General features: G+C 69.7%; 54 protein-coding genes and 1 pseudogene (2 of these 55 cut by a window edge). 33 read left to right on the top strand and 22 right to left on the bottom strand.

Going from position 1 to position 55781, the window contains the following annotated elements; translation table 11 throughout:
- On the bottom strand, positions 1-552 hold the 5' portion of the coding sequence (locus tag C7416_RS23540) for a CaiB/BaiF CoA transferase family protein (RefSeq protein WP_111521167.1). The gene continues 672 nt to the left of window position 1, outside the view; only the first 552 of its 1224 coding nucleotides appear in the window; it begins with the start codon at positions 550-552; its stop codon lies off the left edge, out of view.
- Positions 553-749: 197 nt separating this feature from the next.
- On the opposite strand from C7416_RS23540, the gene C7416_RS23535 reads away from it, so the two are divergent.
- The 5 genes from C7416_RS23535 to C7416_RS23510 all read left to right on the top strand — a co-directional run bounded on the left by C7416_RS23535 (position 750) and on the right by C7416_RS23510 (position 8000).
- Entirely contained in the window at positions 750-1682 is a 933-nt protein-coding gene (locus tag C7416_RS23535) for a LysR family transcriptional regulator (RefSeq protein WP_111521166.1), read from the top strand.
- Positions 1683-1911: 229 nt separating this feature from the next.
- Positions 1912-3165, top strand: a complete 1254-nt coding sequence (locus C7416_RS23530; protein ID WP_111521165.1) for an alkyl sulfatase dimerization domain-containing protein — start codon at positions 1912-1914, stop codon at positions 3163-3165.
- Positions 3166-3190: 25 nt separating this feature from the next.
- The gene (locus C7416_RS23525; protein ID WP_111521164.1) at positions 3191-4225 is read left to right on the top strand and encodes a Bug family tripartite tricarboxylate transporter substrate binding protein; all 1035 of its coding nucleotides are present in this window, start codon (positions 3191-3193) and stop codon (positions 4223-4225) included.
- A 405-nt stretch (positions 4226-4630) separates the two neighbouring features.
- Positions 4631-5788: an MFS transporter gene (locus C7416_RS23515; protein WP_111521163.1), complete on the top strand. Its 1158-nt coding sequence runs from the start codon at positions 4631-4633 to the stop codon at positions 5786-5788.
- A gap of 193 nt (positions 5789-5981) precedes the next feature.
- A complete protein-coding gene (locus C7416_RS23510; protein WP_111521162.1) occupies positions 5982-8000 on the top strand; it encodes an alkaline phosphatase D family protein in 2019 nt (672 codons plus the stop codon).
- 66 nt (positions 8001-8066) lie between these two features.
- On the opposite strand, the gene C7416_RS23505 is transcribed toward C7416_RS23510, so the two are convergent.
- Positions 8067-8996: a 2-hydroxyacid dehydrogenase gene (locus tag C7416_RS23505; protein WP_111521161.1), complete on the bottom strand. Its 930-nt coding sequence runs from the start codon at positions 8994-8996 to the stop codon at positions 8067-8069.
- A gap of 2 nt (positions 8997-8998) precedes the next feature.
- Complete coding sequence (locus C7416_RS23500) at positions 8999-9781, bottom strand: class II aldolase/adducin family protein (protein ID WP_111521160.1); 783 nt, start codon at positions 9779-9781, stop codon at positions 8999-9001.
- 149 nt (positions 9782-9930) lie between these two features.
- Between C7416_RS23500 and C7416_RS23495 the strand changes: the two genes are divergently transcribed.
- The gene (locus tag C7416_RS23495) at positions 9931-10611 is read left to right on the top strand and encodes a Crp/Fnr family transcriptional regulator (protein WP_240988259.1); all 681 of its coding nucleotides are present in this window, start codon (positions 9931-9933) and stop codon (positions 10609-10611) included.
- Between the two features lie 153 nt (positions 10612-10764).
- Entirely contained in the window at positions 10765-11166 is a 402-nt protein-coding gene (locus C7416_RS23490; RefSeq protein ID WP_111521158.1) for a hypothetical protein, read from the top strand.
- An 88-nt stretch (positions 11167-11254) separates the two neighbouring features.
- Here the strand turns inward: C7416_RS23490 and C7416_RS23485 are convergent, their stop codons facing one another.
- Entirely contained in the window at positions 11255-12151 is an 897-nt protein-coding gene (locus C7416_RS23485) for a LysR substrate-binding domain-containing protein (protein ID WP_111521157.1), read from the bottom strand.
- Positions 12152-12263: 112 nt separating this feature from the next.
- Here C7416_RS23485 and phnA point away from each other — a divergent pair, with 112 nt between their 5' ends.
- Positions 12264-13484 (top strand): phosphonoacetate hydrolase, encoded by a 1221-nt coding sequence (phnA, locus tag C7416_RS23480; protein ID WP_111521156.1) that lies wholly within the window; start codon positions 12264-12266, stop codon positions 13482-13484.
- An 84-nt stretch (positions 13485-13568) separates the two neighbouring features.
- Positions 13569-15260 (top strand): Na/Pi cotransporter family protein, encoded by a 1692-nt coding sequence (locus C7416_RS23475; RefSeq protein WP_111521155.1) that lies wholly within the window; start codon positions 13569-13571, stop codon positions 15258-15260.
- A gap of 52 nt (positions 15261-15312) precedes the next feature.
- Here C7416_RS23475 and C7416_RS23470 read toward each other — a convergent pair.
- The 4 genes and pseudogenes from C7416_RS23470 to psrA all read right to left on the bottom strand — a co-directional run.
- Positions 15313-15804 (bottom strand): annotated as a pseudogene (locus C7416_RS23470) (AMP-binding enzyme); the annotation flags it as partial.
- Positions 15805-15947: 143 nt separating this feature from the next.
- Complete coding sequence (phnY, locus tag C7416_RS23465; protein WP_111521154.1) at positions 15948-17393, bottom strand: phosphonoacetaldehyde dehydrogenase; 1446 nt, start codon at positions 17391-17393, stop codon at positions 15948-15950.
- A gap of 93 nt (positions 17394-17486) precedes the next feature.
- Positions 17487-18815, bottom strand: coding sequence for an MFS transporter (locus C7416_RS23460; protein ID WP_111521153.1), 1329 nt, complete (start codon positions 18813-18815; stop codon positions 17487-17489).
- Positions 18816-18889: 74 nt separating this feature from the next.
- Positions 18890-19981: an iron-containing alcohol dehydrogenase PsrA gene (psrA, locus tag C7416_RS23455; protein ID WP_111521152.1), complete on the bottom strand. Its 1092-nt coding sequence runs from the start codon at positions 19979-19981 to the stop codon at positions 18890-18892.
- A gap of 245 nt (positions 19982-20226) precedes the next feature.
- Between psrA and C7416_RS23450 the strand changes: the two genes are divergently transcribed.
- A complete protein-coding gene (locus C7416_RS23450; RefSeq protein ID WP_111521151.1) occupies positions 20227-21099 on the top strand; it encodes a LysR substrate-binding domain-containing protein in 873 nt (290 codons plus the stop codon).
- On the opposite strand, the gene C7416_RS23445 is transcribed toward C7416_RS23450, so the two are convergent.
- The 3 genes from C7416_RS23445 to pedF form a co-directional block, all read right to left on the bottom strand.
- Entirely contained in the window at positions 21018-22055 is a 1038-nt protein-coding gene (locus C7416_RS23445; RefSeq protein ID WP_111521150.1) for a YihY/virulence factor BrkB family protein, read from the bottom strand. The two genes, C7416_RS23450 and C7416_RS23445, sit on opposite strands and share 82 nt — an antisense overlap.
- Before the next feature lie 205 nt (positions 22056-22260).
- Entirely contained in the window at positions 22261-23169 is a 909-nt protein-coding gene (locus C7416_RS23440; RefSeq protein ID WP_111521149.1) for a substrate-binding periplasmic protein, read from the bottom strand.
- A gap of 57 nt (positions 23170-23226) precedes the next feature.
- The gene (gene pedF, locus C7416_RS23435; RefSeq protein WP_025581905.1) at positions 23227-23706 is read right to left on the bottom strand and encodes a cytochrome c-550 PedF; all 480 of its coding nucleotides are present in this window, start codon (positions 23704-23706) and stop codon (positions 23227-23229) included.
- Positions 23707-23968: 262 nt separating this feature from the next.
- Here pedF and C7416_RS23430 point away from each other — a divergent pair, with 262 nt between their 5' ends.
- Positions 23969-25945: a sigma-54-dependent Fis family transcriptional regulator gene (locus tag C7416_RS23430; RefSeq protein ID WP_111521148.1), complete on the top strand. Its 1977-nt coding sequence runs from the start codon at positions 23969-23971 to the stop codon at positions 25943-25945.
- A gap of 24 nt (positions 25946-25969) precedes the next feature.
- On the opposite strand, the gene C7416_RS23425 is transcribed toward C7416_RS23430, so the two are convergent.
- On the bottom strand, positions 25970-26929 hold the full coding sequence (locus C7416_RS23425; protein WP_181461307.1) for an MBL fold metallo-hydrolase: 960 nt from the start codon (positions 26927-26929) through the stop codon (positions 25970-25972).
- Positions 26929-27864 carry an alpha/beta fold hydrolase gene (locus C7416_RS23420; RefSeq protein ID WP_111521147.1) on the bottom strand — a complete coding sequence of 312 codons (936 nt, stop codon included), beginning with the start codon at positions 27862-27864 and terminating at the stop codon, positions 26929-26931. Before C7416_RS23420 ends, C7416_RS23425 begins: the two co-directional genes overlap by 1 nt.
- Before the next feature lie 95 nt (positions 27865-27959).
- Between C7416_RS23420 and pqqA the strand changes: the two genes are divergently transcribed.
- The 5 genes from pqqA (at position 27960) to pqqE (ending at position 31137) form a co-directional block, all read left to right on the top strand.
- The gene (gene pqqA, locus C7416_RS23415; protein ID WP_012355514.1) at positions 27960-28034 is read left to right on the top strand and encodes a pyrroloquinoline quinone precursor peptide PqqA; all 75 of its coding nucleotides are present in this window, start codon (positions 27960-27962) and stop codon (positions 28032-28034) included.
- 92 nt (positions 28035-28126) lie between these two features.
- Positions 28127-29044 carry a pyrroloquinoline quinone biosynthesis protein PqqB gene (gene pqqB, locus C7416_RS23410; protein WP_111521145.1) on the top strand — a complete coding sequence of 306 codons (918 nt, stop codon included), beginning with the start codon at positions 28127-28129 and terminating at the stop codon, positions 29042-29044.
- Positions 29041-29733: a pyrroloquinoline-quinone synthase PqqC gene (gene pqqC / locus C7416_RS23405; RefSeq protein WP_111521144.1), complete on the top strand. Its 693-nt coding sequence runs from the start codon at positions 29041-29043 to the stop codon at positions 29731-29733. The genes pqqB and pqqC overlap by 4 nt, the downstream gene beginning before the upstream one ends.
- A complete protein-coding gene (pqqD, locus tag C7416_RS23400; protein ID WP_012355511.1) occupies positions 29730-30002 on the top strand; it encodes a pyrroloquinoline quinone biosynthesis peptide chaperone PqqD in 273 nt (90 codons plus the stop codon). The genes pqqC and pqqD overlap by 4 nt, the downstream gene beginning before the upstream one ends.
- Positions 29974-31137 (top strand): pyrroloquinoline quinone biosynthesis protein PqqE, encoded by a 1164-nt coding sequence (gene pqqE / locus C7416_RS23395; RefSeq protein ID WP_111521143.1) that lies wholly within the window; start codon positions 29974-29976, stop codon positions 31135-31137. Before pqqD ends, pqqE begins: the two co-directional genes overlap by 29 nt.
- 592 nt (positions 31138-31729) lie before the next feature.
- On the opposite strand, the gene C7416_RS23390 is transcribed toward pqqE, so the two are convergent.
- The 9 genes from C7416_RS23390 to C7416_RS23350 form a co-directional block, all read right to left on the bottom strand.
- Positions 31730-32053: a c-type cytochrome gene (locus C7416_RS23390; RefSeq protein ID WP_111521142.1), complete on the bottom strand. Its 324-nt coding sequence runs from the start codon at positions 32051-32053 to the stop codon at positions 31730-31732.
- Positions 32054-32123: 70 nt separating this feature from the next.
- Positions 32124-33875, bottom strand: a complete 1752-nt coding sequence (locus C7416_RS23385; protein ID WP_111521141.1) for a PQQ-dependent methanol/ethanol family dehydrogenase — start codon at positions 33873-33875, stop codon at positions 32124-32126.
- Positions 33876-34070: 195 nt separating this feature from the next.
- Entirely contained in the window at positions 34071-35015 is a 945-nt protein-coding gene (locus tag C7416_RS23380) for a quinoprotein relay system zinc metallohydrolase 1 (protein ID WP_111521140.1), read from the bottom strand.
- Positions 35012-35812 (bottom strand): quinoprotein dehydrogenase-associated SoxYZ-like carrier, encoded by an 801-nt coding sequence (locus C7416_RS23375; protein ID WP_111521139.1) that lies wholly within the window; start codon positions 35810-35812, stop codon positions 35012-35014. The genes C7416_RS23380 and C7416_RS23375 overlap by 4 nt, the downstream gene beginning before the upstream one ends.
- Positions 35809-36639, bottom strand: coding sequence for an ABC transporter permease (locus C7416_RS23370; RefSeq protein WP_181461305.1), 831 nt, complete (start codon positions 36637-36639; stop codon positions 35809-35811). The genes C7416_RS23375 and C7416_RS23370 overlap by 4 nt, the downstream gene beginning before the upstream one ends.
- Before the next feature lie 4 nt (positions 36640-36643).
- Complete coding sequence (locus C7416_RS23365) at positions 36644-37822, bottom strand: type 1 periplasmic-binding domain-containing protein (RefSeq protein WP_111521138.1); 1179 nt, start codon at positions 37820-37822, stop codon at positions 36644-36646.
- Complete coding sequence (locus tag C7416_RS23360) at positions 37815-38834, bottom strand: PQQ-dependent catabolism-associated beta-propeller protein (RefSeq protein ID WP_111521137.1); 1020 nt, start codon at positions 38832-38834, stop codon at positions 37815-37817. Before C7416_RS23360 ends, C7416_RS23365 begins: the two co-directional genes overlap by 8 nt.
- Positions 38831-39610 (bottom strand): ABC transporter ATP-binding protein, encoded by a 780-nt coding sequence (locus C7416_RS23355; RefSeq protein ID WP_181461304.1) that lies wholly within the window; start codon positions 39608-39610, stop codon positions 38831-38833. Before C7416_RS23355 ends, C7416_RS23360 begins: the two co-directional genes overlap by 4 nt.
- Positions 39607-40590 carry a tripartite tricarboxylate transporter substrate binding protein gene (locus C7416_RS23350; RefSeq protein ID WP_111521136.1) on the bottom strand — a complete coding sequence of 328 codons (984 nt, stop codon included), beginning with the start codon at positions 40588-40590 and terminating at the stop codon, positions 39607-39609. Before C7416_RS23350 ends, C7416_RS23355 begins: the two co-directional genes overlap by 4 nt.
- 336 nt (positions 40591-40926) lie before the next feature.
- Here C7416_RS23350 and C7416_RS23345 point away from each other — a divergent pair, with 336 nt between their 5' ends.
- The 17 genes from C7416_RS23345 to C7416_RS23265 all read left to right on the top strand — a co-directional run.
- Positions 40927-43368, top strand: coding sequence for a TonB-dependent receptor (locus C7416_RS23345; RefSeq protein WP_111521202.1), 2442 nt, complete (start codon positions 40927-40929; stop codon positions 43366-43368).
- A gap of 92 nt (positions 43369-43460) precedes the next feature.
- Positions 43461-43655: a hypothetical protein gene (locus C7416_RS23340; RefSeq protein WP_062802722.1), complete on the top strand. Its 195-nt coding sequence runs from the start codon at positions 43461-43463 to the stop codon at positions 43653-43655.
- A 109-nt stretch (positions 43656-43764) separates the two neighbouring features.
- A complete protein-coding gene (locus C7416_RS23335) occupies positions 43765-44292 on the top strand; it encodes a hypothetical protein (protein WP_111521135.1) in 528 nt (175 codons plus the stop codon).
- Between the two features lie 123 nt (positions 44293-44415).
- Positions 44416-45642 (top strand): phosphoglycerate dehydrogenase, encoded by a 1227-nt coding sequence (gene serA, locus C7416_RS23330; protein ID WP_111521134.1) that lies wholly within the window; start codon positions 44416-44418, stop codon positions 45640-45642.
- A gap of 181 nt (positions 45643-45823) precedes the next feature.
- Positions 45824-46168 carry a hypothetical protein gene (locus C7416_RS23325; RefSeq protein ID WP_111521133.1) on the top strand — a complete coding sequence of 115 codons (345 nt, stop codon included), beginning with the start codon at positions 45824-45826 and terminating at the stop codon, positions 46166-46168.
- Between the two features lie 203 nt (positions 46169-46371).
- The gene (gene napE / locus C7416_RS23320; RefSeq protein ID WP_111521132.1) at positions 46372-46536 is read left to right on the top strand and encodes a periplasmic nitrate reductase, NapE protein; all 165 of its coding nucleotides are present in this window, start codon (positions 46372-46374) and stop codon (positions 46534-46536) included.
- A gap of 105 nt (positions 46537-46641) precedes the next feature.
- Positions 46642-46980, top strand: coding sequence for a chaperone NapD (locus C7416_RS23315; protein WP_111521131.1), 339 nt, complete (start codon positions 46642-46644; stop codon positions 46978-46980).
- On the top strand, positions 46977-49472 hold the full coding sequence (gene napA / locus C7416_RS23310) for a periplasmic nitrate reductase subunit alpha (RefSeq protein ID WP_111521130.1): 2496 nt from the start codon (positions 46977-46979) through the stop codon (positions 49470-49472). The genes C7416_RS23315 and napA overlap by 4 nt, the downstream gene beginning before the upstream one ends.
- A gap of 25 nt (positions 49473-49497) precedes the next feature.
- Positions 49498-50022: a nitrate reductase cytochrome c-type subunit gene (locus C7416_RS23305; protein WP_111521129.1), complete on the top strand. Its 525-nt coding sequence runs from the start codon at positions 49498-49500 to the stop codon at positions 50020-50022.
- Positions 50023-50080: 58 nt separating this feature from the next.
- Entirely contained in the window at positions 50081-50668 is a 588-nt protein-coding gene (locus C7416_RS23300; protein WP_111521201.1) for a cytochrome c3 family protein, read from the top strand.
- Between the two features lie 3 nt (positions 50669-50671).
- Positions 50672-51319, top strand: a complete 648-nt coding sequence (ccmA, locus tag C7416_RS23295; RefSeq protein WP_373425082.1) for a cytochrome c biogenesis heme-transporting ATPase CcmA — start codon at positions 50672-50674, stop codon at positions 51317-51319.
- On the top strand, positions 51316-51993 hold the full coding sequence (gene ccmB / locus C7416_RS23290; RefSeq protein ID WP_111521128.1) for a heme exporter protein CcmB: 678 nt from the start codon (positions 51316-51318) through the stop codon (positions 51991-51993). The genes ccmA and ccmB overlap by 4 nt, the downstream gene beginning before the upstream one ends.
- Positions 51990-52760 (top strand): heme ABC transporter permease, encoded by a 771-nt coding sequence (locus tag C7416_RS23285; protein ID WP_111521127.1) that lies wholly within the window; start codon positions 51990-51992, stop codon positions 52758-52760. The genes ccmB and C7416_RS23285 overlap by 4 nt, the downstream gene beginning before the upstream one ends.
- Positions 52757-52906, top strand: coding sequence for a heme exporter protein CcmD (gene ccmD, locus C7416_RS23280; RefSeq protein ID WP_115712754.1), 150 nt, complete (start codon positions 52757-52759; stop codon positions 52904-52906). Before C7416_RS23285 ends, ccmD begins: the two co-directional genes overlap by 4 nt.
- The gene (ccmE, locus tag C7416_RS23275) at positions 52903-53373 is read left to right on the top strand and encodes a cytochrome c maturation protein CcmE (protein WP_111521126.1); all 471 of its coding nucleotides are present in this window, start codon (positions 52903-52905) and stop codon (positions 53371-53373) included. The genes ccmD and ccmE overlap by 4 nt, the downstream gene beginning before the upstream one ends.
- Complete coding sequence (locus C7416_RS23270) at positions 53370-55406, top strand: heme lyase CcmF/NrfE family subunit (RefSeq protein WP_111521125.1); 2037 nt, start codon at positions 53370-53372, stop codon at positions 55404-55406. The genes ccmE and C7416_RS23270 overlap by 4 nt, the downstream gene beginning before the upstream one ends.
- Positions 55403-55781: the 5' portion of a DsbE family thiol:disulfide interchange protein gene (locus tag C7416_RS23265; RefSeq protein WP_111521124.1), read on the top strand. The gene runs 164 nt beyond the window's last position; only the first 379 of its 543 coding nucleotides appear in the window; its start codon is at positions 55403-55405; the stop codon falls past the right edge of the window. Before C7416_RS23270 ends, C7416_RS23265 begins: the two co-directional genes overlap by 4 nt.

Here is a 55781-nt window from a genome sequence, read left to right as displayed (position 1 = left end):
TGCCGCCAGGATGGCATTGCCGGCCGCCAGCGCGGTGGCCGCGTCGATCAGCGCGAAGCCGGCCTTGAGCGGCTGCCCGCCGGCCTCGCCGGTGACCGACATCATGCCGCTCTCGGCCTGCGCGGCGATATCCAGCCCGGGGCGCGTGCGCGACGGCCCGCGCGTGCCGAAGCCGCTGATCGAGGCGTGGATCAGGCCGGGACGCGCGGCGCGCAGCGTGGCGGCGTCCAGCCCCAGCGCTTCCATCACGCCGGCGCGGGTGTTGTGCAGCACCACGTCGCTGGCCAGTGCCAGCCGCCGCGCCGCATCCAGCCCGCCGGGCGTGCGCAGGTCCAGCGCGATGCCGCGCTTGCCGCGGTTGTAGGCCAGGAACATCGGGCTTTGCGGGCTGGTGCCGTCGAAGCGCCGCGCACTGTCGCCGCGCAACGCCTCCACCTTGACCACGTCCGCGCCCAGGTCGGCCAGCATCATGGCCGCGCCCGGCGCCGCGATGAACTGCCCGAACTCCGCTACGCGTATGCCTGCCAGCGGCAGGTCTTGCCGGATTGCCATGCGGTTTCACTCCCCGAAGAAGCCGGCGCGGCCGGCGGTTGGCGTCGATGTGGAGCGATCATGCGGTAGCACCGCGCATCACGGCAGATGCCAAAACGGCTGCGGTGCAAACCGTGGGTTAGCACCCCGGGTTATCCCGAAGCCCGCGGATTGCGGCTATGCTGGGCGCCCTGGCCATCGCCTGAACGGGACTCTCCATGCGCCTGAACCAACTGCAGGACTTCATCGCCGTGGCCGAGCACGGCAGCATCCGCGCCGGCGCGCGCGCCCGCGACGTGTCGGCGCCGGCACTCACCAAGAGCATCCGCCAGCTCGAGGAAGAGCTGCACGTGCCGCTGCTGACCCGCACCACCCGCGGCGTGGTGCTGTCGCGCTATGGCGAGGCCTTCGTGCGACGCGCACGCCTGATCGCCACCGAGGCGCGCAAGGCCAGCGATGAGATGCGGCAAATGCTGGGCGCGCGCAACGGCGTGGTGCGCGTGGGCGCCACCGGCGGCCCGGCGCACCTGCTGCTGCCGGCGGTGCTGACGCGCTTCCGCGCCCAGCATCCGGACGTGCTGGTCTGCATCGACAGCGGCGTCTACCCGATGCACCTGGACGACCTGCGCGCGGGCGTGATGGACATGGCGGTGAGCCCGGTGCCGGACGAGGGCATCGAGCGCGAGTTCACCTGCGAGCCGCTCTACAACAACGATTCGGTGGTGGTTGCGCACCGCGAGCACCCGCTGCGGCATGCGCGCCGCCTGCACGAGCTGGTGGGCTCGGACTGGGTGCTGACTGGCCAGCGCATGCAGGGCCCCGGGGCTGCCATCCTCGATGCCTTTCGCGAACACAACCTGCCGCTGCCGCGCGTGGCGGTACGCTGCGACACCATCGGCATGATCCAGTCGCTGCTGCAGGACCGCCACCTGCTGTGCATGCTGCCGCGCCAGCTGGTGCCGGGCCAGCTCGCCGCCGCCGGGCTGGTGCCCTTGCCGATCGAAGACCGGCTGCCCAGCCACCGCGTCAGCCTGATCTACCGCGCCGATTCGCCGATGACGCCGGTCGCCGCGCAATTTGCCACGCAGCTGCGGCGCGAAGTCCACTACCTGACCCACCTGCCCGACAGCCCGCTGCGCCGCCCCGCCTAGCTCGCGCCTGGCGCGCGTTAGCGCAGCGCGCGGCGCGCGGGAACTGCCAGCAGCGGCTCGGTGCTAACCAGCGGTTTACACCCGAAATTCCCGAACCGCCGCCGCGCCGCGCCGGCGCTGGCTTTGCGGCCGGTGCGCCGCGGCGCGGCGGGATTTTCCCCAATCCCTGCGCGGCGCCTTCTTGCCCGACAGTGGCGCTGGACAACAACCGGACCGCAGGGAGGCAAGCATGCAGGACATCGAAGACCGGCCGTCGGCGCTGGTCACGGGCACGGGGATCGACAGCGCCGGCGACGGGGTATGGCTGCTGCACGGGCAGGGCCAGAGCTTCGTTGCCGAGATCGGCGACGGCCTGCTGGTGGTCGACAGCGGCCCCGGCGGTCGCGTCACGCGGGGCATGATCGAGGCACTGCGCACGCAGACCAGCCTGCCGGTGCTGGCAATCTGCTACAGCCACGGCCACCTGGGCTACAACGCCGGCCTGCAGCAATGGCTGGACCACGCCGCCGCGCGCGGCGAGCCCGCGCCGCGCGTGCTGGCCCACGTCAACGTGCTGGCGCGCCAGGCGCGCTACCGCGAGACCCAACGCATGCAGCAGCGCATGGCCGAGATCCAGTTCCGCCAGCCGGCCGGCGCGCTGGCGGGCAAGCTGGCCCAGGTGGCACCCACGGAAACCTTTGCCGACGGCGTGACGCTGGGCCACGGCGAGCGCCGCGCCGAAATCCTGTGGGCGCCGTCCGAGACCGACGACGCGGTGGCGGTCTGGCTGCCCGGCCGCCGCGTGCTCTACGGCGGCCCGGCGGTGATCGACTCGATCCCGAATATCGGCACGCCGTTCCGCACCATGCGCGACACCGTGCGCTGGGCCGATACGCTCGAACGCCTGGCGGCGCTGCAACCGCTGTCCGTCGTGCGCGAATTCGGCGCCACCGTGCAGGGCGAGGCCGAATGCCAGCGCGTGCTGGGCGAAACCGCGCGCGCCCTGCGCTGGCTGCGCGCCGAGGTGGTGCGGCTGATGAACGCGGGCTGCAACGAGCGCCAGATGCTGGCCGCGCTGCGGCCGCCCGCGGCGCTGTTCGACCAGCCCTGGATGCGGCCCACGTATGGCGACCCCAGCTATATCGCGCGCGATATCTACCGCTCGGAGAACGGCTGGTGGGACCGCAACGCGACCACGCTGCACCCGGCGCCGCCGCAGCAGGCGGCAGCGGAGATCGCCGCCGCCGTGGCCGACCACGGCGCGCTGCTGCGCCACGCCCAGGCGCTGGCCGAGCGCGGCGACACGCAACTGGCCTTGCACGTGATCGACGTGCTGGCGCTGGCACCGGATCAAACCCCGAGCGTGCGCGAGGCGCGCCGGCTCAAGGCGGCGTGGCTGCGCCAGCGCGCCACGCAGGTGCGCAGCTATGTCTCGCGCAGCCTGTACGGGGCGGCCGCCGACGCGCTGGTGAGCGAGGCCGCGGACAACTTCGGCCTGCACTAGCAAGCCTTCTGCACCGGGAGACACCATGGAACATGCCGTGCCATTCAGCACCCTTGCAGCTGCGGCCGCACCACTGACGGACCCACGCCGGCGCACGCTGCTGCGCGGCCTCATCGCACTTGGCATGGGCGCCGCGGCCAGCCCGCTGTACGCCGGCAACGGCTGGCCGGCGCGGCCGGTCCGGCTGGTGGTGCCGGCGCCGCCGGGCGGCGGCACCGACCTGTTCGCGCGCACGCTGGCGGCATCGCTGGGCCAGGCGCTGGGCCAGACCATCGTGGTCGACAACAAGCCGGGCGCGAACGGCATCATCGGCAACGATGCCGTGGCCAAGGCCAGCCCCGACGGCTACACGCTGCTGTTCACCTACGCCGCCGCGGTGGTGATCAACCAGACCTTGCAGTCCAGGCTGCCGTATGACGGCCTGCGCGACCTGCAGCCGGTGGCGCAGATCGGCGCCGGCGGCAATTTCCTGGTGGTGACGCCGGACTTCCCGGCGCGCACGCTGAAGGAATTCGTCGAGCAGGTGCGCAAGCGCCCGGATGCGTACGACTACGGCTCGTGGGGCATCGGCTCGGGCGGGCACCTGACCATGGCGGCGCTCGCCATGCAGACCGGCATCCGGCTGCGCCACGTGCCGTACAAGGGCGTGGCGCCAATCCTGGCCGACCTGCAGGGCGGCGTGATCAAGGCGGCGTTCGTCGATACCTCGTCGTCGCTGCCGCTGATCCGCGCGGGCAAGCTGCGCGCGCTGGCGGTCAGCGGCACGCGCCGCGCCCCGGCCACACCCGAGGTGCCGACCATGACCGAGCAGGGCTTTCCGTTCGACACCGACAGCTGGTATGGCCTGTTCGCGCCCGCCGGCACCAGCGCCGCGATCGTGCAGCGGCTCAATGCCGAGGTGAACCGGCTGCTGGCGGACGCGGCCATGCGCGAGCGCTTCCTGCAGCTGAACATGGGCATGGCGCCGCCAAAGACCCCGGAACAGTTCGCGCAGACGGTGCGCGCGGATGTGGGGGTGTGGGGCAAGGTGATACGGGCGAACAACATCAGCGTCGACTGAAGTCGGGGGCAAGCGCAAAGGCCGGCGCGCTGTGGAAGCGCCTGCCCTCTCCCCCGGCCCCTCTCCCGCAAGCGGGAGAGGGGAGCAAACCCACAGCAACGTTAATCGCCTCGATCGATTCAAACGACCGCTTGTGTACTCCCTCTCCCGCTTGCGGGAGAGGGTTGGGGAGAGGGCCGGAGTCTCGACAAAGTCCATGCCTGCGGTATGCCACCGCCTGCCCTCCCACCCGGCGCCTCTCCGGCAAGCGGCAGCGTGGAGCAAGGCCTCTTGCCCGTTCGCCGCGACTGTCGTATGGTGGCGGCTCCTGGGATAACCGAAGCCCCGCCTCGAAACCCGCCGACCCACGGCCGCTACGCATTGCCGCTCTGCAATGCCGCGGCGTCCAACCGACGGGAGTCCATCGTGGACAGGCGCATCTATCTGCTGACGGCAACGGTATTCCTCGCCGGCATCGCCGAGAACATCTGCATCGGCATCCTGCCTTCGCTCAGCACCGGCCTGGGCGTCTCGCTGGCGACCGCCGGACAGCTCACCACCGTTTTCTCCGCCGTCTTTGCCCTCACCGCCCTGCTGGCCGCCGCGCTGCTCACGCGCGGCGACCGCAAGACGCTGCTGCTGGCAGCGCTCGGCCTATTCGCGCTCAGCAACGGCGTGGCCGCGGCCAGCCCCGGCTACGCCGTGCTGTTCGGCGCGCGCGTGCTGATGGCCGCCAGCTGCGCGCTGGTGATCCAGCTGGCGGTGATGCTGGCCACCGCGCTGGCGACACCGGCCACGCGCGGGCGCGCGCTCGGCCTGGTCTTTGTCGGCATCAGCGGCTCGCTGGTGCTGGGCGTGCCGGCCGGCATGGTGCTGGACCAGTGGGCGGGCTGGCGTGCGGTGTTCGGTACGCTCGCGCTGCTGGCGTTGCTGCCGGCGGTGCTGCTGTGGCGCGGCCTGCCGCGCTCGCCGTTGCAGCGCACGGCCTCGCTGCGCGCGTACTGGCAGGCGTTGGCTGATGCACGCGGGCTGTGCGCGCAGCTAGTGTCGGTGGCGATGATCGGCGGCCATTTCACGCTGTTTGCCTATCTCAGCCCCTATTTGCAGGCCCATGTTGGCGCCGATGCGCGCGCCCTGACCGCGTGCTACGCCGCCTTCGGCGTGGCCGGCGTGACCGGGGCCTGGCTGGGCGGCTGGTGTTCGGACCGCATCGGCACGGGCCGCGCGCTGCTGGCCTGCCCGGCGGCGTTCTGCGTATCGATGGCAGTGCTGCCGTTGGCCGCGATCTCGCCGTGGCTGCTGCTGCCGGCGCTGATGGTTTGGGGGGCGATCAGCTGGTCGGTCTCGCCGATCGTGCAGAACTTCCTGGTGCGGCAGGCACCCGCTGACGCCGATGCGCGCATCGGCATCAACGTCGCCGCAATGCACGTGGGCGTGGCGGTGGGCGCGGGCCTGGGCGGCGTGATGGTGGACCGCGGCGCGCTGCTGCAAACACCGTGGCTGGGCAGCGCCATGGTGGCGCTGGCCTTCGGCCTGGCGCTCGCCGCGGTGCGCGGCCCCCGCTGGCACGCGGCGCTGCCGTGAGGCGGCGCCGCCGCCAGCCAGTCGACTTCTTCCTATACCGATGTCGGAGCTTCACCGACAGCGCGCGCCCTACCCAGCCACTAGTATCGATTCAGAAAAACAGCACGCCCCACGAAGACCCGGTGCCGCAAGCGGCATCCGGGCACGGCTGCGCGCTGCATGGAACGACCGCAACAACAGAAGGAGGAGCGCCATGGACCGCCGCCAGTTTCTCAAGTGGGGGAGTTTCCTGACCGTTACCGTTGCCACCGGCGGGCTCAGCGCCTGCGGCGGCGGCGACGACGATCCGGCGCCGGAACCGGATGCCGGCAATCCCGAGAACTTCAACTTCGTGCACGGCGTGGCCTCGGGCGACCCGCGCCCCGACAGCGTGATCGTGTGGACGCGCGTGGAAGGCAGCAACGGCAGGCGCCCGGTGGTGGTGCGGCTGCAGGTGTCGACCCAGCAGGACTTCGCGCCGCCTACGCTGCTGGTCAACCAGCCGCTGATGGCGCTGCCGGACTGGGACTACACCATCCGCAACAAGGTCACCGGCCTGAGTCCGGGCACGCGCTACTTCTACCGCTTCCTGCTGGGCAACCGCCCCAGCACCACCGGCCGCACGCGCACCGCGGCCGCGGCGGGCACCCCGCTGGAACAGCTGCGCTTCGCCTTTGTCAGCTGCCAGGACTGGAATGCCAACCACTGGGCCGGCATGGAAGAACTGGTGCAGCAGGACCTGGACTTTATCGTCCATGTCGGCGACTACATCTACGAGGCCGTGCCGGGCGGCTCGCGCACTGGCAACGTCGAGGACCGCCACACCGTGCTGCAGCTGCCCAACGGCACCGTGCTGCCGGATGGCAGCGTCTACGCCACCACGCTCGACGACTACCGCTACCTGTACCGCAGCTACCGCAGCGACGCGCGCCTGCAGGCGCTGCATGCTGCGTTCCCGATGATTGCGATCTGGGACGACCACGAGTTCTCGGACAACTGCTGGCAGGACCGCCAGACCTACAACATCACCGACGACCAGACCCCGCGCACCGCGCGCCGGCGCGCCGCCAGCCAGGCCTGGTTCGAGTTCATGCCGGCCGACGTGACACTGGACCAGAACAACCCGTCATTCCAGAACATACAGATCTACCGCGCCTTCACCTTCGGCAACCTCGCCACGCTGCTGATGACCGACGAGCGCCTGTACCGCGCCGACCATATCATTCCCGAGGCCTCGGTCGGCCGCTCGATCGGCAGCCTGTATTTCGTGCCGACGGCAACGCTGGCCGCGGCCGAGGCGCAGAAGATCGCGGCCGCCGGCAACGCGCTGACGCCGGTGTCGATGCTGGGCGACAACCAGCGCGCCTGGTGGCAGGACCGCATCGGCGCCGACGCCACCACCTGGAAGCTGTGGGGCAACCAGCTGTCGCTGCTGCGCATGCAGATCGACGTGCCGCTGGCGGTGGCGCGGCTGATCGCGCGGGCCCTGGTGGCGGCCAACAACGCACTGGCTGCGCTCGAGACCGCGATCGCCAACGCGCTCGCCGACGACCTGCGCGCGGCGCGCACTGCCGGCACCTATGTCAACCTGGCCTATACCGCGCTGCGCAACGTGCTGGTGCAGGCGGGCATCGACAGCACCGCCTTCGACACAAGCATCAAGCCGGTGATCGAAGCGCGGCTGCCGGCGGTGACGCTGCTCGAACGCTTTATCCTCAATGCCGACCAGTGGGACGGCTTCAACGCCGAACGCAAGAACCTGATGGCGTTCCTGAAGACCAACGGCATCCGCAACGTGGTGGCGCTGAGCGGCGATATCCACGCATTCTTCGGCGGACAGGTGATGGACGACTACGATGCCGCCGCCCCGGCACCGGTGATGGTGGACCTGGTCACGGCCGGGTTGTCGAGCAACACGCTGCTCAGTTCCTTCCGCACCGTGGTCGATACCGACGCGGCCTTTGCCGCGCTGCGCGAGCTGATCTACAGCAACGTCGGCGGCACCATCGTCAATACCTTCGATGCCACGCTGCGCGCCTTCAACCCGTGGCTGCGCCATGCCGACACCAATGCCGAGGGCTATGCGCTGGTCACGCTGACGCCGCAGAAGCTGAGCTGCACCTTCCACACCATGAAGCCGCTCGCCGGCGGCAGCGCGCCGGCACAGCCGGCCACCGCCGGCACGCGCTTGCTGGAAGTGGCGGCAGGCACCGCCGACGTGACCGTGACCTAGTGACCGTGACCTAGTGACCGTGACCTAGTGACCGCGACCTAGTGACCGTGACCTAGTGACCGCGACCTAGTAGCCGGCCTGCCGGTCCACCAGGTTCAGCAGCGCGCGCCCCTCGCGCGCCCGCCGCAGGTTGTCGAGGCATTGCCGCGCCACCAGCGGGTACGACGGATCGGCCGCGATATGCGGCGTGGCCTCGATGCGCGGATGGTTCCAGACCGGGTCGTCCGCTGCCGGGGGTTCCTTGGCGAACACGTCCAGCGCCGCGCCTGCGAGGTGGCCTTCGTCGATCAGCGCGACCAGGTCGGGTTCGACCACATGCTCGCCCCGGCCGACGTTGATCAGGTAGGCGCCCCGCGGCAGCCGCGACAAGGTGCGCCGGTCAAGCAGCCCCTCGGTGCGCGGCGTCAGCGGCAGCGTGCAGACCAGGATATCGCTCTGCGCCAGCATGGCGTCCAGGCCATCGTCGCCGGTGAAGTCCGTGACGCCGGGCAGGTGCTTGGCGGCGCGGCTCCAGCCGCTGACCGGGTAGCCGATGGCGACGAACATGCGCGCCACCTCGCTGCCGATCTCGCCCAGCCCCAGCACGCCCACGCGGCACTGCTCGGCATCGCGCCCCGCGTGGCGCTTCCATTCGCCGCGGCGCTGCTGCTCGGCGTAGCGGCCGAGCGCGCGGGTATGGCGCAGCGCCATCGCCAGCACGAAGCGGGCGATGCCGGCCTGCTGGCCGGGATCGACGATGCGCGTCACCGGGATGTGCGCGGGCAGGTCGGGCGCGGCCAGCAGCTTGTCGACGCCGGCGGTGGCGGCGCATACCAGCCGCAGGTTGGGATAGGCGGGCACCACGCCGGGCTTCAGGCCCCACGCGATGATGGCCTCGACCTCATCCGCGACGGCGGCCTCGCGGCCGTTCCACACGGTGATGTCGGGCGCCGCCTCGCGCAGCAGCGCGGTGATGGGAACCGCCATGAACGACGGCAGGTGGACGAGAATGGCCATGGTCAGTTGCGATAGTCGGGGTTGATGCGGTCGAGTCGGCGCAGCAGGCCGGGCCAGGCCAGGTTGGAGCCCTTGCCCTTGGTGGCCTGGCGCGCCTGCTGGCCCATGTTGGCGCTGGCGGCCTCCGGCACCCGCGTCAGCGCGGTGCCGCCGCTTTGCGCCAGGATCTGGATGCGGCACGCCGACTCCAGCGTGTACATGGTCAGGAACGCATCCGCCACCGTGCGCCCGCAGGTGAGCAGGCCGTGGTTGCGCAGGATCATCTGCTTGCAGCGGCCCAGGTCGGCCACCAGCCGCGCCTTCTCGTCCTCGCGCAGCGCCACGCCCTCGTAGTCGTGATAGGCCAGCCCGGTCAGCGCGAACATCGCCTGCTGCGAGATCGGCAGCAGCCCGTCCTGCTGCGCGGACACGGCGACGCCGTGCGCGGTATGCGTGTGCATCACGCAGCCGACTTCGGGGCGCGCCTCGTGCACGGCGCTGTGGATGATAAAGCCGGCCGGGTTGACGTCATACGGCGTGTCCAGCACGGGCTCGCCGTGGTGGTCCACCTTGACCAGGCTCGAGGCCGTGATCTCGTCGAACATCATGCCGTACGGATTGATCAGGAACTGGTCCGGCGCATCCGGCACGCGCGCCGAGATATGCGTGAAGATCAGGTCGTCCCAGCCGAAGTGGGCCACCAGCCGGTACGCGGCCGCCAGGTCGACGCGCATCTGCCATTCGGCGTCGGAGACGCGCTCTTTTACGGATTCGTTTGCGGCTTCGACGAGCTGGACTTGCGCCATGTGCGGCCTCCCGGGGGCATGTGAGTGAGTCATTGGACCGCTGCATTGTCCGGGCGCCCCGCGCCAAAGTCTGTTAAGTGTTAGACAATCTCGGCTCCGGCAAGGAGGGCGATGTGGGGCGTCAGGTGAAGGCCAAGGTGAAGCATGCGTTGAAAACGGACGAACCGGTGCGCGCGCTGCCGCGCAGCGTGCTGGCCAGCGGCTGGCTGCGCAACGCGCCGCCGCGCGTGCTGGATGCCGTGGCGCTTGCCGCACGCCGCCAGCGCTTTGGCGACGGTGCGATGATCTTCGCGCGCGGCGATCCGCCCACGTATTTCTGCATGGTGGTGTCCGGGCGGGTGCGCATGAGCCGGGTCAGCAGCGGCGGGCGCGAGTCGGTGTACTCGGTGATCGGGCGCGGGCGCTGGTTCGGCGAGATCTCGCTGCTCGACGGCAAGCCGCGCACGCATGACGCCTTTGCCGTCGGCAACACCGAGCTGCTGGTTCTCGGCCAGCGCGATTTCCACCGCATCCTGGCGACGCATCCGGAAGGCATGCAGCTGATCGTGCAGCAGATCTGCGCACGCCTGCGGGTAGCCTTCGACCATGCGCAAAGCGCGGCGCAGGCCCCGGTCGACGCGCGCATGGCGGCGCGCCTGCTGGAACTGGCCGACCGCACCGACCACGTGGTGCGCATCAGCGCGGAAGAACTGGGCGACATGGTCAGCCGCTCGCGCCAGACCGTCGCCAAGACGCTGCAGGCGTGGCAGGACGCCGGGCTGATCCGCCGCGCCTACCGCCAGATCGAACTGCTGGACCCGGCCGCGCTGAAGCGCCTTGCCAGAAGATGACGCCACGCACTGCCACCCGCGTGCGCAAATAACCTGCCTTGGCCGCGATGGCAAGACTGGTTAACGACCGTTGCAAAAACAAACAGAATGTCAGGTGCCCCGGCGCTACAGTGGCCATTCCCTTGCCTGTAGGCGTTTCTAGGAGGTACACGAATGAAGCAACATCTGGCGAAATCCCTGGTCATGGCTGGCGCGATGATCGCGTCCTATCCGCTGTTCGCGCAGCAGGCCCAGCCGCTGCAGCCGAGCCAGCCGATGCCGATGGCGCAGCCGATGCAGCCGATGCCGTCCACCCCGCCGGCGCAATCCGCGCAGGCGATGCCTGCGGCCCCGTCAGCCCAGATGGCTCCAGTGGGCCAGGCGGCCCCGGCCGCCGCGGGCAGCTATGCGCAAGCCCCCGTGCCGCCAGCCCAGCCCGGCATGGCGCCGGTGCCCGCCGATCCGTCGCTGACCGGCGGCACGGTGTCGGCAGTGGACCCTGCCAGCATGAGCCTGGCTCCCGATGCGCTGGGCACGCGCCTGGGCCAGCGCAGCATGTTCCTCGACGGCGCCTGAGCGCCGGCCGGCGTGGGCCCGCAGCGCGCGGGCCACGCGCCACGCATCCCCTCATCGCGACACACGTAACCCGCGGGCGCGCCCCGTTTCACTCTTCCCCCGCAGCCGCGCCCTGCTGCTGCAGCCATTCCAGGAAGGCGCGCAGGTGCAGCGGCTTGTCGGCATCACGCGGCACCAGCGCATGGTAGGTGTTGCCCGGCGCGCGGATCGCGCCGAACGGCGTGGCGATGCGCCCGCCGGCGCGGTCCGCCTCCAACGTGGGAAAAGTGCCGATGGCAAAGCCCAGGCTGTCCGCCACCGCCTGCAGCGTGACAAAGAAATGGTCGAAGCGCAGCGTGCGCACCGGCAGCAGCGACGCATGTCCGGCCTGCTGCAGCCATGACTCCCAGCTGCCCGGCCGCGTTTCCGTATAGAGAAACACGGCCTCCACGAGGTCTTCCACCCCTTGCAGCGGCACTTGCCGCAGCAACGCCGGGCTGGCGATCACGGTCTGGTATTCGGCAAAGACCGGCATCGACTCATATTGCTCGCCGCGCTCCAGCGTGCGCCGTATCGCCACGTCGAAGGTGCCGTTGAAGCCCGCCTCGTTGCTGAACGCGGTCGAGACCCGCACGTCGACCTCCGGCTGCAGGCGCCGGAAATCATCCAGCCGTGGAATCAGCCAGCGCATGGCAAAGGTGGCCGGTGCGTTCACGCGTACCACCTTGCGCGTGGCGATGCGGCCATAGCGCTCGGACGCGGCGCCGATCTGGTCGAACGCCGTGCTGATCTCGCGCGCGAACGCCTGCGCGTGCACGGTCGGCACCATGCGCTGGCCATGGCGGATAAACAGCGGCTGCCCCAGCCATTGCTCCAGGATCTCGATCTGCCGGCTGACCGCGCCGTGGGTCAGGTGCAGCTCGCGCGCCGCGGCCGAATAGCTGCCGGCGCGGGCGGCCACCTCGAAGATGCGCAGGGCGTTGAGCGGGGGCAGCTTGTGCGGCATTGTGAGATTTCCTGACAGGATCTGGAAAATAAACTCGATTGTGAGAGTTTATCGCCTAACTTAGCATCGGTCTCAGGCAAATCCTTTCCCCAATTCCGCCCAAAGAGACCCCATGAGCACCCAGATCCAGGCCAACGGCCACACCTACCAGTTTCCCGCCCGTCCCACCGTCATCGTCTGCATCGACGGCTGCGAACAGGAATACATCAACCTCGCGGTGCAGGCCGGCGCCGCGCCGTTCTTCGCCAGCCTGGCCCGGCGCGGCACCGTGCTGACGGGCGACTGCGTGGTGCCGTCGTTCACCAACCCCAACAACCTGTCGATCGTGACCGGCGTGCCGCCTTCGGTGCATGGCATCTGCGGCAACTTCTTCTACGACACCGAAGCCGGCGCCGAGGTGCTGATGAACGATGCCCGCTACCTGCGCGCGCCCACCGTGCTGGCCGCCGCGGCACAAGCGGGGGCAAAGGTCGCGGTGGTCACCGCCAAGGACAAGCTGCGCGCACTGCTGGGCCACGGCCTGCAGGGCATCTGCTTTTCCGCGGAGAAAGCCGACCAGGCCACCATCGAAGAAAACGGCATCGACGACGTGCTGCGCAAGGTCGGCATGCCACTGCCCTCGGTCTACAGCGCGGACCTGTCCGAGTTCGTGTTTGCCGCCGGCGTGGCGCTGCTCGAAACCGAGCGGCCGGACCTGATGTATCTGTCCACCACCGACTACATCCAGCACAAGCACGCCCCCGGCACGGCCGGCGCCAATGCCTTCTACGCGATGATGAACCGCTACTTGCAGCGCCTCGACGCGCTGGGCGCGGTCATCGGCATCACCGCCGACCACGGCATGAACGCCAAGACCGACGCGCTGGGCACGCCGAACATCCTGTTCCTGCAGCAGGTGCTGGACCAGCGCTTCGGCACCGATGCCACCCGCGTGCTGCTGCCGATCACCGATCCCTATGTCGCCCACCACGGCGCACTGGGTTCCTACGCGACCGTGTACCTGCCCGCCGGCACCGACCAGCGAGCCGTGCATGACGCCATCGCCGCACTGCCCGGCATCGAACTGGTGCTGGACAAGCGCGCCGCCAGCGAGCGCTTCGAACTGCCGCCCGACCGCATCGGCGACCTGGTGGTGGTCAGCGAGCGCCTGACCGTGCTGGGCACCACGCCGGCGCGCCACGACCTGAGCGGCCTCGATGCACCGCTGCGCTCGCACGGCGGCCTGTCCGAGCAGAAGGTGCCGCTGCTGTTAAACCGCAAGGTCAGCGTGCCGGCCGGCCAGCGCCTGCGCAACTTCGACATCCTGCGGCTGGCGCTGAACCACGCCGACTGAAGCGGGTGCGTGCCGGCAAGGCCGGCACGCTTCATCAGCAAAGGGTGATCGCCGCCAGGACGGTCACCACCAGGGGGCGGCGCCATGCAAATCCTGCTTTCCCTGATGTCCGGGGTTGCACTGCTGATCTGGGGCGCGCATGTGACGCGCCACGGCATGCTGGAGGTCTTGGGGCCGCGCTTGCGGCTAGTGCTGGCCGCGGGCACGGCCAGCCCGGCGCGCGGCTTCCTGGCCGGGCTGGGCGTGACCGCGCTGATCCAGAGCAGCAGCGCCACGGCCTTGATGACAAGCGCCTTTGTGGCGGGAGGCCTGGTGTCGTTGCCGGCGGCACTGCCGATCGTGCTGGGTGCCGACGTCGGCACCAGCCTGATGGCGCGCTTGCTGTCGGTCGACATCTCCTGGCTCTCGCCGCTGCTGCTGGTCATCGGCATTGCCCTGCGTCTGTCCGGCAAGGACAGCCTGCGCGGACAGGCTGGCGAAGTCATGGTGGGGCTGGGACTGATCACGCTGGCCTTGCAACTGATCCGCCTCTACGCCGCACCGCTGCTGCAGGCTCAGATCGTGCACGCGATCTTCATTTCCCTTGGCAACGACGCCCTGCTGGCACTGGTGATCGGCGCCCTGCTGGCCCTGCTCGCATACTCCAGCCTGGCCGCGGTACTGCTGACCGCAACGCTGGCCATGGGCGGCGTCATCGGCCCGGCAACCGCCTTGCCGCTGGTGCTTGGCGCCAACCTGGGCAGCGGCCTGATTGCCTGCCTCGCCAATTCGGGCGCTGCACCGGCCGCACGGCGGGTATCGCTCGCCAACCTGATGTTCCGGGTGGTGGGGATACTGGGATTCCTGCCGTTGCTGGACGCCATGCCTTGGCTGCTGGCCCGCCTGGGCAGCAGCGCCGCGACCATGGCCATCGACTTTCACATGGCCTTCAACCTGGCCCTGGCGGCAACGCTGATCTGGTTCGTCAAGCCGGTGGCGTCGCTATGCAACCGATGGCTGCCTGATGCGCACGAGCACGCAACGCCCGGCGGCGCACGCTACCTGAGCCAGGGCGACCTGCGGCACCCGTCCGTCGCGCTGGGCAATGCCACGCGCGAAGTCGTGCGCATCGGCGACGTGATCGAGGAAATGCTCGTTGGCATGAAGCTCTCGGTGGCGGGCAACGACCGCGCCATGAACGCCCGCTGCCGCGCGCTGGACGACCGTATCGACGACCTCTATTCGTCCGTCAAGATGTACCTGACCGGCGTCGACACCGACAGCCTCGACGACGACGATACCGCGCGCTGGGACGAAATCATGCTGGTCAATATCAACCTGGAATATGCCGGCGATATCGTCGAGCGCATCCTGGCCGACCTGGACCAGCGCAAGCTGAGCCGCAACTACCGGTTCTCGGACGAGGGCAGCGCGGAACTGCTTGCGTTGTGCGACATGCTGGTGGCCAACCTGCGTACCCGGCTGTCGCTGTTCGTCGCTGGCGACCGTACCGCTCCGGCCTTGCTGCACGAATGTGCCGCCGGATTCCAGGCCCGTGCCGAGCGCTTCACCGCGCGCCACATTGCGCGTGTGGCACAGCGGCGCACGGCAAGCGTGGAGACCAGTGGCTTGCACCTGGATATCCTGCGCGAGCTTTCCCAGATGAACTCGCTACTGTGCGCGGCGCCCGCAGGCATGCCCGGCGCCCAGCGCAGTGCCCTCGCCGAGGACCCTCCGTTCCTGCCTGCCGAACAACCCGGCGCGCTGCACGCACCGGAACGCCTGCTTAATCCGTGACGCCGCGAGCAGCGAGAAGGCTGACAGTGCGCGCGGGCTGCGCGCCGCCTCTTCAGCGTGCCTGGCCAAGCTGCGCCAGGATGGCCGGGTTCTCCAGCGTCGAGGTGTCCTGCGTAATCTCCTCGCCCCTGGCCAGCGACCGCAGCAGGCGGCGCATGATCTTGCCCGAGCGCGTCTTGGGCAGGTTGTCGCCAAAGCGGATGTCCTTGGGCTTGGCGATCGGACCGATCTCCTTGCCGACCCAGTTGCGCAGTTCGGTCGCGATCTTCACGGCCTCGTCGCCGCTCGGGCGCGAACGCTTGAGCACGACGAAGGCGCAGATCGCTTCGCCGGTCATGTCGTCCGGGCGGCCCACCACCGCGGCTTCGGCCACCAGCGGGTTGGCCACCAGCGCCGACTCGATCTCCATCGTGCCCATGCGGTGGCCCGACACGTTCAGCACGTCGTCGATGCGGCCCATGATGGTGAAGTAGCCGGTGTCCTTGTCGCGTATCGAGCCATCGCCGGCAAGGTAGAGCTTGCCGCCGAGCTCTTCGGGGAAATAGAAAAAAAGCCGCCATGGGGCGGCCAGAATCCGGGGACGACAGTGCTGGAGTACGCCGCGGCCCCGACTACCCGGAGACACAGTAGAGGCGCGTGCCACGTACCGGCGGCGCAGGGACGAACTGCCCCGCCGGCGCGCGCTGCTTACCAGGGCAGCGAGTAGGTCTTGGTGTTGCAGAAGCTCTTCATCGCCTCGAGCACGCCCTCCTTGTAGCCCAGGCCAGAGTCCTTGATACCGCCAAATGGCGTCAGCTCGAGCCGATACCCCGGCACCTCCCGCACATTAACACTACCAACCTTAAGCTCCCGCACGAACCGCGTGATGTAGTCCAGCCGGTTGGTGCAGACCGATGACGACAAGCCATAGGCAGTGCCGTTGGAAATGCGGATGGCATCGTCGATGTCCTTGAAACGGATCACCGGCGACACCGGACCAAAGGTTTCGTGCTTCACCACCGTCATCTCCGGATTGACATGATCGAGCACCGTCGGGGAATACAACGCGCCGCGCCGGATATTGCCGTAGCGCAGCGTCGCGCCCGCGGCAATCGCTTCATTGACCACCTTCTCGAACTGGATCGCCGCGGCCTCGTCGATCACCGTGCCCATGTCGACCTTCGGGTCCAGCGGGTCGCCGTAGCAGACGGCCTCGGTCTTCGCCACCAGCAGCTCGACAAAGCGGTCAGCCACCGCCTCATGCACCAGCATGCGCTTGATCGCCGTGCAGCGCTGCCCCGAGTTCTTGTACGAGCCGCTGGCAGCCAACGTGGCGGCCTCCCCCAGGTCGGCGTCTTCCATCACGATGATGGGATCGTTGCCGCCCAGCTCCAGCACCTGGCGCTTGTAGGTGGCCTTGGCGGCGATGTACTTGCCGATCGGCACGCCCCCGGTAAAGGTAACCAGGTCGACGTCGGGGTGCGTCAGCATCTCGTCGGCGATTTCGCGCGGATCGCCGGTGATGACCGACAGCATCTGCGGCGGCAGCCCTGCCTCATACAGGATATCGGCCAGCATGAAAGCCGCCAGCGGTGTCTTCTCGCTCGGCTTGAGCACCATGCGGTTGTTGGTGGCCACCGCCGGCGCGACCTTGTGGATCACCTGGTTGAGCGGGTGGTTGAACGGCGTGATCGCGGTGATCACGCCCTGCAGCGGCTCGCGCAGGGTATAGACCTTGCGGCTCTTGCCGTGGTGGGTCAGGTCGCACGAGAACACCTGGCCGTCGTCGACCAGCGCCTGGTTGGCGGCGAACAGCAGCACGTCCGAGGCGCGGCCGACTTCGTACAGCGAATCCTTGCGGCATAGGCCGGATTCCAGCGTGATGGTGCGCGAGATGTCGTCCAGCCGCGAGGCGATGATCTCGCCCGCGCGCATCAGGATCTTGTAGCGCTCGTAGCGCGTCAGCGTGGGCTGGTAGTCGCGCGCGATGCGGTAGGCGCGCCGCACGTCGTCGAGCGTGGCCTTGGGCACCGTGGCGATGACTTCGCCGGTGTAGGGGTAGGTCACCTCGATCACGTCTTCGCGGTAGATCTTCTCGCCGGCGATGCGCAGGGCCTCGTGGCGGATATCGGAAATGGCATGCAATGCGGTCATGGTTTTACCCTCGCGGGTTTTTGAGCAGTGTGTTGAAAGACAATACGGGCGTCGCAGGCGGGTCGGCGCGGTGCCGGCCCCGCCCGGCTAGCGTTAGCGGCGGATGAACGCCGCGATCACGGCGCTGATCATGCAGCTGGCTGCCACGATCGGGAACACCAGCGAGGTATTGCCGGACTGGTCCAGGATGCGGCCGATCAGCGGCTCGCCCAGTCCGGCGAGCAGGTAGGAGAAGAAGTTGAGGATGCCGGTGGCCGTGCCCGCGCGCTTTGCGCCGACCAGGTCCGGACACAGCGCCCAGAACGACGAAGCCGGGCCATAGACGAAGAAGCCAGCCAGGAACAGCGCAACGATGGCGCCCATGCCTGTCGGCAGCTGGTACATCACCATCGAGGCGATCGCGCCCAGCACCATGTAGAGCATGATGGCCTTGCTGCGGCTCGAGCCGAACAACCGGTCCGAGATCCAGCCGTTGGACAGCGCCCCGAACGCCATCCCCACCGGCAGCGCCACCGAAATCCAGGCCGGGTCGATCAGCGTTTCGGCGGTCTTCCAGTTCTTGCCCAGGAAGTGCACCGGCACCCAGACGATCAGGCCGTAGCGCGCCGCGTTCTGGAAGCCGATCGACAGGCCCGCGATGATCAGGCGCGGATTGCGCAGCACCGCCTTGTAGCGCGACCACGAGCTTTCCTCGGCATCGATTTCAGGCGCTGTGTGGGCCGTTGTGCGTGCCGTTGTGCGCGGGTCGTCATCCTCGCCCTTGGCCACGCCGGTATCGGGCGACTTGTAGCCGAGGTCTTCCGGCCGCTCGCGCACGATCAGGTAGAACGTGATGCCGCCCACCAGCATCAGCAGCACCGGCAGGCGGAAGATCCAGCGCCATTCCAGGTGCAGGATGTTCACCACCACGATCGAGGTCACGAACGACAGCACCGACGCGCAGCCGGCCGCGAACACATAGAAGCCGTAGACCTTGCCGCGCTCGCCGGCGCCCCACCAGTTCGACAGCAGCCGGCTGCCAGGGGCCCAGCCCAATGCCTGGAAGTAGCCGTTGATGCCCCATGGGATCGCCAGGCTCTTGAAGCCCACAGCGAAACTCACCACCCAGTTGGCCGCGCACGACAGGATCGCGCCGGCGGTCATCACCCGGCGTCCGCCGAACTTGTCGCCGAGATTGCCGTTGATGGCCTGGCCGATGGCGTAACACCACAGCAGGCAGGTCGAGGCCCAGCCGAGCGCCGCCTTGGACAGGCCAAACTCTTCCTGGATGCCCGGAATGGCAAAGCCGAAGGTCTGCCGCCCGGTGTAGAAGAAGAAATAGCAGAACATGGCGGCCAGCAGCATGCGCCACTGTGCGCGCCGGAACGATTGCTCGGCGGGGGCGACGAACGCCCCTGCCTGAATGCGATCGGCAGTTTCCATGGTTGTCTCCTTTGGTATTGTCGGCCCGTTTACCGGGCTCATGTGGGCGGGTAAACGCTGCCCGTCGCGAAGCGCTACGCCGGTACGGCGCCGATGAAGTTCCTGCCGCGGGCGCCGTCCAGCGCACGCGCGATCATGGCGCCGGCCTCGGCGTCGCTGACGCCGTAGTCGGCAAACTCGGTCTTCACGCCCAGCCCTTGCAGCAAGGCGCGCAGGCGCTGCTGCCCGCCGTCCAGCGACGGGCCGAACAGCCGCTGCAGCGTGCGGTCGCGATCGGGGCGGCGTGCCCACGCCTTTTCCAGCACCAGCGGCAGCGTGAACGAGCAGGCGATGCCGTGCGGCAGGCCGTGGCGTAGCGTCATTTCGTAGGAGATCGAATGCGCCAGCGCGGTCTTGGTGTTGGAGAACGCCAGGCCGGCCTTGAGTGCGGCCAGCGCCATGCGCTCGCGCAGGGCCAGGTCATCCAGGTGGTCGGCCAACTGCGGCAGCGTGTCGAAGATGTCCTCGACCGCCGATACCGCGAAGGTGTCGGAGACCGGGTTGGCGTTGACGTTCCAGATCGATTCGAGCGCGTGCGACAGCGCATCGAGGCCGGTGGCAATGGTGGTGCCGCGCGGCACCGACAGCATCAGTTGCGCATCGACGATGGCCGCTTCGGGCCAGGTCTGCGGCAGGTGCAGCGAGTATTTCTTCTGGTTCGCCGCATCCCAGATGGTGGCCCACGGCGTGACTTCGCTGCCGGTGCCGGCGGTGGTCGGCACGGCGATCAGCGGCTTGGCCTGCGCCGGCGTGAACGACTTGCCGCTCGCCAGCAGGCTGATCAGCGAGTCGAAGCGGCCCGAGCGGGTGCCGGCCATCAGCGCCTTGGCCGTATCGATGGCGCTGCCGCCGCCGACCGCGACGATGGCGTCGCAGCGGTCGGCGTGTTCCCAGAAGCGGTTGTACAGGCCGGACAGCTGCGCGACATCGGGGTTGGGCTGCACGTCTTCGATCAGCCCGGCCAGGTCCGCGCCCAGCAATGCTTCCAGCCGCGCCACCAGTCCCAGCGCGCGCGCTTCCGGGAAGGTCACCACCACGGCGCGCCGGCCGTGCAGCAACGCCGGCAACCGGTCGAGCGCGCCGACACCGCAATGGATCGACACGGGGTTGTGGTAGACAGGGGTCATGGGGTCTCCTCGGTTCTGGCTCTGGGTTGCGTTGGCCGCGGTCGGCACCGCGTGCCTGGTTGCCAGAAGTGTGGGAGACGCCAAAGCCCCGGTCCAATCGCATCTTTGACGCCGGGGTGCGCCAAAACCGATGGATCGCCGCGGCGCCGCGCCGGCCTCGGGGAAACCCTGTACGCATCGGCGCGCGGCTGTGGGAGACTCGCCGGACACGCCGCCGCAGCGGCGGCCAGCCCCCCATCCATCCCATGTTCCACCAGTACTACAAGTCGATCCGCTGCTTCCACGCGGTGGCGCGCACCGGCGGCTTCACCGCCGCGGCGCACTACCTGCATATCGGGCAACCCACCGTGACCGACCAGGTCAAGGCGCTGGAGACGCGCTTCGGCGTGGAACTGTTCCTGCGCAGCGGGCGCAGCGTGCGCCTGACCGATACCGGCGAGCGGCTCTATGCGATCACGCAGGGGCTGTTCGGGCAGGAAGAGGAGGCCATGCAGTTCCTGCACAGCGCGCACAAGCTCAAGACCGGGCTGGTGCGGGTCGGTGCGGTATCACCGCCGATCGCGCTGGGGCTGGCGCGCAGTTTCCGCAGCGCGCATGCGGCGCTGGAACTGACCGTCACCATCGGCTCGGAGGCCTCGGTGCTGCGCGGCCTGCAGGACTTCGACATCGACGCCGGCATCCTTGCCGAGCCCGACCCGATGGCAGGATTGCATGTCGTGCCCTATCGCCGGGAACGCATCGTCGCGGTAATGCCGGCGGGCCATGCGCTGGCCGGGCGCACGGCGGTCACGCTGCGGGACCTCGCCGGCGAACCCGTGATCCAGCGCGAGCCGGGCTCGAAGACCCGCGACCGTGTCGAGCGCGCGTGCGCGCAGCATGGCGTGGCACTGCACTGCGCGATGGAGATCAACAGCCGCGAGGCCATCCTGCATGCGGTGGCGAGCGGCATGGGGCTGAGCTTCGTCACCGAGATCGAATGCATCCCGTTGCCCGGGCTGCAGGTGGTGCCGGTGGACGAGCCGCTGCTGTCGATCGACTATTCCCTGTGCTGCCTCGCGGTGCGCAAGGAGCGCCCATTGATCTCGGCGCTGTTCGCGGTAGCGCTGGGCGGCGGCTGAGACTGGGACCCGCCGCGCTCGCGCTCGCGTTCGCGTTCGCGTTCGATTTCGAGTTCACGCTCGCGCTCGGCCGCGGCCTCGTGCCGGCGCGAGCCGTAGCGGCGCGCGTACTGCCAGGTGAACTCCGCGCCTAGCAGGAAGATCTGCGCGGAGTAATACACCCACAGCAGCAGCACCACCAGCGAGCCGGCCGCGCCGTAGCCGTTGGCGACGCCGCTCTTGCCGATATACAGGCCGATCAGGAACTTGCCCAGCGTGAACAGCAGCGCCGTCACCGCCGCGCCCAGCCACACGTCGGGCCAGCGCACCTTGGCGCGCGGCATGATCTTGTAAATCATGGCGAACACCACCGTGATCAGCACCAGGCTGACCACGGTGTCGAGCACATGGGCGATCAGTTCCTCGGACCCGAACAGCGGCCCCCACAGGCGGTTGAGCGCGGAGATGGCCGCGCTCAGCAGCAGCGACACCACCATCAGGAAGCCGACGCCCAGGATCATGCCGAACGACAGCAGCCGCGCGCGCAGCAGCGAGAACAGGCCGGAACTCTTGCGCCGCTCCGGCACCTCCCAGATCCGGTCCAGCGCCGACTGCAGCTCGGCGAACACCGTGGTCGCACCGACCAGCAGCACCACCACGCCAACCACCGCGGTCAGCGCGCTGGCCGCTGGCTTGCTGACCGCCAGCAGCATCGCTTCGATGGTCTTGGCGCCCTCCGGGCCGAGCAGCCCCTGCAGCTGCGCCACCACTTCGCCGCGCGCGGCCTCGTGGCCGAACACCACCCCCGCCACCGAGATCACGATCAGCAGCAGCGGCGCGATCGAGAACACCGTGTAGTAGGCCAGCGCCGCGCCCATGCTGGGGGCGTAGTCTTCCACCCAGGCGTTGACGGTATCCCGCAGCAGCCCGTAGAGCGCGCGGGGCGAGGACAGCAGAACCGACGAAATGGAAGACATCGCCCGATCCCCAGTCACGATACTGCCCTGCCCCCGCAATTCCCGTTCCTGCCCGCGGCCATGTGCTGTGCCGATGGCAGGCACGGCGCCACGGCGCCGCCAGGGCGCTACCGGCGCGGCATCGGGCGGCCGTGGGTGCGTCAGGCCGGCGTTAGCCTGGCGGCCCCGCGATGCCGGATCGCATGCATTCTTTACAACCTCCGCTTCACGGCGCCTGCATCGACACCCCGTAGCCGCCGAAGATGCGCGCCAGCTCGCCGTTGCCGCGCAGCGTGTCCAGCGCCGACTGCAGCGCCTCGGCCAGCTCGCGCTCGCCGGCCTTGACCGCCATGCCGACGGCCCAGCCGCGCGGCGGCAGCAGCGGCGCGCTGATGTCGCTGGCGGCATAGCGGCTGGCGGCGTGGCCGCCGGCCTTGAGCGCGCTTTCATACTGGGCGCGCGTCACCAGCGCCGCGGCGATCTCGCCGGAGAACAGCGCGTGCAGCGCCAGGGCGGGCTCGGGGTAGATCCTGACCCGGTCGCGCAGCGCGCCGCCGCCGGCGGACAACAGCGCGTTGGCCCCGGCCGAGCCCGCGGCCGCGCCGGTGGGCTGGCCGGCCAGGTCTTCCAGGCCGCGCACGTCCGGCACGCGTTCGCGGTCCCGCACCAGCACGAAGCTCTCGCGGTAGTAGGGGGCGACGATCAGCGCCTTGTCGTTGGCGCGCATGAAGGCGCGGTCGACCGGCACGTGCAGCATCACGTCGGCCGGTCCGTAGCCCAGGTAATGGCCGCGCCAGACCATCGCGCGCAGGTCGTCGGCCATGTTCTCGTCGGCATCGAACGGCAGCAGCGCCACCGACAGGCCGAGCGCCTTGCCCAGCGCCTGCGCCAGCGCCACGTCGATGCCGGCATACTGGCTGCCGGCCAGCGACGAGAACGGCGGCAGGCCCTTGTACACCGCCACCTTCAGCGTGCCGGCCTGGCGGATCCGGGCCAGGTCGGCATGCGCCGGCGACACGGCGAGCAAGGCGGCGGCAGCCAGCAGGATGCAGCCGAGCCAGCGCAGCATTCGCGCCGACGGCGCGGTCAGGACGGAAACGGTAAGCCGTGGGCCGCGGACAGGGCTGTCAGGCATGGCATTGCTCCATTTGGACGAAGGGGACCGGCGGCATCGATAGCGTCGGCGCGGCGCTTATTCGTGGCGCGATTCCAGGTAGGTCTTGATGGCCCAGACCGCTTCCTGGCTCAGCACGCCGTCGAACGGCGGCATGTAGACGCGGCCGTCGCGGGTGCGGCCCTTGCGCACGGTGGTGGCGTAGAACTGCGAGATTTCGCTCTGGCAGGCCTGCTTCTTTTTGGCGTCGGCCAGGGCAACGCAGTCGCCGTCCAGCTTGCGCAGGTCGGGGGCAATGCCGCCCGACACGGCCTCGAGCCCGTGGCAGCGCGCGCAGTTCTGGTTGTACGCCGACGAGCCGATGCGCAGCGCCTCTTTGTGCGCATCGCCGCTGCGGTAGGGATTGTCCGGACGCCATTCGTCGCCCAGCTGTGGTAACGCTTTGGTGTCGACGGCCTGGGGCGTGACGTCGCCATGGGCCAGCACCGGGCCGGCGGAAAATGCGGTCAGGGACGCGCAAAGCGAGAGCAAGGCAAGCAGGCGGCGCTGCGTTTTCATGGATGTCTCCTACAGTGATGGGGCGGCTTTTGTTTGCCCCGTTTCCGCAAGAGCCATACCAACGTGGCGGCGCGGCGAAAATACCGGCGAAGCGCCGCGTGGGGCGGGCAAAATCCGCCTGAGCAACGCAGCGGTGTCCCGGAATGCCACACCCTGGCAAGTGTTTTGCTTCACCACGCAACACTGTCGAGCCCGCGCCTGGCGCGGCCGACGGCGACCCGCGCATAGATCGCGGGCGGATTTTCCACAAGGAGACCGAGACATGACCATCCAGCCGGATCCGCATCCGCGCGCGGACGCCCCCGCTGATGCCGGGCAGCACGAGCGTGCCGAGCTGATTGCCCAGGCCCACCAGCGCTCGGAGTCTTATGGCCTGCGCCCCTATGAATCGCCCGATTTCTGCCCGGTGCTGCAGAGCGAGCTGAAGACCCGCATCGAACGCAGCCAGTCGCTGTTCACCTATGCCCTGCCGGTGATGGAGACGCTGCACGACCAGATCGTCGACACCCAGAGCATGATCGTGCTGACCGACGCCGACGGCCTGATCCTGCACGCCATGGGCGACGACGACTTTCTCGCCCGCGCCGACAAGATCTCGCTGCGCCCGGGCTCGGAGTGGTCGGAGGCGCGCCGCGGCACCAATGCCATCGGCACGGCGCTGGCCGAGAACCGCGCCACGCTGGTCCACGGCGCCGATCATTACCTGGAGGCCAACCAGTTCCTGACCTGCTCGTGCATGCCGATCCTGGACCCTTACGGCAAGACCGTGGGCGCGCTGGACGTGACCGGCGACCAGCGCGGCTTCCACAAGCACACCATGGCGCTGGTGCGGATGTCGGCGCAGATGATCGAGAACCAGCTGTTCGGCAACGCCTTCCGCGACATGGTGTGCATCCGCTTCCATTCGCGCGCCGAGTTCCTCGGCACGCTGGTGGAGGGCATCGTCTCGTTCACGCCCGGCGGGCGCTTCCTGTCGGCCAACCGCAGCGGGCAGTTCCAGCTGGGCCTGTCCATCGGCGCGCTGCAGGCGCATACCTTCTCGTCGCTGTTCGGGCTGTCGATGTCGCAGTTGTTCGACGCGGCGCGCGCGGCGCATGCGGGCATCGTCCCGTTGCACCTGCCCAGCGGCGTCAAGGTCAGCGCGCGCGTGGAATGGAAAACCCCGGCCGCGGCGCTGCCCGGCGGCACCGAGGCGCGCCCGGCCGGCACGGGCGGCACCAGCGGCATGCCGCGCAGCCTGGCGGCGGGCCCCGCCCCCTCGCCGGGGCTGGATGAGCTGGACACCGGCGACGCCCAGATCCGCACCGTGATCGGCAAGCTGCGCAAGGTCATCGGCAAGGACATCCCGGTGATGGTGCTGGGCGAGACCGGCACCGGCAAGGAGCTGATGGCGCGCGCCATCCATGCCGACAGCGGGCGCCGCGCCGGGCCCTTCATCGCGGTCAACTGCGCCTCGATCCCGGAAAACCTGATCGAGTCTGAGCTGTTTGGCTACGAGGAAGGCGCCTTCACCGGCGCGCGCAAGAAGGGCGGCATCGGCAAGATGCTGCTGGCCAACGGCGGCACGCTGTTTCTCGACGAGATCGGCGACATGCCGCTGCACCTGCAGGGCCGCCTGCTGCGCGCGCTGCAGGAGCGCGCGGTATCGCCGCTGGGCAGCAGCAAGGTGATCCACATCGACGTCTCGGTGGTGTGCGCCACCAACCGCAACCTGCGCGACCTGGTCGCCAGCGGCCAGTTCCGCGAAGACCTGTACTACCGCCTCAACGGACTGGTGGTGCGGCTGCCGGCGCTGCGCGAGCGCAGCGACCTCGACGTGGTCGCCGGCAAGCTGCTGCGCCAGGATCACGGCAGCGGCGACGCGGAAGTGCCCCGCATCAGCGACGCGGTGATGGCGCTGTTCCGCCGCTACCACTGGCCGGGCAATATCCGCCAGCTCGGCAACCTGCTGCGCACCGCGCGGCTGATGGCCGAAGGCGAAGCGGAGATCACCGAGGAGCACCTGCCCGACGATTTCCTCGACGACCTGCGCGAGGCGCCCGCGGCCGCGCCGGCGGTGGCGATGGCGCAGGGCATGCAGCCGACGCGGCTGGCCGAGGTCGAGGCCATGGCGATCGTGGCCACGGTCAAGGCCCACAACGGCAATATCTCGGCGGCAGCCAAGGCGCTGGGGATCTCGCGCAACACCGTCTACCGCAAGATGGAGGAGGCGCGCGGGCTGCCGCAGCAGGCTGGCTGAGCCTGGACGCGCATGCTGCCGGCTTCAGGCCGGCGGCGCGCCCTGCAACCACGCGTCTTCCAGCTGGCGCCAGGCGCGCTGCAGGTTCAGCGGATGGCGCGTCGGGAAATGGCGCCAGTGGCGGAACGGCGCCGCCGCCACGGCATCGGCCGCCTGGGTCGCATCGCGGCCCGCGGCCAGCGCGGCGCCGATGCCGTCGGCGAGCGCATCGAGATACGCCAGCGTCGGCACCAGCGTCTGTGCGGGCGTGCCGGTCGCGGTGGCGACGACGGTGTCCGCCGGCAACGCGATCAGCTGCCGCAGTGCCAGGCGCCAGCCCTGCAGCGACGCCTCCTGCATCTCCGGCACACGATCCCGGTACGCCAGCCCTCCCGCGCACAGCAGCCGCAACTGCGGCGCGTACAGCACCGTGTCCGACGCGCTGTGGGCCGGCGCATGCACCTGGACCTGCCACGCCGTATCGCCGGTTTGCAGCCAGGCGCCGGCCTGCAGCGCCGGCTCCGGCAGCACGATCTCGGTGCCGCGCATGGCCGCGGGCCCGAGCTGCGCGGTCAGGCGCGCCAGGCAATCCTCGCATCGTTGCCGCATCAACGCGGCGGTGGCGGCTGACGCCAGGAACCGCGGTCGCGGCCGCAGCCCGGCAAAGGCGGCGTTGGCCAGCACGTGCTCCGGATGGGCGTGGGTGTTGACCACCCAGCGCACCGGCTGCGCCGTCAGCGCCTGGATCGCGCCGAGCAGCGCCCTGCCCCACGCCGCCTGCGGCCCGGGATCGACCACCAGCACCCCCGCGCGCGTGACATGGACCAGGCTAGGCACCACCGCGCCGGCGTTGGCACGCATGGCTTCGGCATTGACGGCACGGGCGACGTAGACGCCGGGCCGCAGCGGGTCCAGCACGACCCGCGTGCCGGCCGCCGCGGCGGGCCGCCAGGGGTCGAGCGCCAGTGCCAGCGTAGTGCCGAGAAAGGCGCGACGCGTAGCCATCAGCGCTGCCAGGCGCTGGCGCGGATCGCGTCCGCGAGCGCATCGCGCATGGCGCCGTCCGCCAGGTGCCCGGCGTCGACCCATGCCAGCCGCGCGTCCGGCATGGCTTGCCGCAGCCGGATGGCATTGGCGGGCCGGCAGACCGCGTCGGCGCGGCCATGCAGCAGCGTCACCGGCAGGCCGTGCGCGGCGATGTCGCGCGCCGCGCGCAGCAACGCGGGCTTGCCCAGCCCGGCGCGGTGGCGCAGGTAGTGCGCCTGGATGCGGTATTTGCGTACCGTGGCCAGCCGCTCTCGCACGGACTGCCGGCGTCCCTGTGCAGCACCGCGCAGGCCGAGCCGCTCAAGCTCGAGCCGGCGCCACGCCGTCGCGGTGTCCCGTTTTTGAACAGTCGTCCCACTTTGCAACAGTCGAGACACCGTCAGCAGCCGGGCGCGCGCCTCGGGCAGCCGCTCGCCCGCCGGCGCGACGCGGCGCAGCAGGCCGCTGCCGGGGCGCGGCGCAAACAGGCCCAGCACGTCGTCGCGCCCGGTCAGGAAGGCGCCGCGCAACACCAGCGCCGCGACCGCATGCGGATAGCGCGCGGCATAGGCCAGCGCCAGCGCCGCGCCCCACGATCCCCCGACCACGCCCCAGCGGGCGATGCCCAGGGTCGCGCGCAGCTGTTCCAGGTCGGCCAGCAGCGCGCCGACGTTATTGCGGCGCAGGCCGCCGGCCGGGGTCGAGCTGCCGGCGCCGCGCTGGTCGGGCATCACCACGCGGTGCCGCTGCGGGTCGAACCATGCGGCCATCGACGCGGCGCAGCCGCTGCCCGGCCCGCCGTGCAGGACCAGCCAGGGCTCGCCGTGCGCCGGGCCGACCAGCCGCACGTGCAGGCGCTGCGCGTCGGGCGTGCGCAGGTGGAAGACGGTGTGATTCAAGGTTGCGTCGGGCATGGTTGTTGCCTTTCCGGGCATTGCGGCACGGACATTGCGGCAGACACGCTGCCATGCCGCGACGCGAATCACTAACCATGCCAAAGGAGACAGACATGACCTGGACCACGCCCGCCTACACCGAGCTGCGGCTCGGCTTTGAAATCACCATGTATATCGCCAACCGCTGACCGGCGGCGGCGTGCCGCTGGCAGGCGCGGCCGGTGGTTGCCGGCATGGCGCCTGCGCGGGGCCGCCGTCATCCCCCCACGAGCGTCACGCCATGACCACCATCCGGGTACTGGGATCGGCCGCCGGCGGCGGCTTCCCGCAATGGAACTGCAATTGCCGCAACTGCGACGGCGTGCGCCGCGGCACCGTGCGCGCCATCCCACGCACGCAATCGTCGATCGCGCTGTGCGGCGACGGCCCGGAAGCGATCCTGGTCAATGCCTCGCCCGACATCCTGCAGCAGCTGCGCCAGACCCCCGCGCTGCAACCCGCCCGCGCCGGGCGCGACACCGCGATCGCCGCGGTGCTGCTGATGGATGCGCAGATCGACCACGTCACCGGCCTGCTGATGCTGCGCGAGCACCGCCGCGCGCTGCCGCTCTATGCCACTGCCAGCGTGCTCGACGACCTGGCCGGGGCGTTTCCGCTGACGCGCATCCTGTCGCACTACTGCGGGCTGCAGTGCCACGCGCTGCCCTGCGACGGCACCGCGTTGTCGGTGCCGCCGCTCGATGGCGTGGCGCTGACCGCGGTCCCGCTGCAAAGCAAGGCGCCGCCCTACTCGCCCAGGCGGCACGCGCCTCAGCCCGGCGACAACATCGGCCTGCGCATCGAAGACCGCCGCAGCGGCCGCAGCGCCTTCTATGCGCCCGGGCTGGGCCAGGTCGACGACCACGTCTTCGCGCAGCTGCGCCGCGCCGACGTGGTGCTGGTCGACGGCACCTTCTGGCGCGACGACGAAATGCAGGCGCTGGGCTACTCCACGCGCAGCGCCGCTGACATGGGCCACCTGGCCCTGTCCGGGCCGGGCGGAATGATAGAGGTGCTGGACCGCCTGCCCGCCAAACGCAAGATCCTCATCCACATCAACAACACCAATCCGGTGCTGGCGGAAGACTCGCCCGAGCGTGCCGAGCTGGCCCGGCACGGCATCGAGCTCGCCTACGACGGCATGGAAATCGCGCTATGACAGCCACCGTTGCCTGGAGCCCAGCCGAATTCGAGGCGCGCCTGCGCGCCCGCGAAAGCGGCTACCACATCCACCATCCGTTCAACCAGCGCATGGCGGCAGGCCAATGCACGCCCGCGCAGATCCGCACCTGGGTGGCCAACCGCTTCTACTACCAGGCCAGCATCCCGCTCAAGGATGCCGCGATCCTGTCCAACTGCCCCGACCGCGCCACGCGGCGCGAGTGGGTGGTGCGCATCCTCGACCATGACGGCACCGACACCGAGCCCGGCGGCATCGAGGCCTGGCTGCGGCTGGGCCAGGCCGTCGGCCTGGAACGCGACGCGCTGCTGGATCACCGGCAGGTGCTGCCCGGGGTGCGCTTCGCCGTCGACGCCTATGTCAACTTCGCGCGCCGCGCGCCGTGGCAGGAGGCGGTGTGCTCGTCGCTGACCGAGATGTTCGCGCCGAAGATCCACCAGGAACGGCTGGCCGGCTGGCCCACGCATTACCCGTGGATCGAGGCTGGCGGACTGGACTATTTCCGCTCGCGCATCCCGCTGGCGCAGCGCGACGTCGACCACGGCCTGCGCGTGACGCTGGACCATTTCCGCAGCGCCGCGCAACAGCAGCGCGCCCTCGACATCCTGCAGTTCAAGCTCGACGTGCTGTGGTCGATGCTCGATGCCATCCAGCAGGCCCACCCATGACCGCCGGCACGCAAGACCTCGCCACCCCGACCCTGCACCGCACCTTCCGGCTGCAGTGGGAGGACTCGCAGCAAAGCTGGGTGCTGCTGTACCCGGAAGGAATGGTCACGCTCAACGACAGCGCCGCCGCGATCCTGCAGCGCTGCGACGGCAACCATACGCTCGACATGCTGATCGACGACCTGCAGGCCGCTTTCGGCGTGCAGGGCATCGCGCCGGAGGTCCACGCCTTTGTCAAACATGCCACCGAACGCGGCTGGCTGGTCTGAGCCGGCGCCGCCCGGCCCGCCGCTGTGGCTGCTGGCGGAGCTGACCTACCGCTGCCCGCTGCACTGCGCGTTCTGCTCCAATCCGGTCGACTATGCCCGCCATGCGGAGGAGCTGGACACCGCGCAGTGGTGCGACGTGTTCACCCAGGCGCGCGCGCTGGGCGCGGTGCAGCTGGGCCTGTCCGGCGGCGAGCCGCTGCTGCGCAAGGACCTGGAGACGCTGGTGCGCCATGCGCGCGGCCTGGGCTTCTACACCAACCTGATCACCTCCGGCGTGGGCCTGACCGACGCCCGCCTGGCGGCGCTGCGCGAGGCGGGCCTAGACCATATCCAGCTGTCGTTCCAGGACTCCACGCGCGAACTCAATGACTTCCTGTCGAGCACGCGCACGTTCGAGCTGAAGCAGCGCGTGGCGAGGCTGATCAAGGCGCACGGCTATCCGATGGTGATGAACTGCGTGCTGCACCGGCACAACCTGCCGCATGTCGGCACCATCATCGAGCTGGCCTTGCAGCTCGGCGCCGAATACCTGGAGCTGGCCAACACGCAGTATTACGGCTGGGCCTGGGAGAACCGGCTGGCGCTGATGCCGACGCAGGAACAGCTGCGCGAGGCCGAGGCCGTCGTGCGGCAGTACCGCGCGCGCATCGGCCGGCAATGCCAGATCCTGTTCGTGGTGCCGGACTATTTCGAGGAGCGGCCCAAGAAATGCATGAACGGCTGGGGCACCACCTTCCTCGGCGTGGCGCCGGACGGCACCGCGCTGCCGTGCCACGCGGCGCGCATGCTGCCGGACCTGGTGCTGCCCGACGTCAGGACGGAAACCCTGCACGACATCTGGCACCACAGCGACGCGTTCCGCCGCTTTCGCGGCACGCAGTGGATGCCGCAACCGTGCCGCTCGTGCGAGCACAGCGAGGCGGACCTGGGCGGCTGCCGCTGCCAGGCTTTCCTGGTCACCGGCGATGCCGCCGCGACCGACCCCGCCTGCGCCAAGGCGCCGGGGCATGGGCGGCTGCGCGAGATCGTGCTCGAGGGGCGGCTGGCGGCGGCGCAAGCGCGCGAGTATCCGATGGTGTTTCGCAGTGATGCCAACTCGTTGAGGTTGAGTTCATCGCGGAATTCCGGGGGATAAGGTTGGGCCGCGCGGATAGATGCGGTTGACTTCGTGGATGCGCCGGCCCTCTCCCCCGCCCCTCTCCCGCAAGCGGGAGAGGGGAGAAAACAAGCGGGCAACAAAAGCCAGAGACATCGCAAGCGATAGCGCGTGCGAGCGCAGCGACGCACTCCGTGCCAGTGCACAAGACCTGAGATTGGGAGCGCGCGCAGCGCAGCCGAAGGCGTCCCACCAATAGCGTCCGCAGCAGGTGGCCTACACCCTGTTGGGATCGTTCAAAAGTGGGTGATCGGAGGCGTTGTCCCTGACTCACATAGCGTTAGCAGGTTCGAACGGGCACCCACGCCAAACGGAAATCACCACCGCCCGAACCACCAACGCCGCGGAATTGATTGCCAGCCGCACAGGCGACGCGTTTCTTGCCTACTTCTTGGCGCTCGGCCAAGAAGTAGGTCGCCGGCTACGCCGGCGAAACAGCCACGCCCGCCAAGCACGACAACCCAATCAACCGCAATACCAGCCAGCCCCGAGTTAGCGCCGCCGCCGCAGGCGAATCTTGCGCCGGCCACCAACGCTCGCGACGGACCAGAGTCTGACCCACCTCCCTGGCTCAACCAACCCCAAGCACCCACTCCGCCAGCTTCTTCGCATCATCTTCTCCCAGATTTCCATGCGGCGGCATGGGGATCCGACCCCACGCCCCCTTTCCGCCCTCCCGGATCTTCTTCGCCAGCGACGCGGCCGCCTGGCTGTCGCCCTTGTAGCGCGCCGCCACCTCGGCAAACCCTGGCCCGACTACCTTCGACTGCATGCCATGGCAGGAAAAGCAGCCGCTCTTGTCGGCCAGCGCCTGCATCTCCGCCGCCGTGGCGGCCAGCGCCGCGCCCTGCAACATCGCGCCAACCGCCGCCAGCGCCATCCATTCTTTCTTCATACCTGTATCCCGATCCGATGCTGTGGCGATCGTGCCCCGCGCGCGCGGGGCCGTGCCGCCGTTGTTTCGCTCAGCTCTTATGCAGCTTGAACACCCACACCGAGCCGCCCTGCTCCAGGAAATTCACGCGCTTGGCGACCTCGCCGCCCCACAGCGGCACCGCGCCGCCCCAGCCCGAGACCACCGCGACGAACTGCTCGCCGTTCTCTTCCCACGTGACCGGCGGCGCGACCACGCCGCTGCCGGTCTGGAACTGCCACAGCTCCTTGCCGGTCTTGGCGTCGGCGGCCTTCAGGTAGCCTTCCGGCGTGCCCCAGAACACCAGCCCGCCCGCGGTGGTCATGGCGCCGCCCCACAGCGGCGCGCCGTTCTTGACCTCCCACACGATCTTGCCGGTCTTGGGATTGATCGCGCGCAGCGAGCCGATGTAGTCATCGTTGAGCGGCTGGATGGTGAAGCCCGCGCCCAGGAAGGCGGCGCCCTTCTTGTAGCTGATGGGCTCGTTCCAGATGTCCATGCCCCACTCGTTGGCGGGCACGTAGAACAGGCCCGTCTGCGGGCTGTACGCCATCGGCTGCTGGTTCTTGCCGCCGAGGAAGCCGGGTGCCGCAAACACCGACTTGCCCTTCTTCTCGCCGTTGGCGGCGGCCGGGTCGCCGGGGCGGCCCTCGGCGACGTAGTTGGGGCGGCCGCTCTTCAGGTCGATGCCGGTGGCCCAGGTGATCTTCCTGACGAAGGGAAAGGCGTTGACCAGCTTGCCGCTGCTGGCATCGTTGACGTAGAAGAAGCCGTTGCGGTCGGCCTTGCCGCCCATGCGCTTGCCGTCCAGGTCGAAGGTGACGAACTCGTTCACGCCGTCGAAGTCCCAGCCGTCGTTCGGGGTGTTCTGGTAGTGCCAGACGATCTTGCCGGTGGCCGGATCGAGCGCCACGGTGGAGGCCGAGTAGAGGTTGTCGCCCTTGCGGATATGGCTGTTCCACGGGCCGGGGTTGCCGGTGCCGAAGTAAGCCAGGCCGGTTGCCGGGTCATAGGTGCCGCCCAGCCACGTGGCCGCGCCGCCGGTCTTCCAGGTTTCGCCGGGCCAGCTGGCGTTCTGGGTGCCGGTCATGCCGATCTCGGTCTTGTTGCCGTCCTTGTCGTACTTGTAGCCCATGTGGCCTTCGACCACCGGCCGCGACCACACCAGCTGCCCGGTCCTGGCATCGCGCGCGTCGACGCGGCCGACCACGCCGAATTCGCCGCCCGAGATGCCGGTCAGCACCAGGCCCTTGGCCACCAGCGGCGCGGCCGTGTACGAATAGCCGGCCGCGTAGTCCTCCAGCTTTTCCTTCCACACCACCTTGCCGCTGTTCTGGTCCAGCGCTACCAGCTGCGCGTCGAGCGTGCCGAAGATCACCAGGTTGTCGTACAGCGCCGCGCCGCGGTTGACCACGTCGCAGCACGGCATGATGCCTTCGGGCAGGCGGTGCTCGTACTTCCACAGCTTGCGCCCGGTCTTGGCGTCGAGCGCGTAGATACGCGAATACGAAGCGGTGACGAACATCTTGCCGTCGTGGATCAGCGGCTGCGATTCCTGCCCGCGCTGCTTTTCGCCGCCGAACGAGAACGACCACGCCGGCACCAGCCGGCCCACGTTCTTGGTATTGATGCGCGCCAGCGTGGAATAGCGCTGGCCCTGCGGGCCCATGCCCCACGACAGCACGTCGCCAGGGGACTTCGCATCGTTCTCGATCATGGCGTCGCTGACCGCCGCCTGCGCGGCTACGCTCGCCGCGGCGGCCGCGATTGCCACGACCGCCAGTCCAACTCGTATCGTCCTCATTGCCATCTCCTCTCTTGTTTTCGATTTCGCTGGTGCGCCACTGCGCCACACACCAGCACGCAAATGGCAAATCCCATGCCAGTGGACCGGGGCCCGATCACGCGCCCTGCAGGCCCGCCGCACGGTTGCGGCCCGCGCCAGCGTGCAACACTGCGTTGCAGCTGCGCCAGAATTGAACAGCCAGAATCGGTGCCTTCACCGCGCCAGCGCGGCTTCCTCGTGCGCCGGGTAGAGATGGATCACGTTGCGCAGATACTCGGCGGGCAGCGCGCCCCAGCGCGCATAGGGCTCGGGCACCGGCATGGCCATGACCTCGGCCAGGTCGCGTCCCTGCGCCGCCGCCTCGCGCAGTCGCGTGTCGAGCCATTGCAGGTAGGCGCGCGTCTGCGCGATAGCTTCCGTGCCGCCCAGCGCGGGCCCGTGGCTGGGCACCAGCAGGCGCGCCCCGCTCTGCTCCATCAGCGCCTGCAGCCGTGCCAGGCTGTCGAGCCAGCGCCCGATGTGCGCGTGCGGCGTGGTCGGGATGCGCTCGCGGAATACCAGCCCGCCGGCAAAGACGATGCCGGCATCCCGGTCCAGCAGCACCAGGTCCGCGTCGGTATGGCCTTGCAGGCGGATCAGTTCCAGCGTGCGGCGGCCGATCGTGCGTGGCCCGGCCTCCAGCGCATGCACCGGCGGCGCGGGTTCGGTGCCGCGCATCCAGTCGCCGCACAGGCGGTAGAGGTTGTCGGCATAGGCCGCGCCCTCGCGGCGCGCGCCGTCGATAGTGGCGGGCAGCGCGCTGCCGCCCACGTCGGCATAAGCCTGGTTGCCGAAGAAGTAGTCGGGATGCAGGTTCAGGTTCAGCACCAGCCGTACCGGCGCGCCGGTCAGCGCGGCGATGGCGCGGCGCTGCTGCTCGCCGTACTCGCGCGAGGGGCCGGTGTTGATCACCACCACGCCGTCGCCGGTGTCGATGAAGGCGGTATTGATGATGTTGCAGCCATTGGCCGGCGCGAAGTCGGCATTGGCGCCTTCCAGCAGCCACACGCCGGCGGCGATCTCGCGCGGCGCCAGGCGGTAGTCGGGCGGCTGCGCGGGGGCGGCCAGGACCGCGGCAGTGGCCAGCCACAGCAGCAGCGACGGCAATACGCGCTTCATGGCGACACCCGCGCCGCGATGCGGTTGCCGTTGTTGTCGTGGCCGGCCACGGTCAGGCCCGGCACCACCGCCTCGCGCAGGTCGAACGAGAAGATCGGGTTCTCGGCCACGGGCTCATGCAAGGTCAGCCGCAACAGCGGCTGCCGCGCCGCGTCGGCCAGCACCAGCGTCTCGAGATGGAACGCCGGGATGCCGGCGACCAGGCCGGTGTCCATCGGGTGCATTACACGCAGCCGCACGCGTGCGCCGGCATCGCCCAGGGCCGGGAACACGCGCGCCTCGACCCGGTTGAGCGTGCGGCTCCAGCTGCCGTCGCGGCGGGTAGCCCCGGGCACAGTGCAGCCACCGCCGCCGGCATCGACCCACGTGCTGCCGACATGCCAGGTGCCGTCGCGCGTGCGCGCCGCCACCCGCACCGGCGACGCCTGCTCCAGCTTGAAGCGGAACGACAGCGACGGCCGCACCCGCAGCGGTTCGAACGCCAGCACCGGGCGGATCGGGTTGCGGTCCACCGCCACCACGATGCGCTCGACCTCGCCCAGCGCCGACGCGTCGAAGGCGATCGGCACGCGCATGGGGTCTTCGGCAAAGGCGGGCCCGGTGACGCGCACGCGGCTGTCGAACACCACCGGGCCCTGCTGCAGCAGTTCCTTGTGGATCCAGGCCCATTGCGGCGACTGCATCGGATCGCTGTGCATGATCGCGGCACCGGTGCCGGGCGCGGCTGACACCGTGGCGCCGGCCAGCCCCAGCCATGCCAGCGCCAGCAGCGCCATGCCCTGCCGGCGGCCGGTCATGCCGGCGCCCCGCGGCGCGCCAGGCCGCGCTGCGGGTCGTAGCCGCGCAGCGCCAGCGCGAAAAAAACCACCGCGCTGGCCGCGACGATGGCCAGGCTTTGCGGCGCCAGCTGCCCGTACAGCGCAAAGCGGATCGCCTCGACCGCATGCGTGAACGGGTTCAGCCGCGCCAGCTGGTACACCGCCTCGGCGCCCGACTCCTGCAGGCGCCACAGCGGATACAGCGCCGAGCTGATGAAGAACATCGGGAAGATGACGAAATTCATGGTGCCGGCAAAATTCTCCAGCTGGCGCACATAAACCGACAGCAGCAGGCCGAGCGCGCCCAGCATCAGCGCCGCCAACGTCATCGCGCCCAGGCCGGCCAGCAGGTGCAGCGGCGCGAAGCGGATGCCGAAGCCCGCCGCCACCAGCAGGAACACGGCCATCTGCAGCAGCGACAGCAGCGTGCCCGCCGCCAGCTTGCAGCCCAGCAGCCAGCCGCGCGGCAGCGGCGCGGTCAGCAGCAGCCGCATCACCCCCATCTCGCGGTCGTACACCATCGCCAGCGACGACTGCATGCCGTTGAACAGCGCGATCATGCCCAGCAGCCCGGGCGCGACATAGACCTGGTATTCGATGTAGCTGTCGTACGGCGGCGCGATCGCGACGCCGAGCGCGTTCTGGAAGCCCGCGGCGAACACCAGCAGCCACAGCAGCGGGCGCACCAGCGACGACAGCAGCCGCCCGGGCTGGCGCAGGTACTTGCGCAGCTCGCGGCCGCAGACCGCGTGCAGCGCGCGCCAGCGATGGCGCATCGACGGGGACAGGGTCGCGGGCATGGTCATGGTGTCAGGTCGGGGCGCGGCACGCCGTATCGGCTTCGTCGGCGCCCAGGGTGTCGAGGTTGTTCTTCGGATGCAGCACGCCTTCGACCGGCGCGGTGCCGATCACGCCGTCGGGGTGCGCCAGCATCAGCGGCTGGCGCAGCTGGCGGTCCCAGCGCCGGAACGACAGCGGCGGGCCCTTGAAGCCGTCCACCACCACCTGCCCCGCGGCCAGCGCCTGCGCCTGCGCGGCAAAGCCCGCGGGCTGCCGCACCACGCTCTCGGCAATGGCCTTGACCGCGATCCAGGCGGCCCAGTCGTAGCCGGTCATCGGCCGGCCCGCGGCGCGGGCGAAGCGCCGGTTGAGCTGCGGCCCGCCGTTGCGCTCCCAGGCCCAGTGCCAGGCCTGCGCGCCCAGGCCGCTGGCGCCCACCACCGGGCGCGGCAGCTGCGTGGCATAGGGCAGGCCGCGCGCGAACTCGCCGTCGGTGTCGGCCACCACCACCACGTCGTAGTCCGCGCCGCCGGTCAGCAGCCTGACATTGGCCTGGTTGCGCTCGCGTGGATCGTTGGACAGCCGGAACGCGCGCTGCGCGCTCCAGGCGATGCCGAAGCGCCGCGCCGCGCCCACCAGCGCGTCGCGCTGCGCGGCGTCGGCCGCCGTGGGGCCGCTCAGCAGCAGCGCGCGGCGCCACTTGCGCGCGGCCAGGTACTGCATCAGCGCGTCGGCACGCATGCGCAGGCTCGGCAGCGTATGCAGCAACACCGGCGCGCAGCCGGCGCCGCGCAGCGCATCGTCGTCGGCCGAGACATTGAACAGCAGCGCCTCGCCCGGCCGGACCGCGCCCGCGGCGGCACGGACCGAAGCCGGCGGCAGGTCCAGCAGGATAAAGCGCGTGCCCTGGCGCGCCAGCGCCGCGACCAGCGTGGCCACCTCGGCTTCGGTGCGGGCCTGCTGCGCCTCGACCCGGAGCGACTGGCCCGCGGCCTCCAGCGCAAAGCGCGCTTCCGCCGCCGCCACCCGGGCGGCGTCGAGCGCGCTGCCCTGCGGCTGGTCGGGATAGCGCTGCGCCAGCCGCCGCGGCGCATGGCGGGCATCGTCGGCCAGCGACACTACCGCCACGCGCACCTCGGCGGCATGCAGTGGCGACGCCAGCACCGCCGCAAGCGTAAAGGCCAGCACCGCCAGCGCGCGCTCAATCATCGATCGCCACCGAATGCGGCACGCGGCCCGCCTTGAGCGTGGCCACCGCCTTGCGGCTGGCGGTGTCGACCACGCTGACATCGTCGGACAGCCCGTTGGCGACGTAGAGCCGCGCGTTGTCGCGGCTCAGCGCCAGCCCCCAGGCGCGCCGCCCCACCAGCACGTAGTCCTGCACACGGCGCGACGCCACCTCCACCACCGCGACATGGTTGGCACGGCCCAGCCCGATATAGGCGTGGCTGCCATCGCTGCGCGCCGCCATCCCGACCGGGGTCACGTCCTCGGCGCGCATGCCGCGCGGCGCGAAGGCGATGGTCTGGACCACCTCCAGCGTATCGGTGCGGATCACGCTGACGCTGGCCGACAGCTCATTCGAGACCCACAGCTCCTTGCCGCCGCGCACCAGCAGCAGCCGGCGCGGCCGGTTGCCGACGCGGATATTGCGCACCACCTTGCGCGTAGCGACGTCGACCACATGCACGAGGTTGGCGACCTCGGAGGCCACGTACACCTGCCGTCCGTCCGCGCTGACCCTGACGCCCTCCGGTTCCTCGCCCACCCCGACCGCGAACACGCGCTTGCCGGAACCGGTGTCGTAGGCCGACAGCAGCGCATCCTCTTCATTCGACACGTAGAGCGTGCGGCCATCCTGGCTCAGGTCGAACAGCTCCGGGTCGTCGCCGACCGGCAGCGACGCCACGGTCTTGCGCGTGGCGACGTCGACCACGTCGACGCGGTGGTCGTCGCTGCAGGCCACGTACAGCCGCGCGCGGTCCGGCGACAGCTGCAGGTGGCGCGGCCGCCGGCACTGGCGCCACGACGCCAGCTGCTGCCCGCTTCCGGCAGCGTAGGCGGTCAGCGCGTCGTCCTTTTCGCTGGAGACAAAGACCTGGCCGGTGGCGGCGCGCGCGGCGCCATCCTGCGCGCCTTCGGCCAGGCCGGCGGCAACCAGCAGCGCGGTGGCCAGCAGCCAGGCGCCGGCGAGCCAGGCGGGGGATGGCATCGGCTTCATGCAGCGAGCTCCGTTTGCGCCGCGCGGATGACCGACGGCGTCATGGCAAGAAATGCGGCTTCCAGCGTCGCGGCCGCGGTGACGCCCAGCAGCGCGGCCGGGGTGCCGTCGAAGCGAACCGCGCCGCGATCGAGCACGATCACGCGGTCGGCCTGTTCCACCTCCTGCACCAGGTGGGTGGCCCACAGCACGCCGGCGCCGGCGTGTCGCGCCAGCCGCCGGGTCTCCGCCAGCAGCTGCACGCGCGAGGCCGGGTCCAGCCCCACCGTCGGCTCGTCGAGCAGCAGCATGGCCGGCTCGTGCAGCAGCGCGCGCGCCAGCTCGACCTTGCGCCGGCTGCCGCCCGACAGCTCGCGCACCGGCGCTTGCGCGCGCGGCGCCAGGCCGAAGGCCTGCAGCAGGCGCGCGCTCCGCTGCGCCGCCTCGCGCCGCGGCAGGCCGTGCAGGTCGGCATGGAAGCGCAGGTTGGCCAGCACCGACAGGTCCAGGTCGATGGCGGGCTGCTGGAACACGATGCCGAGTTGCGCCAGCGCGCGCACCGGGTCGCGCCGCATGTCGCAGCCCATCACCGTGACCTGCCCGGCATCGGCGACGAACAGGCCGCTGAGGATCTGGAACAGCGTGGTCTTGCCCGCGCCGTTGGGCCCCAGCAGCGCCACGAACTCGCCGCGCCGCACGCACAGTGAGACCCCGTCGAGCGCGACGCGCCCGCCGAACGCCTTGCGCACCGCGTCGCAAGCAAGCGCCGGCGCTTCCTGCATCGGCAGCGCGTTCATAACTGCTCCTTCGCCCGTGCCGTGCCCGCACGCTGGGCAAAGCTGCGTTCGGTGTCCCAGGCCTGGCGCAGGAAGGCTTCGTATTGCGCGGTGCCAAGGTAGGTCAGCTCCTGGTCGTAGCGGGCCAGCTCGGCAAGATGGCGCGGCTGCTGCATGGCGGCGCGGAACGCGTCGTGCAGGCGCCTGACGATGGCCGCATCGGTGCCGCGCGGCACGCCGATGCCGTAGGGCGAGTTGTGGACCGCGTCGGCGAAGCCCAGCTCGGCCACGGTCGGCACTTCGGGCCAGCGCGCCGAACGCTGCGCGCTGAACACCGCCAGCAGGCGCAGCTTGCCAGCCTCGACGAAGGGCGCGAAGCCGGTGGAATTGACGCCCGCCATCAGCGAGCCGTTGGCCACCGCCAGCATCTGGTCGGCGGTGCCGTGGTACGGCACGTGCAGGTAGCGCACGCCGCTGCGGCCGAGCACGTCCTCCATCGCCAGGTGCGCGGTGGTGCCGATGCCGGTCGAGCCCACGGTCAGCTGGCCCGGATGCGCGCGGCCCCAGGCGATCAACTCGCGCAGCGAGCGCCACGGGCTGTCGGCGGGCACCACGATGCCGAAGGTATAGCCCGAGATCATCAGCACCGGCTGGATGTCGCGCAGCGGCTGCCACGCGGTCTTCTGCTGGTGCGGGAACCGGTACACCGTCAGCGGCAGCTGGCCGATGGTGTAGCCATCCGGCCGTGCGGCGGCAAGCAGCCCGCCCACCAGCGTGCCGCCGGCGCCGGGGCGGTTCTCCACCACGATCGGCTGTCCCAGCTCACGCCCCGCCAGCTCGGCCAGGATGCGCATCGAGATATCGGTGGCGCCGCCCGCCGGCCACGGCACCACCAGCGTGACCGGACGCGACGGATAGGCGGCTGCGCCCTCGGCCCGCGCGAAGCCCGCCGGCAACAAGCCGAGGCACATCGACAGCAGGCAGGCAAGGCAACGGAACATGGCAAGGCACCGGACCGGGTTGGGATGCGGTGTGACAGAGCAAGGCCGATACCATGTGCGATGCAGCATGGCATGCCGCATCCCCGCGCGCCTTGCCGGGCCAGCGCTGCACGGCTGCCGGCGGCCGCCTCGCAGCGACGCGTGCTGCGGGGTGTCGGCCGGCAGCCGCGCAGCACTGTGCCGTGATGGAACACTGGTCCGCTGGCGGCAACGCCCCACTGTCCTGTTTTGTGACAGGGCGCAGGCCCACGCTGCTGCCCGGTACGAAAACTGCTGAAGCCCTGCCGACAGGCGCGGCCCGATGCAGGCATGCGCCGCTATCCCGAGGAGACGACCATGCCAGCCATCCCGCGCCCTGCACCGCCAGGCCAGCGGCCATCCCGACTTCCGCGCGCCGTCGCGGCACGCCCGTGGCGCCACGCCGCGGTGCTGTCCGCACTGGTCACGCTGCTGTGCCAGCGTGCCGCTGTGGCGCAACAGGACACTGTTGCGCCAAACCAGGACAGTACGCTGCTGCCCGAAGTGCTGGTGGTGGCCGCCGCGCCGCTGCCCGGCATCGGCGTGGCCAGCGACCTGGTGCCCTACACCGTGCAGAGCGTGCGCGGCAGCGAGCTCGGCGGCGCGCGCGCCGGCAACCTGGCCGACTACCTGAACCGCCATCTCGCCGGCGTCAACGTCAACGACATCCAGGGCAGCCCGTTCCAGACCGACATCACCTACCGCGGCTTCCGCGCCTCATCGATCCCCGGCGTGCCGCAGGGGCTGTCGGTGTACCTGGACGGCATCCGCGTCAACGAGCCCTTCGGCGACGTGGTCAGCTGGGACATGATTCCGGAGGCGGCGCTGGCAAGCGCGTCGCTGGTGTCCAGCGCCAATCCCGCCTATGGCCTCAACACCCTCGGCGGCGCGCTCGCGATGACCACGCGTTCCGGGCTGGACTCGCCCGGCTTCAGCGCCGACCTGTCCTACGGCAGCCATGCCCGCAAGCGCGCCGACCTGTCCGGCGGCGTGCGCAGCGACAGCGGCTGGCATGCGTTCGCCGCCGGCACGCTGTTCCAGGAGCACGGCTGGCGTGACCATTCCGAGGGCCGGCTCGGCAATGTCTTTGCCAAGGCGGGCTACGCCGGCGCCAGCAGCAGCTGGGATGTCTCGGTGCTGCACGGGCGCAGCACGCTGACCGGCAACGGGCTGGTGCCGAGCTATCGCGCGGCTGACGGCGGTACCCTGCCCGAGCTGTACCAGTCCAACCGGCGCGCGGTCTACACCTATCCCGACCAGACCCGCAACCTGGTCACGCAGGCCGCGCTCAACGGCCGCCACTGGTTCGACGACAAGACCAGCGCCGCGGCGCTGGCCTATGTGCGCAACAGCCGCCGCGACACCGCCAACGGCGACGTCAACCCGGACTACGAGGCCTACGCCGAAGACTGCGAGGACGGCTTCGACGCCGACGGCAGCCCGCGCGGCGACGACTGCGGCATGACCCGCGCCCAAGGCGCGGCGCTGCACCCGGCGGTGCTCAACACCAGCCATATGCGGCAGCAGACCGTGGGCATGGCGCTGAGCCTGGCGCGGGAGAGCGAGCATCACGTGCTCAATGCCGGCCTGACGCTCGACCGCAGCCGCCTGACCTATTCGCAATACGCACAGCCCGGCAGCTTCACCGACGACCGCGGCGTGGTCGCCGATCCCGCCGCGGCCAACGCGCTGTTCTCCGGCGTCAGCGGCAACGCGCGCACGCTTGGCCTGTACCTGTCCGATACCTGGTCGCTGACGCCCACCACCTTCCTGACCGCGTCGGCGCGCTGGAACCACGTCAGCGTCAGCAATACGCTGCGCAACAGCGACGGCAGCGAGCAGCCGCGCGAAAGCTTCACCTACCGCCGCCTGAACCCGGCGCTGGGGCTGGCGCAGAAGCTGGGCGGCGGCGTCACGGTGTTCGGCGGCTATGCGCAGAACAACCGCGTGCCGACCGTGCTCGAACTCGGCTGCGCCGACCCGGAGCGGCCCTGCCGGCTGCCGGCGGGCCTGCAGGCCGATCCCTACCTGAAGCAGGTGGTGTCGCATGCGTTCGAGGCCGGCGTGCGCTGGCACCCGCGCCCGCACACCGAGGTCACGGCATCGCTCTATCGCATCGACAACCACGACGACATCCTGTTCGTGCGCGCGCCGAACACCCAGCTCGGCTACTTCGCCAACTTCGACCGCACCCGCAACCAGGGGCTCGACCTCAGCGCCCGCCACCGCCTCGGCCCGGTCACGCTGCGGCTGGCCTACAGCTACCTGCAGGCCACCTACCAGTCCGCCGGCGCGCTGGCCGCCGGCGAACGCACCATCGACATCCGCCCGGGCATGCGCATGGCCGGCCTGCCGCGCCATACGCTCAAGCTGGGCGCGGACTGGCAGGCGCTGCCCGGGCTGGTGCTGGGCGCCGACCTGGTGGCGGTGTCGGGCTCGGTCTCCAGCGGCAACGAGGACGGCCTGCGCAGCGACCCGCAGCCGGGCGCAGCGCCGCAGGCCGCCGACTTAAGCACGCCCGGCTATGCCACCATCAACCTGCGTGCGGCGTATCAGGTCAGCAAGCGCTTCGAGATCTACGCGCGCGTGGCCAACCTGCTGGACCGGCGCTACGAGACCTATGGACAGATCGCCAACGACGTCTTTCCCGGCGGCAGCCTGGTGCGGCCGCACGTGGCCCCGGGCGACGCCGCCAGCGCGCTGTTTGTGGCGCCGGGGGCGCCGCGCAGTGTCTGGCTGGGTGTGGTGTTCCGGATGTAGCGCCGCCGTCTTCACGATTCCTTACAGACAACGGCGCGGGCACAATCTATTCTCCTGTCGCAAATGGAATCCCCCACAACAAGGAGAATGCAATGAAATCCGTCCTGGCCCTTCTGGTTGCGTGCAGCGCGCTGCTCGGCGGCTGCGTGGTCGCCCCTTATGACACCTACGGCGGCGGCCCGCAGGGCTGCCCGCCGGGGCAGGCCAAGAAAGGCAACTGCCGCGTCGACGCGTACGGCAACGAGTCGTTCTGCCCGCCGGGCCAGGCCAAGAAGGGCCGCTGCTAAGCCCGGCGTGGGGGCGGCGCCGGCGTTCCGGCATCCCGATCGGTTGCGCCGGGCGGGCCGGCAGCCGGACAATGGCGGCTGCGGACATTCCCTCTTGCAGGAGCGCGCCATGCCACCCCGGTCCCTGCCCCGCCGTCACCTCGTCCTCTTCTGCATAGCCGCCGCCCTGCTCGGCGCCTGTGCCACGCTGCAGCCGGAGCAGACCGGCCAGCAGATGATCGGCAGCCCAGAAAGTGCCGTGCGCCAGACTTTCGGACCTCCCACCGAGACCCACCGCCTGGCCGACGGCACCAGCCGCTGGCTGTGGTCGCGGCAACCTTTCGGCCATGAGGTCTACGCCGCCGATTTCGACGCCGCGGGCAGGCTGATCCGCTACCGCCAGATGCTGACCGAAGCCGAGATCTATCGCGCCCGGGTCGGGGTCTGGACCAAGCAGGACGTGCAGCAGCACTTCGGCCTGCCACGCGAGCCGGTGCAGTATTACCCGCTGATGCAGCGCGAAGCCTGGTCCTGGCGCATGTACAAGGACGGCTTGCAGACGGCGCACTTCAGCTGCTACTTCGACAACGCCGGCGTGCTGCGCCAGACCATGATCATCGTCGACCCGCTCGGCGGCGACGCACGCCGCGCGCGCTGACGCTGAAGCTGAAGTTGAAGCGGATCCCGCCGCCGGTGCCAATGCCGGCAGCAGGGGCTCCCCGGCCCCGGCACCGTTTTGCGCGCAGAATGGAGGCGATGCGGCAATGCCCGCCAACCCTCCATGCGGAAGACCAACGTGACCACAGCCATCCTGCTCGAGAACATCCACCAGAGCGCCAACGCCCGTCTGGCCGAAGCCGGCCTGCAGGTCGAGCGCCGCACCGGCGCGCTGGCCGGTGCGGAACTGCGCCAGGTGCTGGCCGATCATGACGTGATCGGCATCCGCTCTGCCACCCACCTGCGCGCGGACGATATCCGCAGCGCGCCCGGGCTGCTCTCGATCGGCTGCTTCTGTATCGGCACCTCGCAGGTCGACCTCGACGCCGCCACCGCCGCCGGCATCCCGGTGTTCAACGCGCCCTTTTCCAACACCCGTTCGGTGGCCGAGCTGGTGGTTGCCGAAGCGGTGATGCTGCTGCGCCGGATCCCCGAGAAGAACACGCTCGCGCATGCCGGCAAATGGGCCAAGGGCGCAGCCGGCGCGTTCGAGACGCGTGGCAAGACCATCGCCATCATCGGCTACGGCAATATCGGCTCGCAGGTGGGCGTGCTGGCCGAATCGATGGGCATGCGCGTGGTCTACTACGACGTGCTCGCGCGGCTCTCGCACGGTTCGGCCCGCGCCGCGGGCTCGCTCGAAGAAGCGGTGTCGCAGGCCGAGGTGGTGACGCTGCACGTGCCCGCCACGCCGCGCACGCGCAACATGATCGATGCCAACATCCTCGCCGCCTTCAAGCCCGGCGCAATCCTGATCAATGCCTCGCGCGGCAGCGTGGTCGACATCGCCGCGCTGGCCGCGGCGCTGCGCGAGAAGCGGCTGGGCGGCGCGGCCATCGACGTGTTCCCCGAAGAGCCCAAGACCAACCAGGATCCCTTCACCAGCGAACTGCAGAACCTGCCCAACGTGCTGCTGACCCCGCACGTCGGCGGCAGCACCGAGGAAGCGCAGGAGAACATCGGCACCGAGGTCGCGGCCAAGCTCGCGCACTTCCTCGCCACCGGCGGCACCATCGGCGCGGTCAACTTCCCCGAAGTCGACCCCGGCCCGCTGCATGCGCCGGCACGGCTGCTCAACGTGCACGGCAACGCGCCCGGCGCGCTGGCGGCGCTGAACACGCTGCTGGCGCAGGAAGGTGTGAATATCACCGGCCAGCATCTGCAGACGCGCGGCCACACCGGCTATGTGGTCACCGACCTGGACCGCGCGCCGTCCGAACAGCTGATGCAGGCGCTGCAGACCCATGCCGGCTTTGCGCGCTCGCGGCTGATCCTGCGCGGCGCGGTGTAGCCACGTGGCCATGGTTGCCGGATCCATGCCGTCAATGTCCACCGGACTGTCTTAAATGCCAAATATGATCTGAACCGGCCACTATGCTGAATGCAGCCCACACCCGCATTGGTGGGCCTGCACGCTAGCGATGACAATGGCGGCCCGCGCGGGCCGCACTAACTTATCGTGAGGTTCAGATATGTCGCTTGAACGGAGCAGGAAGGCCGCCGCCCTGGTCGGCCGGCTCGCCGCAGCCGCGCTGCTGGCGAGCGCGGCGAGCAGCAGCGCTGTTGCGAAAACCGGCACCATTACGTTCCTGGGTGCGATCACCAACCCCTCATGCGGCTTCCGCGCGGCCGCTGGCCAGGTACAGGCCAGTTGCCAGCAGCCAGCGGGCCACATGGTCTCGACGCCCTTCGCGGTGGCACCGCACCATCCGGCAGGACCGACGCGCATCGGCGCGGCCGAGCTTGAAGTGCAACCGGCGCTCGCCGGCAAGCGCAGTTCGGCGCCAGCCTACCTGGTCGTGGTGACCTATCACTAGATGACATATTCCGCGGACTGCGCCTGGCGCAGCTACCGCAATCGGGGGATCGCGCAGCCAGCGTTGCGGCCCATGCCGCATCTGGTGCCAGCGCTGGCTGCCGCGTCGCGAGTGCCGTCTTGACACCTTCGCATGTGCTTCCTTTAATGGTGTAACGAATCGGGCCGCACCGGCTCCTATTTTTGCCGAGGACGTCAACTGCCATGGAATCCGGTGACCACCACGATCCGCAACGCAAGCAAGAAGAACTGCGCAGTTTCCTTTTCCTGACCGCCGTCATGGTGCCGGTGCTGTCCGTCATCATCGTTGCGGGCTATGGGTTCATTGTCTGGATGACCCAGCTGATCAGCGGACCGCCCTCCCACTAGGCGGACCGTGCAGGCCGGTGTTGCGCAAGCTGCGCCACCGGGGCATTGGATTGATAAAAAGAAGCTGCAGCACAGACTGAAACGGCATCGAACCGGAGCTTGCGCATGCCCGCTGCAAGAAGTGCCATCCCCATCCAGCCGCTGCCGGCGGGCGCAGAATGGCATATCGCCGGCATCGTGGTCCATGCCCTTCCCGCCAGCCTGCCGCAGGTGCGCGCGGCCATCGACGCGATGGCCGGCGCCGAGGTCCATGCCGTCAGCGACAGCGGCAAGCTGGTGGTCACCCTCGAAGCGCCCACCTCGCGCGCCATCGCCGCGCACCTCACCTTCCTGCACCAGCTCGACGGCGTGCTGTCGGCCGCACTGGTCTACCAGCACAACGAAGACGCCGACGCCATGCACGAGGTCGTGAACCCCGCAATGAACGAGGAGGCAGGCATATGACCCTCTCCCGCCGCGATTTCATCAAGCAGACCGCCGTCGCCGCAACGGCATCCGTGGCCGGCGTCGCGCTGCCGGCCGGTGCCGCCAACTTTGTCACGGACAGCGAGGTGACAAAGCTGAAGTGGTCCAAGGCGCCGTGCCGCTTCTGCGGCACCGGCTGCGGCGTCACGGTGGCGGTCAAGGACAACAAGGTGGTTGCCACCAACGGCGACCCGCAGGCCGAGGTCAACAAGGGGTTGAACTGCGTCAAGGGCTACTTCCTGTCGAAGATCATGTATGGCCAGGACCGGCTGACCAGGCCGCTGCTGCGCATGAAGAACGGCCAGTACGACAAGAACGGCGAATTCGCGCCGGTCACGTGGGAGCGCGCCTTCGACGAGATGGAGCGCCAGTTCAAGCGCGTGCTGAAAGAGAAAGGCCCGACCGCGGTGGGCATGTTCGGCTCGGGCCAGTGGACCGTGTGGGAAGGCTATGCCGCGTCCAAGCTGTACAAGGCCGGATTCCGCTCCAACAACATCGACCCCAATGCACGCCACTGCATGGCATCGGCCGTGCAGGGCTTCATGCGCACCTTCGGCATGGACGAGCCGATGGGCTGCTATGACGACTTCGAGGCCGCCGACGCCTTCGTGCTGTGGGGCTCGAACATGGCAGAGATGCATCCCATCCTGTGGACCCGCATCACCGACCGGCGCCTGAGCCATCCCAAGACCCGCGTGGCGGTGCTGTCGACCTTCACCCACCGCTCGTTCGACCTGGCCGACATCCCGGTCATCTTCAAGCCGCAGACCGACCTGGCGATGATGAACTACATCGCCCACTACATCATCAAGAACAACAAGGTCAACAAGGACTTCGTCAACAAGCACACGGTGTTCAAGGAAGGCGTGACCAACATCGGCTATGGGCTGCGTCCCGAGCATCCGCTGCAGAAGGCGGCCAAGAACGCGGCCGATCCCGGCGCCTCGCGCCCGATCACGTTCGACGACTTCGCGCGCTTCGTGGCCAAGTACGATGCCGATACCGTCAGCAAGCTGTCGGGCGTGCCCAAGGACAAGCTCGACCAGCTGGCCGAGCTCTATGCCGATCCCAACATCAAGGTGATGTCGCTGTGGACCATGGGCTTCAACCAGCATACGCGCGGCAGCTGGGCCAACAACATGATCTACAACCTGCACCTGCTGACCGGCAAGATCGCCACGCCGGGCAACAGCCCGTTTTCGCTGACCGGGCAGCCGTCCGCCTGCGGCACCGCGCGTGAGGTCGGCACCTTCTCGCACCGGCTGCCGGCGGACATGGTGGTGACCAATCCCAAGCACCGCGAAGAAGCCGAGCGCATCTGGAAGCTGCCGGCGGGCACCATTCCCGACAAGCCGGGCTACCACGCCGTGCTGCAGAACCGCATGCTCAAGGACGGCAAGCTCAATGCGTACTGGGTGCAGGTCAACAACAACATGCAGGCGGCGGCCAACCTGATGGAAGAGGGCTTGCCGGGCTACCGCAATCCCGCCAACTTCATCGTGGTGTCTGACGCCTACCCCACCGTCACCGCGCTGGCGGCCGACCTGATCCTGCCGAGCGCGATGTGGGTCGAGAAGGAAGGCGCCTACGGCAATGCCGAGCGCCGCACGCAGTTCTGGCACCAGCTGGTCGATGCGCCGGGCGAGGCGCGCTCCGACCTGTGGCAGCTGATGGAGTTTTCCAAGCGCTTCAAGGTCGAGGACGTCTGGCCCGCCGACCTGATCGCGAAGAAGCCGGAATACCGCGGCAAGACCCTGTTCGACGTGCTCTACCGCAACGGGCAGGTCGACAAGTTCCCGCTCAAGGAAGTCAGCACCGAGTACCACAACGCCGAGGCCAAGGCCTTCGGCTTCTACGTGCAGAAGGGGCTGTTCGAGGAATACGCCACCTTCGGCCGCGGCCATGGCCACGACCTGGCGCCGTTCGACGCCTACCATGAGGCGCGCGGCCTGCGCTGGCCGGTGGTCAACGGCAAGGAAACCCGCTGGCGCTACCGCGAAGGCAGCGATCCCTACGTGAAGGCCGGCACCGGCTACCAGTTCTACGGCAACCCCGACGGCAAGGCGGTGATCTTCGCCCTGCCCTACGAGCCGCCGGCCGAATCGCCCGACAAGGAGTACCCGTACTGGCTGGTCACGGGCCGCGTGCTGGAGCACTGGCATTCCGGCTCGATGACGCGCCGCGTGCCCGAGCTGTATCGCGCCTTCCCCAACGCCGTGGTGTTCATGCATCCGGAAGATGCCAGGGCCATGGGACTGCGCCGCGGCGTGGAAGTGGAGGTGGTGTCGCGGCGCGGGAGCATGCGCTCGCGCCTTGAGACCCGCGGGCGCGATGCGCCGCCGCGCGGGCTGGTGTTCGTGCCGTGGTTCGACGCCAGCCAGCTGATCAACAAGGTCACGCTCGACGCCACCTGCCCGATCTCGCTGCAGACCGACTTCAAGAAGTGCGCGGTCAAGATCGTCAAGATCTAGCGCGGCCGATACAACAGGAGACGCCATGAAACCGAGTCGATCCTGGGCGCCACTGCTGGCCGTGCTCACGCTGCTGCTGGCGGTGCTGGCGGCATTGCCGCTGCCGGCGCGTGCTCAGCAGCAGCAAGGCCTGGTCGATGCCATGCGCGGCAGCACGCCCATCGGCAACGAGACCAAGGCCCCGATCATATACCCGACCGAGAACAAGGACATCCGCCGCAACCGCAACTACACCATGCAGCCGCCGACGATCCCGCACAAGATCGACGGCTACCAGGTCGACAAGGACTTCAACCGCTGCATGTTCTGCCACGCGCGCACCCGCACCGAAGAGACCCAGGCGATCCCGGTCAGCATCACGCACTACATGGACCGCGACAACAACGTGCTGGCCGAGGTGTCGCCGCGCCGCTATTTCTGCACGCAGTGCCACGTGCCGCAGGCGGACGCCAAGCCGCTGGTGGGCAATACCTTCATCGATGTCGAGCAGATGCTCAAGCGCAAGCCCGGCGCCAAAGGAGCGGCCGACACCAAGGGAGCGGCCAAATAAGGGCGCGACCAGATAGCAGCGCCCGGCCCCGACCTCAACCTCATTGCGGATGCGCGCCATGCTCGACCTGCTCAAGCGCTACTGGCGGACCATCAACCGGCCCAGCGCCTACTTCAGCCTGGGCTTCCTGACACTGGGCGGCTTTATTGCCGGCGTGGTGTTCTGGGGCGCGTTCAACACCGCGCTGGAACTGACCAACACCGAGCAATTCTGCACCGGCTGCCACGAGATGCGCGACAACGTCTACCAGGAGCTGCAGGGCACCATCCACTTCACCAACCGCAGCGGCGTGCGCGCCAAATGCTCGGACTGCCACGTGCCGCACAACTGGACCGACAAGATGGCGCGCAAGATGCAGGCGTCCAAGGAAGTCTGGGCCAAGATCTTCGGCACCGTCGACACGCGCGAGAAATTCCAGGCGCACCGGCTGACGCTGGCGCAGCACGAGTGGGCCCGCTTCAAGGCCAACGATTCGCTGGAATGCCGCAACTGCCACGATTACCAGTCGATGGACTTCACCCGGCAGAGCCCGCGCGCGCAGGCCATGCATTCGACCTACCTGGCCAACAAGGAGAAGACCTGCATCGACTGCCACAAGGGCATCGCCCATCATCTTCCGGACGTATCCAAGGCCGAGGAGAAATGACGCGTGCTGCTACCCGCCGCCCGGCCAGATCACGCGCCCGCGCTGAGCGTTGAAGGGCTCGGCCTGTCGCGCGCCGCCCGCCCGGTGCTGCGCGGCATCGACCTGGCGCTGTCGCCGGGCTGCCTGCTGCAGGTACTGGGGGCCAACGGTAGCGGCAAGACCAGCCTGCTGCGCGTGCTGTGCGGCCTCGCCGTGCCGGACGAAGGCACGCTGCACTGGCACGGCCGGCCACTGCGCGCCGGCGATCCTGCCTACCTGCAGGCGCTGGCCTATGTCGGCCATGCCAATGGCATCGACCCGGATTTGAGCCCGACTGAAAACCTGCGCTTTGCCGCACGCATGGCCGGCAGCGACGCGGCCGGCGCGGTCGCGAATGCACTGGCCGCGCAGGCACTGGAGCGTCTCGCGCACACGCCGGTGCGCGCGCTGTCGCAAGGGCAGCGGCGGCGCGTGGCGCTGGCACGCCTGTCGCTGGCGCGGCGCGCGCTGTGGCTGCTCGACGAACCGGTGGCGGCGCTGGATGCCGACGCCTGCGCGCGCTTCGACGCACAGCTCGACGCGCACCTGGCAGCGGGCGGCATGGCGGTGATCGCCACCCACCAGTTGCTGCGCAACGGCGGCGCGGTGCTGCGGCTGGAGGCGGCGACATGACCCGCACCCTGGCCGCCATCGTCGCGCACGACGTGTCGCTGTCCTGGCGCCGGCGTGGCAGCCTGCTCGGCAGCGTGGTGTTCTTTGTCATCGCCGCGAGCCTGTTCCCGCTGGCGATCGGTCCCGAGCCGCAGCAGTTGCGCGCGCTGGCGCCCGGGATCCTGTGGGTCACGGCGCTGCTGGCGTCGATGCTGTCGCTGTCGCGGCTGTTCGCGCAGGAGCACGCGGATGGCAGCCTCGACCAGTTGCTGCTGTCACCGCATCCGCTGGCGCTGCTGGTGCTGGCCAAGATCGCGGCGCACTGGCTGACCAGCGGGCTGCCGCTGTTGCTGCTGACACCGTTGCTGGCGCAGCAGTACGGGCTGCCGTGGGGTGCCTCGCTGCTGCTGTCGGCCTCGCTGCTGGTCGGCACGCCGACGCTCTCCCTGATCGGCGCCGTGGGCGCGGCGCTGACGCTGGGCGTGCGCGGCGGCGCGGTGCTGCTGTGCATCCTGGTGCTGCCGCTGTGCGTGCCGGTGCTGGTGTTCGGCGCCAGTGCCGCGGCGGCGGCCGACGCCGGGCTCGACGTGGTGCCGCAGTTCTCGTTGCTGGGCGCGTGCCTGGCGTTGTCGCTGTTCCTGTGCCCGCTGGCCGCCGCCGCGGGGCTACGCATCGCCATGGAGACGCCGGCATGAGCCAGCCGCTGCCCTCGCTGCATACCGCCGGAGCGCCCCGGGCGCGCTTTGCCTGGATGGCATACGCGGCGCCGGTGCGGTTCTATCCGCTGGCCGGGCGCATGGCACCGTGGTTTTTCGCCGCGGCGGCGGTGCTTGCCCTCGCCGGCCTGTATGTCGGCTTTGCCGTGGCGCCCACCGATGCGCAGCAGGGCGAGGTCTACCGCATCATCTTCATCCACGTGCCGGCGGCATGGATGTCGATGTTCATCTACCTGGTCATGGCCTGCTACTGCGCGCTGGCGCTGGTGCTGCGCACGCGGCTGTCGTCGATGATGGCCTCGGCACTGGCGCCCACCGGCGCGCTGTTCACGGCGCTGGCGCTCTGGACCGGTGCGCTGTGGGGCCAGCCGACGTGGGGCACTTGGTGGGTCTGGGATGCGCGGCTGACCTCCGAGCTGATCCTGCTGTTCCTGTACCTCGGCTTTATCGCGCTGGAATCCGCCATCGACGAGCCGCGCCGCGCCGAGCGTGCCTGCGCGGTGCTGGCGCTGGTGGGCGTGGCCAATATCCCGGTGATCTACTTCTCGGTGCAGTGGTGGAACACGCTGCACCAGGGCGCTTCGGTCAGCCTGACGGCGGCGCCGTCGATGGCGGCCACGATGCTGGCCGGCATGCTGCTGATGACGCTGGCATGCTGGATGTACACCATCGCCGTGGCGCTGGTGCGGGTGCGCTGCATCCTGCGCGAACGCGGCGAGGTGCCGCCCACCGGAGAGACATCGTGACCCTGTCGTCGCTGCTCCCCTATGGAGGCCATGGCATCTTCATCGCCGGCGCGTTCGGCATGAGCGCGCTGCTGCTGGCGCTGGAACTGGCGCTGCTGGCGCGCCGCTGCCGCGCCGGTGCGAAACAGGCCGGCACGCGCCGATGACGCCGCGCCAGCGCCGCTTCGGCATGCTCGCCGCGGCCCTGGCCTGCGGCGGCATCGCGCTGGCGCTGGTACTTAATGCCTTCCGCTCCAACCTGGTGTTCTTCTTCAGCCCGAGCCAGGTGGCGGCGCAGGAAGCGCCGGTGGCGCGCAGCTTCCGGCTTGGCGGACTGGTCGAGCCCGGCTCGATCCGGCGCGAGGGCGACGGCATGACCGTGCGCTTCGTCGTCACCGACACCGCGCGGCAGGTGCCGGTGCTCTACCGCGGCCTGCTGCCCGACCTGTTCCGCGAGGGCAAGGGCGTGGTCGCGCGCGGCAAGCTGGAAGCCGACGGCACATTCATTGCCAGCGAGGTGCTGGCCAAGCACGACGAGAACTACATGCCGCCCGAAGCCGCCGACGCGCTCAAGCAGGCTGAACAGGTGAACCGCCGCATGGCCGGGGCCCCCGCGCAGGGAGCGCGCCAATGATCGCCGAACTGGGGCACTTCGCGCTGATCGTCGCGCTGCTGGTAGCGCTGGTGCAGGCGGCAGTGCCGCTGGCGGGCGTGGCGCGCGGCAGGCTGGCGTGGATGGCGGTGGCGCGGCCGGCTGCGCGCGTGCAATGCGCGCTGGTGGCATTGTCGTTCGCGGCGCTGGCATGGGGCTTCGTCGCCAACGACTTCAGCGTGCGCTATGTCGCCGCCAATTCCAACAGCGCGCTGCCGCTTGCCTACCGCATTGCGGCGGTATGGGGCGGGCATGAAGGTTCGATGCTGCTGTGGACGCTGATGCTGGCGCTGTGGTCGCTGGCGGTGGCGCGCTACAGCCGCCAGCTGCCGCTGGCCACGGTGGCGCGCGTGCTGGGCGTGATGGGAGCGATCAGCGCTGGTTTCGTGCTGTTCCTGCTGTTTGCCTCCAACCCCTTCGTGCGGCTGCTGCCGCCGGCGATGGCGGGGCGCGACCTCAATCCGTTGCTGCAGGACCCCGGCATGGTCTTCCACCCCCCGCTGCTCTACATGGGCTATGTCGGCTTCTCGGTGACCTTCGCCTTCGCCGTGGCGGCACTGCTGGCCGGGCGCGTCGACGCCGCCTGGGCGCGCTGGTCGCGGCCGTGGACCACGGTGGCGTGGGCCTTCCTGACGCTGGGCATCATGCTCGGCAGCGCCTGGGCGTATTACGAACTGGGCTGGGGCGGCTGGTGGTTCTGGGATCCGGTCGAGAACGCCTCGTTCATGCCGTGGCTGGCGGGGACCGCGCTGATGCATTCGCTGGCGGTCACGGAGAAGCGCGGGGCGTTTCGCGCTTGGACCGTGCTGCTGGCGATCTTCACGTTCTCGCTGAGCCTGCTCGGCACCTTCCTGGTCCGCTCCGGCGTGCTGACCTCGGTGCATGCGTTCGCGGTCGATCCCAGGCGCGGCATCTTCATCCTGGCCCTGCTGGGCCTGGTCACCGGCATTGCGCTGGCGCTGTACGCATGGCGCGCGCCGCGCTTGTCGTACGTGTCGCGGCGGGTCGAGTTTGCCGCGGTCTCGCGCGAGTCGCTGCTGCTGGCCAACAACGTGCTGCTGGCGGTGGCGGCGGCAACGGTGCTGCTCGGCACGCTCTACCCGCTGCTGGTCGATGTGCTGGGGCTGGGCAAGATCTCGGTCGGGCCTGCCTACTTCGAGCAGGTGTTCGTGCCGCTGATGGCTCCCGCGGTGCTGCTGATGGGCGCGGCGCCGCTGGCGCGCTGGCGCCATGGCAGCCTGCCCGACATGGCGCGGCGGCTGCGCTGGGCCGGCATCGCCAGCGTGGCCATCGGCCTGGGACTGCTGCTGGTGCTGCGCAACACCTCCGCCATGACCGGGCTGGGGCTGCTGCTGGCGGCATGGTGCGTGCTGAGCGCGGTGGCGAGCCTGGCGGGCAGGCTGCGCCATGAGCAGGGGCGCAGGTTCAGCGCGCTGCGCCAGCTCGCGCCCAGCTACTGGGGCATGCTGCTGGCGCACGCCGGCGTCGGCATCTTCATCGCGGGCGTGACGGTGGTCACCGGACAGGAAAGCCTGCGCGAACTGCCGATGCGCGCGGGCGATACCGTCAGTGTCGGCGGCTACGACTTCCGCTTCGCCGGCGTGAGGCAGGCCGCCGGTCCCAATTACGACGCGCTGCGCGGCACGCTGACCGCCTCGCGCGACGGCAAGCGCGTGGCGGTGCTCCATCCCGAGCGCCGCATCTACCGCAGCCAGGACATGCCGACCACCGAGGCCGCGATCGACAGCGGCCTGACGCGCGACCTGTACGTGGCGCTGGGCGAGAACGTGTCCAACGGCGCCGACGGCAGCGCCTGGGCCGTGCGCATCCACGTCAAGCCCTTCGTCGACTGGATCTGGGCGGGCTGCGTGCTGATGGCGCTGGGCGGCCTGCTGGCCGCGTGCGACAAGCGCTACCGGCTGCGCCGCCGCGCCGCGGCCGAAGCCGCTCCCGCGCCGACGAGTGCCCCTGCCGCGCCCGCACTGGCTTCCACGCGCGAGGAGACGCCGGCATGACGCGTTTCCTGCTGCCGCTCGCCGCCTTCCTCGCGCTCGCTGTCGCGCTGGCCGCGGGCCTGCGCCACGATCCGCGCGAACTGCCCTCGCCGCTGGTAGGCAAGGCCGCGCCCGCCTTCACGCTGCCGCTGCTGGAACCGGAAGGCCGCACGCTGGCGTCCGCCGACATGCGCGGCAAGGTGTGGCTGCTGAATGTGTGGGCCTCGTGGTGCGCGGCCTGCCGCACCGAACATCCGGTACTGGTCGACTTCGCCGCGCGCGCGCCGGTGCCACTGTACGGCCTGAATTACAAGGACGAGGCCGGCGCCGCGCGCGACTGGCTGCAGCGGCTCGGCGACCCCTACACCGCATCGCTGGTCGACGCCGACGGGCGCG

This window comes from Cupriavidus phytorum, assembly GCF_003254285.1.
GTDB classification, from domain to species: Bacteria; Pseudomonadota; Gammaproteobacteria; order Burkholderiales; family Burkholderiaceae; genus Cupriavidus; species Cupriavidus phytorum.
Note: the sequence above shows the minus strand (reverse complement) of the source record. Positions and strands in the feature narration are given on the sequence as shown.

Coding starts and splice junctions, on each gene's coding strand:
- C7416_RS23535 (WP_111521166.1), top strand. CDS start 750: ATGCGCCTGAACCAACTGCAGGACTTCATCGCCGTGGCCGAGCACGGC.
- C7416_RS23530 (WP_111521165.1), top strand. CDS start 1,912: ATGCAGGACATCGAAGACCGGCCGTCGGCGCTGGTCACGGGCACGGGG.
- C7416_RS23525 (WP_111521164.1), top strand. CDS start 3,191: ATGGAACATGCCGTGCCATTCAGCACCCTTGCAGCTGCGGCCGCACCA.
- C7416_RS23510 (WP_111521162.1), top strand. CDS start 5,982: ATGGACCGCCGCCAGTTTCTCAAGTGGGGGAGTTTCCTGACCGTTACC.
- C7416_RS23505 (WP_111521161.1), bottom strand. CDS start 8,996: ATGGCCATTCTCGTCCACCTGCCGTCGTTCATGGCGGTTCCCATCACC.
- C7416_RS23500 (WP_111521160.1), bottom strand. CDS start 9,781: ATGGCGCAAGTCCAGCTCGTCGAAGCCGCAAACGAATCCGTAAAAGAG.
- C7416_RS23490 (WP_111521158.1), top strand. CDS start 10,765: ATGAAGCAACATCTGGCGAAATCCCTGGTCATGGCTGGCGCGATGATC.
- C7416_RS23485 (WP_111521157.1), bottom strand. CDS start 12,151: ATGCCGCACAAGCTGCCCCCGCTCAACGCCCTGCGCATCTTCGAGGTG.
- phnA (WP_111521156.1), top strand. CDS start 12,264: ATGAGCACCCAGATCCAGGCCAACGGCCACACCTACCAGTTTCCCGCC.
- C7416_RS23475 (WP_111521155.1), top strand. CDS start 13,569: ATGCAAATCCTGCTTTCCCTGATGTCCGGGGTTGCACTGCTGATCTGG.
- phnY (WP_111521154.1), bottom strand. CDS start 17,393: ATGACCGCATTGCATGCCATTTCCGATATCCGCCACGAGGCCCTGCGC.
- C7416_RS23460 (WP_111521153.1), bottom strand. CDS start 18,815: ATGGAAACTGCCGATCGCATTCAGGCAGGGGCGTTCGTCGCCCCCGCC.
- psrA (WP_111521152.1), bottom strand. CDS start 19,981: ATGACCCCTGTCTACCACAACCCCGTGTCGATCCATTGCGGTGTCGGC.
- C7416_RS23450 (WP_111521151.1), top strand. CDS start 20,227: ATGTTCCACCAGTACTACAAGTCGATCCGCTGCTTCCACGCGGTGGCG.
- C7416_RS23445 (WP_111521150.1), bottom strand. CDS start 22,055: ATGTCTTCCATTTCGTCGGTTCTGCTGTCCTCGCCCCGCGCGCTCTAC.
- C7416_RS23440 (WP_111521149.1), bottom strand. CDS start 23,169: ATGCCTGACAGCCCTGTCCGCGGCCCACGGCTTACCGTTTCCGTCCTG.
- pedF (WP_025581905.1), bottom strand. CDS start 23,706: ATGAAAACGCAGCGCCGCCTGCTTGCCTTGCTCTCGCTTTGCGCGTCC.
- C7416_RS23430 (WP_111521148.1), top strand. CDS start 23,969: ATGACCATCCAGCCGGATCCGCATCCGCGCGCGGACGCCCCCGCTGAT.
- C7416_RS23425 (WP_181461307.1), bottom strand. CDS start 26,929: ATGGCTACGCGTCGCGCCTTTCTCGGCACTACGCTGGCACTGGCGCTC.
- C7416_RS23420 (WP_111521147.1), bottom strand. CDS start 27,864: ATGCCCGACGCAACCTTGAATCACACCGTCTTCCACCTGCGCACGCCC.
- pqqB (WP_111521145.1), top strand. CDS start 28,127: ATGACCACCATCCGGGTACTGGGATCGGCCGCCGGCGGCGGCTTCCCG.
- pqqC (WP_111521144.1), top strand. CDS start 29,041: ATGACAGCCACCGTTGCCTGGAGCCCAGCCGAATTCGAGGCGCGCCTG.
- pqqD (WP_012355511.1), top strand. CDS start 29,730: ATGACCGCCGGCACGCAAGACCTCGCCACCCCGACCCTGCACCGCACC.
- pqqE (WP_111521143.1), top strand. CDS start 29,974: ATGCCACCGAACGCGGCTGGCTGGTCTGAGCCGGCGCCGCCCGGCCCG.
- C7416_RS23390 (WP_111521142.1), bottom strand. CDS start 32,053: ATGAAGAAAGAATGGATGGCGCTGGCGGCGGTTGGCGCGATGTTGCAG.
- C7416_RS23385 (WP_111521141.1), bottom strand. CDS start 33,875: ATGAGGACGATACGAGTTGGACTGGCGGTCGTGGCAATCGCGGCCGCC.
- C7416_RS23380 (WP_111521140.1), bottom strand. CDS start 35,015: ATGAAGCGCGTATTGCCGTCGCTGCTGCTGTGGCTGGCCACTGCCGCG.
- C7416_RS23375 (WP_111521139.1), bottom strand. CDS start 35,812: ATGACCGGCCGCCGGCAGGGCATGGCGCTGCTGGCGCTGGCATGGCTG.
- C7416_RS23370 (WP_181461305.1), bottom strand. CDS start 36,639: ATGACCATGCCCGCGACCCTGTCCCCGTCGATGCGCCATCGCTGGCGC.
- C7416_RS23365 (WP_111521138.1), bottom strand. CDS start 37,822: ATGATTGAGCGCGCGCTGGCGGTGCTGGCCTTTACGCTTGCGGCGGTG.
- C7416_RS23360 (WP_111521137.1), bottom strand. CDS start 38,834: ATGAAGCCGATGCCATCCCCCGCCTGGCTCGCCGGCGCCTGGCTGCTG.
- C7416_RS23355 (WP_181461304.1), bottom strand. CDS start 39,610: ATGAACGCGCTGCCGATGCAGGAAGCGCCGGCGCTTGCTTGCGACGCG.
- C7416_RS23350 (WP_111521136.1), bottom strand. CDS start 40,590: ATGTTCCGTTGCCTTGCCTGCCTGCTGTCGATGTGCCTCGGCTTGTTG.
- C7416_RS23345 (WP_111521202.1), top strand. CDS start 40,927: ATGCCAGCCATCCCGCGCCCTGCACCGCCAGGCCAGCGGCCATCCCGA.
- C7416_RS23340 (WP_062802722.1), top strand. CDS start 43,461: ATGAAATCCGTCCTGGCCCTTCTGGTTGCGTGCAGCGCGCTGCTCGGC.
- C7416_RS23335 (WP_111521135.1), top strand. CDS start 43,765: ATGCCACCCCGGTCCCTGCCCCGCCGTCACCTCGTCCTCTTCTGCATA.
- serA (WP_111521134.1), top strand. CDS start 44,416: ATGCGGAAGACCAACGTGACCACAGCCATCCTGCTCGAGAACATCCAC.
- C7416_RS23325 (WP_111521133.1), top strand. CDS start 45,824: ATGTCGCTTGAACGGAGCAGGAAGGCCGCCGCCCTGGTCGGCCGGCTC.
- napE (WP_111521132.1), top strand. CDS start 46,372: ATGGAATCCGGTGACCACCACGATCCGCAACGCAAGCAAGAAGAACTG.
- C7416_RS23315 (WP_111521131.1), top strand. CDS start 46,642: ATGCCCGCTGCAAGAAGTGCCATCCCCATCCAGCCGCTGCCGGCGGGC.
- napA (WP_111521130.1), top strand. CDS start 46,977: ATGACCCTCTCCCGCCGCGATTTCATCAAGCAGACCGCCGTCGCCGCA.
- C7416_RS23305 (WP_111521129.1), top strand. CDS start 49,498: ATGAAACCGAGTCGATCCTGGGCGCCACTGCTGGCCGTGCTCACGCTG.
- C7416_RS23300 (WP_111521201.1), top strand. CDS start 50,081: ATGCTCGACCTGCTCAAGCGCTACTGGCGGACCATCAACCGGCCCAGC.
- ccmB (WP_111521128.1), top strand. CDS start 51,316: ATGACCCGCACCCTGGCCGCCATCGTCGCGCACGACGTGTCGCTGTCC.
- C7416_RS23285 (WP_111521127.1), top strand. CDS start 51,990: ATGAGCCAGCCGCTGCCCTCGCTGCATACCGCCGGAGCGCCCCGGGCG.
- ccmE (WP_111521126.1), top strand. CDS start 52,903: ATGACGCCGCGCCAGCGCCGCTTCGGCATGCTCGCCGCGGCCCTGGCC.
- C7416_RS23270 (WP_111521125.1), top strand. CDS start 53,370: ATGATCGCCGAACTGGGGCACTTCGCGCTGATCGTCGCGCTGCTGGTA.